Origin of the sequence: Streptomyces indicus, from assembly GCF_900100315.1 — a bacterium.
In the GTDB taxonomy this organism is placed as follows: Bacteria; Actinomycetota; Actinomycetes; order Streptomycetales; family Streptomycetaceae; genus Streptomyces; species Streptomyces indicus.
Genome location: NZ_FNFF01000009.1, coordinates 1 through 57671 on the forward strand (window position 1 = coordinate 1; position 57671 = coordinate 57671).

A 57671-nucleotide genomic window follows, 5' to 3' on the forward strand; every position below is an offset into this window, starting at 1 on the left:
TTCGGCGGACGCTGAGACTGGGGGATCTGACCGTTATGGCTGCGAACGCCGACCGCCGCTCCTACGACATGGCCGCGTCCTCCGACGCGCAGGGCAACATCCAGGGCGTCATCGCCCGCCTGGAACAGGTGATCACGGACCGGGACCGCCAGGTGAAGGCCGCGATGGCCGACTTCCAGGCCGACGGCGTCTCGGACTCGTACCACGACAAGGAACTGCGCTGGAACAACGCCTCCAACGAGGTACGCAACATCATCCAGCTCCTGAAGACCACGCTGGAGAAGAACGACGGCACCGCACAGCAGACCCTGTCGCGCGCCAAGGCCGCCGTCGACAGCATCGGCTGAGGCAGAGGCAGAGGCCGGACAGGTCGGGACGAGTCGGGTACGCGGGAACGGATACGCGGGGGTAGTTGGTGTCGGGTTGGGACATTCGTCCGCAGGGTGTTCAGGGCGTCCTGAAGACCACCGGGGAGACCGCGGGCGGCATCGAGAAGCAGGCCACCAGCTTCGGTGAGCATCTGAAGTCGGCCGCGACCTCGGCGGGCACGATCGCCGCCGAGGGCGCGGAGGGCTCGGAGAACGGTGGCCTGGTGGCGCTCGCGCTCTCGCAGTTCGCCGAGCACGCCGCCAAGGACATCAAGTTCGTGGCCGCTCGGGCCGGCAAGTCGCTGACCGGTGCGGTCGAGGCGACGACCGCGTATCTGAACGGCGATACGGAGATGGCGGCCGAGGCCCAGCGCAAGGCGCTGTCCGCGCCCGACATCGACCTGGGCAAGCCGGGGGTGCAGGAAGCATGATCAGTCCCTCTGCCATCCCCCAGTTCACCGGCGACCTCGCCACCCTGGAGACCGCGGTCACCAACCTGGGCAAGGACGCGGGTGCCATCCGCAAGACCGGCGCGGATGTGCACTCCCAGTTCCAGGGCCTGTCCGCGTACTACACGGCGCCCGAGGCCGAACAGCTCTTCGCGACCACGAAGCCCGTCGCGGATCGCGCGGACGCCTTCGGCGACGACCTGGAGAAGGTCGGCAAGGCGCTCAGCGAGTACGCGGCCGAAGTGAAGCCGATCGCGGAGAAGCTGAAGCAGCTGAAGCTCGACGCCGCGGCGTTCGTCGAGTCCGTGAAGGACGACGACGAGTGGAAGTACGACGGCGACAAGATCGAGAAGCACAACGGCATCCAGGCCGATGTGACCGCCGCGGTGGCCGCGTTCTGGGCCGCCGAGCGCGCCTGCGCCAACAAGATCACCGCTCTCTTCGGCGGGACCCAGTTCGTCGCGAACGACGGCTCCAACAAAGAGAACATGTACGGCTACTCGGCCGACGACCTCAAGAACGCCAAGGTGCCGTGGGGCACTCCGGAGGAGGAGTCCCACCACTGGTACGAGGTCGGCCACTGGGTGAAGTCGTTCGTCTGGGACGGCCTGATCGTCGACGGCATCTGGGGCACCATCAAGGGCCTCGGCACGCTCGTCGGCTTCCAGGGCCTCGACGCGATGGGCCAGGCCTGGAAGGGCCTCGCCCAGCTCGCGACCGGTCTCCTCGTCATGTCCGTGCCGGTGGTGGGCGCGGCGTACATGATGGCGCCGGACGACAAGCTCCCCTCCTGGCTGCGTGATTCCCGTACCGCCGTGAAGGAGACCGGTAAGGCGCTGGTGGCCTGGGACGAGTGGGGCAAGAACCCCGCCCGTGCCGCCGGAGCGGTCACCTTCAACGTCGTCACCACCGTGTTCACCGGCGGCGCCGGGGCCGGTGTGTCCGGTGCGGGCAAGGCGGGTGCGGTCGCCAAGACCCTCTCGGCGCTGTCGAAGACCGGCAAGGCCATCGACCCGATGACCTACATCACCAAGGCCGGCGGTGCGGGCCTGTCCAAGCTCGGCGACGTGATGGCCGGACTCAAGGGCGTGGGCAACATCGACATCCCGCCGCTGCCCGCCAGCACCTTCCAACTGCCCGAAGGCGCGCTCAAGTTGCCCGACGGCACCTTCGAGATCCCGCCCGGCGCGACCGTCCCGGACGGCGCGGTCAAGGTCTCCGACACCACGTTCAAGCTGCCCGAGGGCGCGGTCACCGTCCCCGAGGGCACGGTGAAACTGCCCACCGAGGCGGGCGTCCCGGCCCAGTACATGGACCCGAAGGGCAACATCCTCGACGGCCGGGGCTCGGTCATCCAGCACGCGGACGACGCGCCCCGGGGCCTGGACCTGGACGCGCGGCCGGCTGAACTGCCGCGTATCGAAACGCCTGTACGCGAACCCGCCCTCGTCGGAGCCGTGCCGAACACGGCTGACAACGTCGCCCACGTCGGTGACGATCTCGGCGACACGGGACGTGTGGGCTCGGATGTCACGGGCCCGACCGGCCAGGCCGGCGACAGCCTTCCCGGCGGGGGCGCGGACGAGCTCGGGCGCGGTCCCTCCGCGAGCCATGAGACGCCCACCGGTGGCGGCCACACCGACGGACCCGGTGGCGGCGACCACACTCCTGCCGGTGACCACACTCCCGGATCGGGCGGCGACCACACCCCGGCCGGTCTCGGGGACGACCAGCTGCCCTCCGATCCCGGCGGGGAGCTGCCTCCGCCGCCGCACGGCGGCGGTCCCGACCTGCCCGGCAGCGCCGTGCCCGACGGCCCGCAGGGCAACCTGCCGGACGGCTCCTGGGTCGGCGAGAACGGCCTGCGTCTCGACCCGGAAGCGAATGCCGCGGCGGACGACTTCATGCGCCGTTCCGCCGAGGCGGAGCCGCGGATCACCGAGTCGATGCAGTCCATCGCGGGCGATGTCGACGGCGGCCGGCTGCTCGGCCTCGAATACCGCCTCAAGGGCGAGGACTCGCTGAAGCGCAAGCTGGCGACCGACATGCTCGAGGACATCGGGGTGCGGCCGGGCCAGGCGCTCGGCGACATCAAGGACTCCGTCCGCTACACGATGGAGGTTCCGGCCGGCAACTACACCCACGGCGTCCAGCAGGCGGTCGACCAGCTGCAGGCCCGCGGGTTCGAGAACGTCACGTTCAAGAACACCTGGGACTCGGCCGGCTACAAGGGCATCAACTCGACCTGGCGCGACCCGGTCAGCGGCACGACCTTCGAGATGCAGTTCCACACGGCCGACAGCTTCAAGGCCAAGATGGACGGCCATGTCCTGTACGAGAAGGAGCGGCTGCCCGGCGTATCGAAGGATGAGCTGGCGGCCATCCGGGCCGAGCAGGCCGACCTCTTCGGCAAGGTGCCGGTCCCGCGGGACGCGGGTGCCATCCGTCTCGGCGGCCACGGCCTCGACGATGTCGCCTCGGGTCTCGGCAGGGAACCCGGTTCCGTCGCGGACGACCTCGGGCGGACCGTCGACGACGTCTCCGACGTCGGGGACGACGCCGCCCGGGCCGGGGACGACGCGGCGCAGGCCGGGGACGACGCGGCCGGGCAGGCCGACGAGGCCGCGGAGGCCCCGCGCGGGGACGAGGGCCCGTACACGCGTGGCCCCGACGGCGGCTGGAGCGGTGCCGGATGGGTCACGGACCCGCCGTCCGCGTACTCGGCCGGCGTCTACGAGTCCCTCCGCGCGACGCCCAACCACATCGACGTGCCCGTCATGTCCCGGAACACCGGTGTCCACGAGTCCGTGATCCGCGAGGTCAAGACGCACATGATCCGCGCGCAGCACGACGTCGTGGTCGGACCCGGCGATGTGCGGCACGGCCGCTTCACCCCGCGCGACGACATCGCGGACCTCTGGGACGGCGCGCGCAAGGGCACGCTGACGCCGGAGCAGAAGCTCGAGTTCAAGCACCTGATGACGCACGAGTACGTGGAGTCACGCCTGATGAAGGGCGGGCTGCCCTACCTCAAGGACCACAGCGGCTCGTGGTGGCGCAACCCCGACGGCACACCGGCGGGCCACAAGTCCCCCAAGAGCCTGAGCGCCGCAGGGGCACACGACCTCGCGCCGAACCCCGCACGGGGCGGGTTCGGTACGGCCTGGCAGAAGCTCGGACTGAAGCACCCGCGCACTCCGCTCGCCGACGATTTGTCCAACATCGACGATTTCGTGAACGATATCGTCAAGGAGCTGCGAGCGAAGGGGCTGAACATCAAGTGACCGACCACCCCGCGCGCCGGACGCTGGAACGACTGCGCGCCGCCGACTGGGAGGCGACCGGTTCCTGGGACCACGCCAACTCCCGTGCCCTGCTGATGCGCGAGCATCTGCGCCGCGCCGCGCTGTGGGCGCAGGCGGCCGGCGCCGCGGACTCCTGGCCGTTCTTCGACGTCACCGAGGCGCTCGGTGTCACGGTGGAGCTTCCGGCGGAGGTCGAGGCCGACCTGGAGGGCTTCCTCAAGGAGCGCGGCCCCGCGTCCCTGCGACGTACCTGCCGGGGTGCGGTCCGCTGGGCGGCGCTCAAGGCCTCGGATGCTCAACTCCCCGATCTGCCCGACCCGTACGAGCCCCTCCTGGCGATGTACGAGCGCGGCGGCGGCTTCTACGTCGAGCAGTTCATCGACCTCGACGGCATCTCCGTGCCGCTCGGCACACTCGAGGAGAGCCTCGGCGTCGAGCCGTTCCTGACGCTCGCCCCCGTCGTCCTGGACGCCCTGGACGCCGAGGGGCAGATCACGTACTACGCGAAGATCGGCGAGGGCCACCCCCGGTCGAGCCCGCGCGGCATCGTGCGCCGCCGGGTCGACGAGGACGCCACCTACGACGAGGCCTTCACGCGCAACCTGCGCTGGGAGCCGACGGAGTACCTGCGGCTCTACGCACTGGGGCACAACGACATCGACCACGTCCAGATCTCGGAGTCCGAGGCGGCGGCGTTCATCGACAGCGCTGTCGCCCGGCTCGGCGCCAGGTCCTGACCTTCCCGGCAGCCATGACGCCCACGACCCGGTCATGAGGCGTTTCGCGGAACTGCTCGGCACCGACTTCGCCGGGCGGCCGAACAGCGATGTCGAGCAGGTCGTCCACGAGGGTCTCGACGAGCCCCGGCACCGCGACCGCGTGCCGGGGCTCGTCGCGCTGCTGCACGACGCCTCGGCCCCGGAGTGGGAGCGCCTCGCGGCCTGTCTGGCCTTGACCACGTGGGCCGAGCACGCAGGCTTCGATGCGGTCCTCGCGGCCGCCGCGGATCCGAAGCGGGCGCCTTGGTACGACTGCCTCGTCGACCGGCGGTTCTCCGTCGACAACACCTTCGCCCAGCTGGCCCGGGCGGTCTTCGACGCCGATGTGCTGGCCGGCGAGAAGGGCACGTCGCAACGGCGCGTCGAGGCGTTCCGCGCGCTGGTGGGTGTCGCGGACAGCGAGTTCTTCGACGATCAACTGGCCGACAGCCTGGACCGGATGACCGTGCGGGCGGTCCTGCCCGAGATCGAGGACACCGTGACGCGGGGTCTCGCCGCCATCCCCGGGGCACGCTTCGATCTGGCGACCCAGCTCGTCGACCTTGCCGCGGCCGTGGCCCAGGTGGACGGCGCCCACGCCGTCCGTCTGGCGCGGGACGTGCTCGCAACCGGCTCGTCACCGCGCGCCCTGTTCCACGCGACAGCGATCGTGCACCGCTCCGGCGGCCCGGAGGTCCGCGCCTTCGCCGCGCACCTCACCGCGGTCGGCGACGACCGCGTCCGCAAGGAGCTCGGAGCCGGGTGAGCGCGCCCGCCCCGAAGATCGCCGGCTTCCACGAAGAGCTGTGGGCCCCGTCGTACGGGCCCGCGCACGGCAGCATCCGCGACCACCTCTCCCCCGCACCGTACGAGGACGAGCGGCAGATTCTGCGGTATCTGCGCTCCGGGCACCTGCTGTTCAGCGCCATGGGGTCCGCGCAGGACGTGCTCGGCAGCGGGCGGAGCGTGGTCGGCGGGGACTCCGTGTACAGCGACGGGGGGTGGGTGTGGCGCGGGGATCTGTGGTTCTACGTGCGGGTGCACCGGCTCGCACTGCCCGAGGCGTTCCTCCGGGACATCCGCGAGGCGGGGTACTTCATGCCGCCGGAGGACACCGACCGGCTTGCCGAGTGGTCCGCGTACGTGGCCGATCGGTGGTGATCCCCGGGTGCGTCAGCCCGTCACATCCTGCGGATACCACCGCAGCTCCACCGTGTTCCCGTCCGGGTCCTCGATGTAGATCGACTGGGCCGAGCCACGGGCGCCGAAGCGCGGGACCGGGCCTTCGAGGACCTTGAACGTGCCCGAGTCGATGACCTCCTGCCAGTCCAGGGGGTCCACGGTCAGGCAGATGTGGTCGATGTTGGACTCGCCGCGGGGCTTCGCGAACAGGTCGATGATCGTCGAGGAGTCGATGCGGACCGAGGGGAAGGGGACCTTGCCCGCCCGCCATTCCTCGACCCGGACCGGCTCAAGGCCCAGCGGGCCCGTGTAGAAAGCGAGTGAGCGCTCGACATCCGTGACGTTCAGCACGAGGTGGTCGAAGGCTTTGACGCGCAGCGTGGTCATGGGAGTCCCCCTCCAAGTGGCTTGCTCCTGCCCGTACATGAGATCACGGACCACTGACACTCGGATCATCGACTACTGACCGAACGGACCACTGACAAAGGGCCGCTCCCGGGTCACGGGAGCGGCCCTCGTCGGGCATGCGGAGGCGGAGATCAGGCGGCCGAGACCGTGACCTCGATGTTGCCGCGGGTGGCCTTGGAGTACGGGCAGACCTGGTGGGCCTTGTCCACGAGCTCCTGGGCCTTGGCGGCGTCCACCGTGGGGATGGTGGCCTTGATGGCGACGATGATGCCGAAGCCCTCGTCGTTCTGGCCGATGCCGACCTCGGCGGTCACGAGCGAGCCCGTGATGTCCACCTTCTCGTTGCGGGCGACGACGCCGAGGGCGCCCTGGAAGCAGGCCGCGTAACCGGCGGCGAAGAGCTGCTCCGGGTTGGTGCCGGCACCGTTGCCACCCATCTCCTTGGGCGGGTTGACGACGACGTCGAGCTGACCGTCGTCCGTGGCGACGCGGCCGTCACGGCCGTTCTCCGCGGTGGCGACGGCGGTGTACTTGACGTCCGACTGCTGGATAGCCATGAAGAGCTTTTCCTCCTGATACCGGTTGCCCGCCGGGCTCGCGCCCACGACCCTGACGGGCTCTCTTCGCAGAGATTACTTGACCGGGTTGACGATCATCTTTCCGGTGTTGTCTCCGCGGAGCACACCGAGGAACGCCTCGACGCCGTTCTCGACCCCGTCGACGAAGGTCTCGCGGTACTTGAGCGCGCCGGAGGCGATCCAGCCGCCGACCTCCTGGACGAACTGCGGCGCCAGGTCCTGGTGGTCGCTGACGAGCATGCCCTGCATGCGCAGGCGCTTGCCGATCAGCATCGCGAGGTTGCGCGGGGCGGCCGGCGGCTCGGTGGCGTTGTACTGGGCGATCATGCCGCAGACGGTGATCCGGCCGTGCAGGTTGAGACGGCTGATGGCGGCTTCGAGGTGCTCGCCGCCCACGTTGTCGAAGTAGACGTCGATGCCGTCCGGGGCGGCGGCCTTGAGCTGCTCGGCCACCGGACCGTTCTTGTAGTTGAAGGCCGCGTCGAAGCCGTACTCCTCGACGAGCAGCTTCACCTTCTCATCCGAGCCGGCCGAGCCGATGACGCGCGAGGCGCCCTTCAGCTTCGCGATCTGGCCGACCTGGCTGCCCACCGCGCCCGCGGCGCCGGAGACGAACACCGCGTCGCCCTCCTTGAAGGAGGCGACCTCCAGGAGGCCGGCGTACGCGGTCAGGCCGGGCATGCCGAGGACGCCGAGGTACGTGGACAGGGGCGCCACGTCCGGGTCGACCTTCTTGGCGTGCTGGGCCGGCACGTCCGCGTAGTCGCGCCAGCCGAGGCCGTGCAGGACGTGGTCCCCCTCGGCGAAGCCCTCCGCGTTCGAGGCCACGACCACGCCCACCGCGCCGCCGTCCATGGGCCGGTCGAGCTGGAAGGGCGGGGTGTACGACTTCACGTCGTTCATGCGGCCGCGCATGTACGGGTCCACGGAGAAGTGCAGGTTCTTCACCAGGATCCGGCCCTCGGCGGGCGCGGTCAGCGGGATCTCGCGCAGCGCGAAGTCCTCGGGCTTGGGCCAGCCGTGCGGGCGTGCGACGAGGTGCCAGGCGCGGGCGGAGGTGGGGAGAGCTGACATACGGGGCGTCGTCCTTCCGGGGCTTCGGGCCGCGCGCCGCGGGTGCGGACCGCGCGCCGAGATACTTCAGCTGATGAAACAACCATGCGGCTGAATATTTCACCCTGTCAAGTAAGTGGGTACGCTGGTGAGCATGGCCACTCCCCGGACTTCCCGCGTCGACCCCCTCACCGTCGAGGTGGTCGAGCTGATCGGCACCGTGGTGGCGCGCTACCACGAGGAGTACGAGCGCGAGGCCGGGCAGCACGCGCTCACCGGCTCCCAGGCCCGCCTGCTGGCCCTGCTCACCCTGGAACCGCTGCCCATGCGGCAGATCGCCGTGCGTCTGAAGTGCGAGCCGTCCAACGTGACGGGCATCGTCGACCGCCTGGAGGCGCGCGGGCTCGTGGAGCGCAGGCCCGACCCTCAGGACCGCCGCGTGAAGCTGGCGGCCGTCACGGACGAGGGGCGTCGCACGGCGCGCAAGCTGCGGGACGGTCTGTCGTTCGCGCGCGAGCCGCTCGCGGAGCTGTCGCACGAGGAGCGGGTGGTGCTGCGGGATCTGCTGGCGCGGATGCTGGGCTGAGCGGTCCGGGGGCGTCGCCCGGGGTGCGCCCGGTCGGTGCGGAGCCCCGTCGGGACGCACGGCGCGGCGGTCCCGCGAGGGCGGCGGTGACGACCGCCGCGAGCAGCAGGCCGGCCAGCGGGATCCGGATCGCGGTGGCGAAGCCTTCGAGCGCGGCCTCGCGCCGGCCGCCGAGCGAGGCGGCGGCCACGCTCGCGGCGACGGTGTTGAACACCGCCGAACCGATCGAACCGCCCACCTGCTGGGCCGAGTTGACCGCGGCCGAGGCGATGCCGGAGTCCTGCTCGGGCACGTTCGCGGTCACGCCCGTCATGATCGCGAGGAAGCTGCCGCCCATGCCCACGCCGAAGGTCGCAAGGGCGGGCAGGACCTCCGCCGCGTACGTGGACTGCGGGGTGAGGAAGGCGAGTTGGAGCAGCCCGCAGGCCGCGATCAGCAGGCCCGCGGTCATCATCACGCGCGGCCCGAGCCGGGGCAGCAGGCGCGTGCCGAGCTGGGTGGCGGTCGTGGTCGTGACGACGCTGATCGGCAGGAAGCCGAGCCCGCTCGCGACGGCGGACCAGCCGAGGACGGTCTGCAGGTAGTACGTGAGGTAGAGCGCGACCGACAGCTGGCTCGCCATGAGGGCGGCGCCCGCGACCAGCGAGGCGACCCGGCGCCGGTCACGCAGCAGCCGCGGCGGGAGCAGCGGGGACCCGGCCCGGGTCTGCCACCAGGCGAAGGCCGCGAGCAGGACGCTGCCGCCGGCGAGCGACCCGGCCACGGTGGGCCCGGTCCAGCCGTACGCCTCCGCCTGGCTGCACCCGTACACGAGCGCGGTCAGACCGCCGCAGCCGAGCACGGCGCCCGCGATGTCGATCCGGCCGGCCAGGCGCCGGGTGCGGTCCGGCGGGGTCCAGAGGGTGCCGAGCAGGGCGGCGAGCGCGATGGGCACGTTGACCAGTAGGCACCAGCGCCAGCCCAGCCACTGCGTGAGCAGGCCGCCGAGGACGACGCCGAGCAAGGCGCCCGCGCCGCCGAGCGCGCCGAACACGGCGATGGCCCTGCGGCGTTCGCGCGGATCGGTGAAGGTGGTCGCGACCAGCGCGAGAGCGGAGGCGGCGAGCAGCGCGGCGAAGGCGCCCTGCACGGCGCGGGCGACGAACAGCGCCCCGGTGGTGGGGGCGAGACCCGCGGCGGCCGAGGCGGCGGCGAAGCCGGCGAGACCGGTCGCGAACACCCGGCCGCGTCCCATGTGGTCGGCGATCCGGCCGGCGAGCAGCAGCAGCCCGCCGAAGGCGACGGTGTACGAGGTGACCACCCAGGGGCGGTCGCCGTCGCTCATGCCCAGCTCGGTCTGGAGGGAGGGCAGGGCGACGTTCACGATCGTGCTGTCGAGCATGATCATCAGCTGCGCGAGCCCCATGACGCACAGCGCCCACCAGCGGCGCGGGTGCGGGGTGGCGGAAGCGGGCAGGGCGGGGTCGGAGGGCGGCGCAGGCATGGGATTTTTGTATACCAAAGAGGGGTGCGCGGCAAAGGCGGGTGCCCATGAGGCTGCTTTCGGGCTACAACCGGTCGCTTTTGGTATACGGAAATGAGTCACGCACGCGGGCGGACAGGCCCGCAGCCCTGCCCGCCCGGGGGTTCAGGTGCACCAGAACAGGAACCGCTCGCATTCCTCGGTCGGCGACGGCTTCGGTTCCGGCTTCGACGGCCGGTCCTCCTCGGGCGGGCTCGTCGGGCGCGGCGCCCGGGTCGAGGGCCGGTCACCGGAACGGGACGAGGCGTCGGTCGCGGTGGCGCGGTCGGGGGACGGTTCGCCGGCCGTGGCGGAGGGAGAGGACGCAGGGGAAGAGGAGGACGGGGCGGAATCAGGGCTCGGTGACGAGGACCGGGGCGCGGAGGGGTCCGTGGCCGAAGTCGCCGGATCGTCAGGGGTGTTGGAGCCTTCGTCCGGTCCGGTGACGGCCGTCGTCGGCTCCTCGTCCGCGGCCGTGGACGCGGCCGTGCTGTCCGTCGGCTGCTCCGTGCCCAGCTCCGCCAGGCTCAGGCCGCCCGCGGCCAGGGCCACGCCCGCGGTGATCAGCAGGATCTTGTTCCGCTTGCGGCGGTGGGCGCGCTGGGAGGCGCGGCCGCGTGCGGCGCGCGTGCCGCGGTGCGCGGAGCGGGCGGCCGAGGGCTGCTCGTCGGGCTCCTGCGTCCCGGCGGCCGGCTCGGCGACGGCGACCTCGTCGGCGTACCGCCGCACGGCGTCCACGGGGGTACCGCAGCCGGGGCAGGTGAGGGCGCCGTTGAGGTGGCGGCGACAGGGGTGGCAGTAGTCCATGGTGTGGGGAGGCTAGGCCCCCGGGGACAACACCAGCGGCAGGCGCTGTGAAAGTTCTGTGGCGAAGGGTGAGTCCTGTGGCGTGAGGGGTCGCGCGGTGCGTTTTCCGCCCCTGACCAGTCAGGTCAAGGCCTCAGGATTCGCTCGTACGGGAGTCTTCTGCCGTACGCGTACGAAGGCGGGCACGTCGTACGCGTACGAAGCCGGGCACCTCGTACGCATACGAAGCCGACGGACGCGTCAGGACCCGCCGAGCGCCCCGCGCAACCGCTGCGCCCGCAGCACCAGTTCCAGCTCGAAGCGGCGGTCCGGGTCGTCCACCTCGTCGCCCCACAGCTCCCGTATCTGGCGCAGGCGGTAGCGGACCGTCTGCGGATGGACGCCCAGGCGGGCCGCGACCTCGGGGGCGCCGCCGCGGGTCTCCAGCCAGGCGAGCAGGGTCTCGGCCAGGCGGCGGCCGTGCGAGGGGCCGCAGTGCGAGAGCGGTGCCAGGCAGCGGCGGGCCAGGTCGTCGAGGAGTTCCTGGGGCTGGAGCAGGACCAGCGCCTCCGTGTGCTCCGTACAGAAGACGACCTCGCCGGCCGGGAGCAGGTCGCGGTCCATGAGGCCGACCGCCGCCTCGGCCCAGCGCAGGGACTTGGCCGCGTCCGTGAGCGGGACCGGCGGGCCGATCGCGCCGGACCAACCGTTCAGCGCGCGCCGCAGGTGTTCGGCGCTGCCCGCCGCGTCCGGGTCGGGGATGACCATGCGGGGCTGCTCGGTCTCCATGTCGAGGAGGACGCCCTGCCCGACCGGGGGTGCGAGCGCCTCGCGGGCCGGGCGGACCAGGACGCCGACGGCCACGGTCTCGGGCAGCGGCCAGCCGACGCGGGCGGCGCGCTCGGCGAGGGGTTCGGTGGGGTCGCTGCGGTGCTCGGCGAGCAGCAGCTCCATCAACTTCCGTTGCAGGCGCAGGCGTTCACCGGCCTGGCGCGCCGCCGCCTCGGCGTATCCGCGTACCGATAAGTCCACAAGGCCGTCCAGATACTCGAAGCCCGCCTCGGCGAGCTCGTACATGGCAGGGGGTGGGATCTCCACCTCCTGGCCGATCTCGGTGAGCCGGCGCCACGCGAGGCGGACGCCGAGGCGGTAGACGGCCTGCAGCGAGTCGAGGGTGCGCCCGTGCAGGCCTTCGCCGCGGCCGAACTCCTGGAAGATCTCCAGCTGGTAGCGCGGCCGGTCCTCGCTGGTGGCGAGCTGCCGCACGAAGCCGTCGAGGGCGCGCCGGATGCCGATCAGCGCCATCGGCACGCCCGACTCGTCGAGGACGAGCTGGAGTTGGGGGTACTCGCGGCGGATCTCGCGCAGGATGTCGTCGGCGAGCCGCGGCACCTCGTCGAGGGCGCGCTCGGCGAACAGCTTGACCTTCAGGCGCGGGACGTCGCGCCAGGCCGAATGGCCGGTGCCCACCGACATCAACGGGCCTGCGACGTCTCGTAACTGATCAGCGGGGTGTTGGGCTGCTCGGGGGTGGCATTGAGGAGCGCCACGATGCCGAAGGCCGCGCCCACGGCAAGTGCCGCGGCGGCCGCCGCGGTGAGTGCGGCTGCGAGCAGTCGGTGCATACCGGGTTCCGCCTCTCGGTTCCGGGCCGCGTGCAGCACGCAGTCCGCAGCGACGGACTGGTGGTCGTCCAGTCCGCATCGGTCAAGAGAGAGCCCAACCGGTTCGTGCGCCGGCCCCATCCGGCAAGTGCCCAGTGTTGGGTGTGCATTGACAGTGCGTCAAGAGTGCGCCTACGGTTCCCGGCCCATACAGCACATGCAGTTCTGTTGCAGCTCGTGAAGCTCGTGCGGCACCTGCATCGTCCGCGCAGCACGTGCACTTTTCGCGCAGCACCGACCGGCGCCCTGGACCCGGGTGCCGCACTCGACCCATCCCCCTCGGACTCATGGGAGTGCCCGGATGCGCCGTTCCGCTTCACCGTTGTCGCTGGTCATCCTGGGCCTGGGCGTGTTCTTACTCGTCCTGGCCCCGATGCTCGCGTGGTACGTGGAACCACGTGCCAAGCGCACTCCGATCGACATCGACACGACCACCGTCTTCACCGGCAAGGGCTCGTACTTCGACACCGGCGAGGTCGAGACCCTGGAGAACCAGAACCTCACGATCACCCGCCAGGTCCGCGGCGATGTGGCGGACAGCACAGACGAGGTGGCCGCCTGGGACGTGGTCCAGTCGGTCGACCCGGACAAGTCGCTACCGGCCTCCTCGCCGCACGACTCGCTCCAGTGGACCCAGGAGCGCTGGGTCACCGACCGGGAGACGAACCGGCCGGTGCACTGCTGCCAGGAGTCGCCCTACTTCGAGGGCGAGGCCTATCTGAAGTTCCCGTTCGACGTGGAGAAGCGCTCCTACCGCTGGTGGGACAGCACCCTCGGCGCGACCGTGCCGCTCGACTACGCGGGCAAGCGGAAGGTGCAGGGCTACGAGGGGCTGCTGTTCACCGCGGAGGTCGAGCCCGTGAAGACCGGGACGCGGCAGGTGCCGGGAGCGCTGCTCAAGTCGAAGGCGAGCCAGGTGATCGCCGAGGAGTGGTACGCCAACCACGGCATCGAGCTGGTCGTCGACCAGCGCACGGGCCGGATCATCTATGCGCAGGTCGGGCCGCGCAAGACGCTGCGGATGCCGGGCTCGGACGAGGACGCGGTGGTGCTGCTCGACAGCAAGAAGATCGCGTTCACCGAGAAGACCCAGAAGGCGCAGGTGGCGCTGGCCGAGGACGACAGCAGCCGGTTGCAGCTGGTCGGGCAGACATTGCCGATCGGCACCGGGGCACTCGGCTTCGTGCTGACCGTGGTCGGCGTGCTCCTGGTCCTGCGCGGCCGGGAGCGCCCGGACCCCGGGACGCCGGACGGGCCGGGGGCCACGACGCCCGCGCCCGCCCCGGTCTCCGCGCCGGTGTAGCCCCTGCGGTGCGCGCCCGGGTCCGCACAGGACTCCCGGGTGCGCACCTCCGTGCGCGCGCCGCGGTGCGGACCCCGCACGCAACGCCCTGCGGTTCCTCACGAAGTGATGAGGCGTCAGGGTCAAATGGGTCCGAAATTGTCACCTCCGTGAGTAGCCGGAGCGAACACGGGGGCGAAAACTGTCTCTCCACTTGAGAGCCCCACCGAAAGTGCACACCCGGTCCACAGCCGGACACCCCCACTCGCACCACGTGAGGACGCACCACTCCCCCGAGCACCGGCCGGCTCTCCCCAAGTCCCGTCCGGTGCACGGGGGAACGCACCACCCACCCGCGTGCCGCACCCCGGCACCACCACCTCAGACCGGCCCTCGCACCACTCCCCCCACAGCCGTTCCGCACCCCGAGACGAGTTGGAGCTCGAATGCCCCAGCACGTACCCCCCTCGCTGCGACACACGTCACCCCAGGAGGTTCCGCACGCTGCCCAGGAGGCCCCGCACGCCGCCCGGGACGGCGCACTCCCGCCGTACCCGAGGCGCATCGTCTTCCTCGCCCGCCGCGACCTGGGCAACCCGGCCGCCGGCGGCAGCGAACTCCTCGTCGACCAGCTCGCCGAGGGCCTGACCCACGCAGGGCACCAGGTGACGCTGCTGTGCGGCGGGCCCGCGGCCTACCGCGACTACCGCGTGGTCTCCGCCGGCGGCGACCTCGGGCACCACCTGCGGGCCCGCTCGGCCTTCGCCCGCCAGGTCGGCGAGACCGACCTGCTGGTCGAGGTGTGCAACGGCATGCCGTACCTCTCGCCCCTGTGGCACCGCGGTCCGACGCTGTGCCTGGTCAACCACGTCCACACCGACCTGTGGGGGATGCGCTATCCGGGCCCGGCGGCCCGGCTCGGCAGACGTCTTGAGCACTGGGCGCTCTCCGGTGCCCAGCGCGGCAACCTCCTGGTGGCCGTCTCCCCCTCGACGGCCACGGCGCTGCGCGACATCGGCGTGCCGCGCGAACGCATCCGCGTGGTGCACAACGGCGTGGACGAGCCGGGCCCGCTCGAACCGCGCTCGGAGGAACCGATGTTCCTCGCGATGGGCCGGCTCGTGGAGTACAAGCGGATCGATCTGCTCCTGCGGCTCTGGGAGCGGGTGCGGCCCGTGACCGGCGGCCGGCTCGTGATCGTCGGCGACGGTCCGGAGCGCGAGCGCCTCGAGCAACTCGCCGGTCCCGGTGTGGAGTTCACCGGCCGCGTGTCGGAGGCCGAGAAGCACCGGCTGCTGTGCGCCGCCTGGATGCTGCTCCACCCCTCGGCCGTGGAGGGCTGGGGTCTGGTGGTCACGGAGGCCGCCACGCGCGGCACTCCCGCGATCGGCTTCGACGTGCCCGGGCTCAGGGACTCCATCGAGGACGGCGTGACCGGCATCCTCGCGCGCGGCGAGTCCTCGTTCGCGGCGGCGTGGTGCACGCTCGCCCTCTCCACGGAGCGCCGCAGGGCCTTCGGCAAGGCGGCCGCGAGCAGAGCCGCGCGCTATCGCTGGTCGAACACCGTGCGCCAGTTCCAGGCGGTGGCCGCCGAGGCGGTCGCGCTCAGGCGGGAGCGGATGCGGTGAGCCGGGCAACGGGGGCGACGGCCGAGGGACACCACTCCATACCGAGGACCAAGGATCCTTCGTTACGGAGGTCCTTGGCCCTGTTCCGCGCCTTCCTGCACGAGCAGCAGGATCCGGAGCACTGCTACACCCTCCTCGCGCGCGACGCGGCCGACCAGGTCGAGGCGTACGGCTCCGTCAAGGGGCGCACAGTGCTCGACATCGGCGGCGGGGGCGGCTACTTCACCGAGGAGTTCCGCCGGCGCGGCGCGTACAGCTATCTCTTCGAGCCCGACGCGGGCGAGCTGGGCAAGCAGCCGCCCGAGGGCACGGTGCTCGCGGACGGCTATCTGCTGCCGGTCGCGGACGCGGTGGCGGATGTGGCCTTCTCCTCCAACGTCCTTGAGCACGTGGACGATCCGGCCACCTTCCTCAGCGAGATGGTCCGCGTGACCAAGCCCGGCGGGCTGATCTACGTGTCGTTCACGAACTGGTACTCCCCCTGGGGCGGCCACGAGTGGGCGCCCTGGCACTACTTCGGCGCCGAGCGCGCCCGCAAGCGGTACGAGCGGCGGGCCGCCAAGCCCGCCAAGCACAGACTCGGCGAGAACCTCCACGCCATCCACATCGGCGCGACACTCCGCCACGTACGAGCCAGAACGGACGTCGAGATCGTCTCGGCGCGCTCCCGCTACTGGCCGTTCCTGGCCGGGGCCATCACGAAGGTCCCCGGTCTGCGCGAGTTCGCCACCTGGAATCTCCTTCTCATTCTCCGGCGGTGTCCATGACCAGCACGGTCCAGTCCCCGCAGCTCCCGCCCCAGGCGCCGGCGCCCACCGCGCCACCCGCCTCGGGGCCGCCCGAAGGGCCGCGCTCGCGGCGCTGGCTGCTCGGGTTCTGGGCCGTGGTGTTCGTCCTCTTCCTCGCGGCGGCCCCCGGCCGCATGACGTTCGACACCAAGCTGGGTGTGAACGTCGACCCGTGGAAGTTCTTCAGCGATCTCGGCCAGCTCTGGCACGACCGCGCCGGGTTCGGCGGGATCTTCGACCAGTACATCGGGTACGCGTTCCCGCAACTGCCGTTCTACGGGATAGCCGACCTGCTCCAGCTGCCGGTGTGGCTGACCGAGCGGCTGTGGATGTCGCTGATCGTCGCCACCGCGTTCTGGGGCGCGCTGCGCCTGGCCGAACGCCTCGGCATCGGCAGCTCGCGCTCGCGGCTGCTCGGCGCCGCGGTCTACGCGCTGTGGCCCACGTACACGATCGTCGTCGGCTCCACCTCGGCGGCCGCCCTGCCCGGCGCCGTACTCCCGTGGGTGCTGCTGCCGCTCACCAACGACCGGGTGAGCGCCCGGCTCGCGGCCCTGCGCTCGGCGGCCGTCATCCCGTTCATGGGCGGTGTCAACGCGGCCTCCGTGCTGGCCTCCCTGCTGCCGGTCGGCCTCTACCTCCTGTCGCGCCCGAACGGGCCGCGCAAGCGCGCCATGATCCTGTGGTGGGTACCGGGCGTCCTCCTTGCCACCGCCTGGTGGGTGGTGCCGCTGCTGCTGCTCGGCATCCACGGCGAGAACTTCCTTCCGTACGTGGAGACTTCGGAGGCCACCACGGCCACGATGTCCGGCACGGAAGTGCTGCGCGGCGCCGGCAACTGGGTGGCGTATCTGAACTTCGGCGACCCGTGGCTGCCGGCCGGCTGGGACGTGACGGCCTCGGTGCTCCTGATCATCTGCTCGGCGCTCGCCGCCGGCCTCGGTCTCGCGGGCCTCGCGCGGCGCGATCTGCCGGAGCGGCGCTGGCTGGTGCTCACCGTCCTCTCCGTCGTCCTGATCACGATGGCCGGATACGGCGGCGCGTTCGGCGCCCCGTTCCACACGACCATGCAGAGCTGGCTGGACGGCTGGCTCGTACCGTTCCGCAACATCTACAAGTTCCAGACGGGCCTTGCCCTGGCGCTGGTGTTCGGCCTGATGCACGTGGTCGGGATCGCGGCCGTGGCGCGCGGTGCCCGTCCGGTACGGGGCCGGCGCCTCGCTCCCGCGATCGCGGCCGTCCTGGTGATCCCGGGCCTGCTGCTGCCGTATCTCAACGGCAATGTGCTCCAGCCCGGTTCGTTCCGCGAGCTGCCCAAGTACTGGCAGACCACGGCCGACTGGCTGGAGAAGTACTCCCCCGACTCGCGCGCCCTGGTCGTGCCGGCCACCGCGCACGGCATCTACACCTGGGGCTCGCCCATCGACCAGCCGCTCGACGTGCTCGCCGAGTCCCGCTGGGCGCAGCGCGACTATGTCCCGTTCGGGACGGCCGGCAACCGGCGGGCGATGGACGCGGTCGAGCAGGCGCTGATGACCGGCAGCCGGGTGCCCGGCCTCCAGGACTTCCTGAGCCGTGCGGGGCTGCACTACATCGTCGTGCGCAACGACCTCGACCCCGACCAGGTGGGCTACGTCCCGACGGCGACCGTGAAGCGGACCCTGGAGGAGTCCGGGTATGAGCGGGTCACCGGGTTCGGGCCGCAGACCACCGGCGGACGGATCGCGGACGACACCCCGATCCAGGTCGAGGGCCTGTACCCGCGCACCCGTGCCGTGGAGATTTACCAGCCCTCGCAGGACACCGAGCGGCCCAAGCAGGCCGGGCTCAAGCCGGCCGCCAACACGGCCGTGGTGAGCGGCGGTCCTGAGGCGCTGCTCCCGCTGTCGGCCGACCCGGCGATGCGGGACCGCCCCACCGTTCTGACCGGTGACAACCACCCCGGGGTGGGCTCGCCCGGGCTCCAGGCCGTGGGCGACGGGCTGCGCCGTGCGGACACCCGCTTCGGCCTGATCAACAACAACACCTCGTACACATACACGAAGGACGAGCGCAACCACGCCGAGTCCTTGCAGGAGCCGGGGAAGAAGCCCCGGCAGATCCTGCCCACCGAGGGCGTCGAGCACCAGACGACGGCGGTGCTGCGCGGGGCGAAGGAGGTCACGGCCTCCACCAGCGGCAACTGGTTCTTCTATCTGCCGCAGTACGACCCGGTGAACGCCTTCGACGGGGACGCCTCGACCGCCTGGGCCGAGGGCAGCTCCGGTGCGCCGGAGGGCGAGTGGCTGCGGATCGCGTTCGACGGGGAGCAGTCCGTCCCGTCCGAGCTGAAGGTGACGCCGCTCGCGCAGAACGGTGTGCGGCCCGCGCCCACCCGCGTGAAGGTGGAGACCGACGGCGGCAAGGCCGTGGAGAGCACGCTCCAGCCGGACGGCTCCGAGCAGACCGTCAAGGCCCCTGCGGGAAGCGCCAGTTGGCTGAAGATCACGATCCTCGACGTGGAGGAGGCGCGGCCCGGGCTCTCGGGTGCGGGCTTCTCCGAGGTGAGCATCCCGGGCGTGCAGGTGGACCGGATGCTCCAGCTGCCCGAGGACGCGAAGAACGCCCAGGCCTCGGCCACCACGTACACGCTGCACCGCTCCTCGGACCCGGGCGGTCTGTCGCCGCTGTCCGCGGAGGCCGGTTTCAACCGGCAGTTCGACGTGACCTCGGCCGGTGACTACGCGCTGAAGGCGAGCGCGGTGGCCGTGCCCGGCGATGCCTACGACAAGCTCCTGTACGAGGTCGCGCCCGAGCAGGAGCAGCAGGTCCGCGCGAGCGCCGACTCGACGGCCCAGCTGGGCCGCGGTCTGTCGCCGCGCAACCTGACCGACGGGGACCTCACCACGGCGTGGATCGCCGGGGACTCCGCGGTGATCCATCTGCGCTGGCCGGACAAGAAGCCCGTGGACCAGATCGTGTTCGCGGCGGCCGGCGGTCTGTCGACCCGGCCGGTGAAGGCGGAGATCAGCTCGCCCGACGGCTCGATCATCACGGACATCGACGCCAACGGCAGCGCCCGCTTCGCGCCGATCACCACCGACCGCCTCGACATCACCATCACCGAGACGGCACCGCTCACGGCCTTCAACCCGCTCGCGGACGAGAAGTTGCAGCTCCCGGTCGGTCTGACCGAGGTGTACGTCCCGGCCCTGGAGACCTACCGCACCAAGCAGCCCGACCCCGAGCGCCGCTTCGAGCTGGCCTGCGGCAAGGGGCCCGAGCTGACGATCGACGGCACGAAGGTCGACACCGCCGCCAAGGGCACGGTGCAGGACCTGATGGAGCGCCGGCCGATCGAGGTCACGCTGTGCGGGGGCGAGGAGACGGTGCAGCTCGGCACGGGCACGCACCGCGTCCAGGCCGCCGACGAGGGCGCGCTGGCGCTCACCGACATCGCCCTGACGCGCGGCACGGTCGCCGAACCGGCCACGGACCAGGGCTCGTTGACCGTGAACGACTGGGCGGGCGACCGGCGTTCGGTGACCGTCGAGTCGGGTGCGGCCTCGTATCTGACGATGTACGAGAACTTCAACGACGGCTGGAAGGCCACCCTCGACGGCAAGGAGCTCTCGCCCGTACGGCTGGACGGCTGGCAGCAGGGCTTCCTGGTGCCGGACGGTGCGAGCGGCACGATCAGCCTGGAGTTCGAGCCGGCGCAGATCTACGAGATCGGCCTGATCGCCGGTGCGGTGGCCGTGCTGCTCCTGGTGCTCGCGCTGGTGCTGTGGCGCCGTGACACCAACGAGGACGGGGCGGTCCCGGTGCCGCCGGACGCCGGCCTGGTCCTGGGCACCGTGGTGCTCACGCTGGTGGGCATCGTGATCGCCGGACCGTTCGCGCTGCTCGTCCCGGTGCTCGCGCTGCTCGCCCGGTGGCGGCACGCGCTCCTGGTGCCGCTCGCGTTCGTGGCGATGGCCGGTGCGGGGATCGCGGCCTCGGTCGGTGCCGGGCAGGCCGCGGTGGCGGACGAGGGCGCGTTCTCGCCGGCCGCTCAACTGCTCGCCCTGATCGCCCTGTTCGCGGCGCTGGTGAGCGTCGGGACCGAGGGGATGCGCCGGCAGGCCGAGGCCCGGATGGGCGCGGGCACCGATCCCGGTACGGTGCCGGATCCGTACGGGGGCTATCCCTCGGGCTCTTCGCGTACGACGCTTCCCTTGGGCACACCGCCCGCGCCGTATGCGGCGGGTCCGACGCTGTCGGCCCGCGGGCCGGGCCCGCACCCCGAGCCCGACGAGGAGCGGCCCACCTTCCGGCTGCCCCGGCGCCGGCGGGGCGCGAAGGCCGCGGGTGCCGCGGGGGCAGCTGGGGTCGCGGGAGGTGCCGCCGCTTCGGAGGCCGCCGGGTCGCCCGAGGCGGGGACCGCCGAGGAGAAGGAGACCGCATGGCCGCTGGACCTGGAGAAGCCCGCTCCGCCGCCCGCGTCCTCGGACGACTCGGTCTTCGAGCCGCCGCCGGCCCGCGCCGGCGATCCGGCCGGGGCGGAGGTGCCGCCCGCGCAGGAGACGCCCGCGTACGGGACCGGACCCGGGCCCGATCTCGTCGTACGGCCGCTGCCGACGGGTGAGGCGCCGCCCGCCGACGCACCGCCCGCCGACACACCACCGGCAGGCGCCGGACCGGCCGACACACCACCGGCCGGCCCCGACGAGGACATCCAGGACACCCGTCCCGACGACCCGCGGGAGACCCGGGACGCACCGCCGCCCCCCGACGCCGACCGCCCGGAGGACCGATGACCGCCGTGCAGCAGCCCGCCTCACGACCGAAGGGCCCCAGCGGGCCCGGGTCCACACCGCGCCGGGTGCCGTTCCCGGTGGTGGACGAGGTCGCGCGGCACTGTCTGCAGGAGGAGGAACCGGAGACCGTCCACATCGAGGTGCACCTGCCGGGCCGGGTGGACCCGCAGCGCCTGAAGGAGGCGTTCGGCGAGGCGCTGCGCCGCCATCCGCGGATCCTGATGCGGGAGGCGGCGGGGCGCTGGTACCGGCGGCGCTACGAGTGGGAGCTGACCGACGGGCCGGACGTGCCGGTGGTCAGCTTCCCGCCGGCCGGCCCGGACGCGCTCAAGCACGCGCGCGTACGGGCGCTGGCGGAGGCTCCGCCGCTGTCCGCGTCGCCGCCGGTCCGTCTGGAGATGGTGGCGGACCCCGAAGTGGCGGGCGGGAGCGTCCTGTTCCTGACCATCAACCACACCGCGCTGGACGGTCCCGCCTGTCTGCGGGTGCTCGCCACGGCGGCCGAGCTGTACGGCGGGCAGGACAACTCCCCTGCCGCGCCGCCGGTCCGGGCGGAGCCCGCGGCCGCCGCGCCGGTGGACATGCCGGGCGGCTGGTCGCCGCCCGCGCACGTGGCCCCCGGCACGCCCGAACCCTCGCCCGGCAACGGCATGCTGGTGGCCGAGCTGCCCGTGCCGCGCCGCGCGAAGGGCGTCCCGTACACGGTCAACGACCAGTTGATGGTGGCGACGGCGCTGATGATCGCGCACTGGAACCGCGAGCACGGCAAGGCGCCGCGGCCGATGCGGATCACGATGCCGGTGGACGACCGGCCGCGGGACGCGGGGATGCCGATCGGGAACGGTACGCGCCTGGTCGAAGTGCCGTTCGCCGCAGCCGAGTTGGACGCCGACCGTATGGAGGAGCTGCTCCGGCTCACCTCCGAGCGCACCCGGGCCCTGAAGTCCCTGGAGCGGCCGCAGCTGGGCCGCGGGGCCGCGCTCCTGACGGCTCCGGTGGTGCCGGTGGCCTGGCGGGCGGCGGTCACCCGGGGGCTGCGCAAAGCGGTCGGCCCGTGGACCTCGACCACCCTGCTCAGCAACATCGGCCGGATCCCGTACCCCTTGGACTTCGGCGACGCGGGCCGTGCACACGCCGTCTGGTTCTCGGCGCCCGCGCGCGTCCCGCGCGGTCTGACGGTCACCACGGCGTCCACGGCGGGCCGGCTGCATGTGGCGCTGCGCTGGTCGAAGTCGCTCCTGAGCTCGGGCGACGGGGCGCATCTGCGCGATCTGTTCGAGCACTACCTGCACGCCACGGAACCGGGGCGTGAGCGCTCATGACCCCCAAATCCCCTACCACGCAAGCGACTTCCGGCGGAGGCACCACGGACCCCGTGACCACGACCGAGCACCGCCCCGGCCTGCGCGACTTCTACGAGAACCCGTCCGTCCCCGTGGCCTCGGGCGACGCCCGCAGCCTGCGCCAGGCGCGGATGCTGGCCGAGGCCCTCGGCCCGGCGCGCGCCACCCCCGCCACCGTCCTCGACATCGGCTGCGGCGACGGCTCCGCGGCCCGGACCGCGGCACCCCTGCTCTCCGGCCACCGCGTCATCGGCGTGGACTGGTCGCAGGACGCGCTGCGCCGCGCCCGCTCGCTCATGTCGGATGTGATCCGGGGCGAACTCACCGACGGCGGGCTGCCGTTGGGGGACGGGTGCGCGGACGCCGTGCTGTTCAGCGAGGTGATCGAGCACCTCGTGGACCCGGACGCCGCCCTCGACGAACTGCGCCGCGTGCTGCGCCCCGGCGGCCATCTCATGCTCTCCACACCCAACTTGGCGGCCTGGTACAACCGCGCCCTGCTCCTGGCCGGGGTCCAGCCGGTGTTCTCGGAGGTCAGCCTGCGCGGGATCCACGGGCGGCCGGGCAAGGAGGTGGTGGGCCATCTGCGGCTGTACACGGCGCGTGCGCTGCGGGAGTTCCTGACGGCCTCCGGTTTCGAGGTCGTACGGATGGCGGGGGCCCCGTTCCACGGCGTGCCGCGGCCGCTGCGCGCCCTGGACCGCGCCGCCTGCCTGGCGCCGTCCGCGTCCTCGATCCTGCTCGTGCATGCGCGTAAACCGGGGGGTTAGCCATGTGGTGGGGGGTGGCGGCGGCACTGCTCGCGAACACGCTGTACAGCGTGGGTTTCGTCCTGGAGAAACGTGCCCTGACCGCGATGCCCTCGCTCAACATCAGCAAGCCCTTCCGGCTGCTCGCGCACGTCCTGAGCAGCCCGCTGTGGGTGGGCGGCGCGGTGGCGCTCGCGGCGGGGTTCGGCGCGCAGCTCCTCGTCTACCGCACGCTGCCGATCGCGGCGGCCCAGGGCATCTTCGTGTCGGGCCTGGTCCTCCTGGTGATCCTGTCGGCGCGGATGCTGGGCGAGCGGACCAGCGGACGCGAGCGCTGGGCGATCGGGGCGATCCTGGCCGCGCTGCTCATGGTGGTGCTCTCGCTGAAGGAGGGTGCGGACCAGGTCGGCACGCACGCGCCGGTGATGACCGTCATCCTCGTCTGCGTCCCGTCGCTCGCGGCGGGCCTGTGGCTGTACGCGGCGGTGGAGGGCCGCGCCCGCAACCGGCACCGGCTGCCCACGAGCGGGGTCGAATACGGCGTCGCCGTCGGCCTGTTGTACGGGGTGAGCTCGCTCGCGATCAAGGGCGTGTCCAGCCATCTGCTCGGCGAGGACGACCGCGGGTTCACGGACCGCTTCCTCGACCTGCTGATCTCCCCGTACCCCTATCTCCTGTGCTGCACGGGCGTGTTCGGCCTGATCATGTCGGCGGCGGCGCTGCAGCGCTCGCGCGCCTCGCTGATCGTGCCGGTGTGCACGACGGTGACATGCCTGTACACGGCGGTGCTCGGCACACTCGCATACGGCGAGCCGCTGCCCACGGATCCGGTACGGCTCGGACTGCGGCTCGCGGGCACGGGGCTCGCGGTCGTGGTGCTGCTTGCGCTGCCGCGGCATGACGCGGACGCGGGGGCTGGCTCCGGTACGGGGGCGGGATCGGGTGCGGGCGAGGCCGAAGGCGTACGGGACGGGGCGGCCGTACAGGAAAGCGAGGTGGCCGTCGCGTCCCCGGCCCCCGCGCCGGGGACGGTCCCGCAGGCAGCGCTGTCCGCGCCGGCGTCCGGGCCCGAGCCCGCCGCCGCCTCCGCGCCCCCGGCTGTGTCCCCACCTTCTCCTCCGAAGGAGGAGGCACCCACCGAAACGCCCGCGGCAACACCCGCCGACGCGCCCGCGGAAGCACTGACCGGCACGCCCGCGGATGCACCCGCGGAAGCAGCCCCCGACGCCCCCGCCGAAACTCCCCCACCGCGCCCCCGCCCCACCCGACGCCCGCCCCCGCCCATCGCGCCTTCGGGCCGCACCATCCCGACGCATCTGCCGCGCCGGGTCCCGCCGCCCGCCGCACCCCCACGGCCGCACCTGAACAACCGCCGCAAGCCGAGGAGTTGACCTTGACCATGACCCCTGAAGACCCGCTTCTCACCATCCTGGCGTGCCCGCTCGACAAGGGCCCGCTGCACCTCCTGACCCCCGAGGAGGTGCTCTACAACCCCCGCCTGCGCCTGCGGTACCCGATCCTCGAAGGCATCCCCCAGCTGCTCCCGTCCTCCGGCGAACAGGTCGCGGACGAGGAGCACGAGCGGCTCCTGATGCGGATCGAGACCGCCGAGGAGGCGACGGACGCCTCATGACCCTCGCCGCTCGCGTCGGCCCCCTGCTCCCCGCACCCGTGGTGGGCCGTATCGCCCAGCTCCTGTATCCGCGCTTCGAGCCTGAACTGGCCCGGCTCGACGACTACTTGCCGCAGGGCTGCCGTACGGCGGTGGACATCGGCGGCTGGTACGGGCCCTGGTCCAGACGGCTCGCGCCCCGTGCGCGCGACGTGGTGACCGTCGAGCCGGTGCCGCATCTGGCGCGCACCTTGGAGCGGATCACCCCGTCCAACGTGCGGGTGGTGCAGGCCGCGACGAGCGAGCGGCCGGGCACCGCGCGGCTCTGGTTCCCCGAGGGGGACGCGGGCACGCGGGGCCTGTCCTCCCTGATCCGCCGCGACATCCACACGCACGGCGTGGACGTCACGTGCATCCCGGTGGACGAACTCGCCCTGCACGATGTGGACTTCATCAAGATCGACGTCGACGGGAGCGAACTGGCCACGCTGCGGGGCGCCACCAGGACCCTGGACCGCGACCACCCGGCCCTGCTCATCGAACTGGAGGCGCGGATCCAGCCCACGGCGCCCATCGTCGACCTGCTCACGGCCCACGGCTACCGCGGCTGGGTGCTCCCCTCGGCGTCCTGGCTGCCCCTCGACGACTTCGACCTGGCCGCCCACCAGGAGGCCACGTCGCATGTCGCGAGCGCGGGCCTGCTGCGCCGCGTCCTGCCGTTCGCGGGCCCGCGCTATGTGAACTCGGTGCTGTTCCTCCAGGAGGGCCTGCGCCCGCGCGGGGCACGCCCCGGCCCGCATCAGCGCCGCCGTTCCCCCGAGGGCCCGCCCATCAGCCCGCTGCCGAACGGCGAGTGATCCCCGACCGCCATCGCCCGCACGTCGGTACGGATGCCCGCGACCCGGGCCCGCGCCGCCGCCTCGTGCCGCAACGCCTCGGCTGACAGCTCACCGGACTGCCGCCGGGAGCGGCGGTGCAGGACGGCCACCAGAGCCGCGGCGATCGCGGCGAGGCCGCCCAGAAACGCGAACACAGTCCCCATGCACATCCCCCGTCTCCCCTACAGGGCGCCCGCAGAGGCGCCTTCGCAGGGTACCGATGAGTTCTGCCCCTGACGACGGTCTGTACCGGAAGACAGGACCCCTCGTCGTAAGGGATGAGCACCATGACCGACAGCACCAAGGCCCTGCCTCCCGTGGTGGACGCCAAGACCTGGCAGCAGGAGCTCGACGCCCTGCGCGTCCGCGAGAAGGCGGCCACCCGTGAGCTCGACGCCATCGCCGCGCAGCGCCGCAGGCTGCCGATGGTGGAGATGCCCGAGTACACCCTCCAGTCGGCCGACGGGCCGGTCCGCCTCGTCGACCTCTTCGACGGCCGGTCGCAGCTGATCGTCTACAACCACATGTGGTTCGAGGGCAAGGAGTGGCAGTGCCCCGGCTGCACCGGCTACACCTCGCAGTTCGCCCGGCTCGACTTCCTCGCCAACTGGGACGCCCGCTTCGTGATCGTCACGCAGGGCCCCATCGACGAGGCGCTCGCGTACAAGAAGCGCGTCGGCAACACGATGGACTGGTACTCCACGGCCGGCAGCCCCTTCGGCGCGGACGTCGGCGCCCCGCCCGGCGCCGGCTTCGCGGTGAACGTGTTCCTGCGCGACGGCGACAAGGTCTACCGCACCTGGCACACCGACGGCCGCGGCACGGAGCAGCTCAGCCACACCTTCCCGCTGATCGACCTGCTCCCCTACGGCCGCCAGGAGGAGTGGCAGGACGTCCCCGAGGGCTGGCCCCAGTCCCCCACGTACAGCCGCTGGCCGAGCTCGCAGGACATCGCGGCCTGGTACGGGACGAAGGAGGCCTGACCTCGGTACGGGACGAAGGAGGCCTGACCCCGATACGGGAGGCGCAAAGGTGCGCCTGGGGACGGTGGGGCGCGGGCGGGGCGGCATGGGCCACCATGAGTCCGTGCCGCCCCGTCCCGCCCCACCGCCACCGCCCCGCTTCGGCCCCCTCGACTTCCAGCTCGTGCTGCTGCGCCGGATGGCCGATCACCAGCCCGGCCTCGTCGAGGACGCGCGTCGTGAACTGGGCGTGTCCCAGGGGGAGATGAGGGAGGCGAACCGGCGCTGGCAGGCGATGGTGCGTGCGCCGCGCGGCCGCGGGGCAGTGGCGCGCTACCGGTCGGTGCTCGGCGCGCCCGCGGACACCCTGCGCCGGCAGGTCGGCGATCTGACCTGCGAGGCGCTGCTGTGGCCGGTGCCGCTCTGGCCGGAGCTCCGGTTCGAGGTGCTGCTCGCGCCGGGCGGCACCGCGGTGGTCAACGAGTGGCTGATCCGGGCGCCGGGATCGCCCGGTGCCGAGCCGCGCACGGTGGCGGACCTCCTCCCGTGGTCGGCCACCGTCGATGAGGTGGGCCGCGCCTTCCCGCCCGCCCGGCTCCTGGAGGGCTCCGCCCCCACGCGCTGGCGCCTGGCCTTCGAGGCACCGGACGCGCAGGGCACGCGCGGGGCGTACGTCGGTGACTTCACCTGGGGCCTTCTCCAGGAGGTCCGCCCCGCGTCCGGGAGATAATCCTTCCCATGGCGAGACCTGAGGTCGGGGACAGGGTGCGGCGGTGTGCCGCGTGCGGGGAGTACGCGTACGGCGGCGCCCCGGACTGTGCCGCGTGCCGGGCCCTCGTGGACGCGATCGTCGAGGAGCCGTGGGAGGCGTTCGTACGGGCCTCGGGCGCGGGGCCCGGCGAGGAGCGGGACCTCGCCGAGCTGGTCCTGGGCGAACCCGACCGGCACGACTGGCGCGTGGTGGACGCCGCCTACGACCGGCTGACGTGCGAGGACTGCGGTGAGCGGCTGGCGCGCGGGCCCGCGGGGTGCGCCGGATGCGAGCGCGCGCACAGTTTCCGCTACGCGGCGATCGAGACGGACCGCCCCGGCGTCCCCGCCGGCAACGAGCACGCGGTCCGTGTGAACGTCTCGGTGGTGCGCCGCCCCCAGATGACCTCTGCGGCCGAACTCCTCGTACGCCGCAAGCTCCTTCCGCTGCTCCTGGTGGGCTTCCTGCCCACGACGCGGGAGGCACAGCGGGTGAGCGCGCAGGTGAAGGGGGCCGCTCCCGGCGAGCGGGAGCGGGTGGTGGACCGGGCCGTCGAGGAGACGCTGGCCCGGACCGGCCTGGCGCCGGCCTGAGTCAGCGCACGAAGTCCCGTACGCCTGCGGACACCGCGTCGTCCCCGAGGAAGTCGTTGTGTGCCAGGCAGCCCGAGGCCACGTTCGTCGCTCCGGTGAGCGGCACGCTGCTGTCCGGGTTGATCACCTCGTCGCAGTTCGACCAGAACGTCGCGTACGACACCGCGCCCGGTGTCTCGTCGCCCTCGGCGAGACCGTCCTGCACATACGAGCCGGGGGTCATGTCGCGGCAGGCCTGGGACCACAGCGCGCAGGCCCAGGCGGTGCTCGTGCCGTGGTTGGGTCCGGCGAGCGACACCCAGTCGTCGACCGCTCCCGCGCCGCCGCCGTGCTTGATGTACCAGCGCGTGACGAGGCTGCCGAAGGAGTGGGCGACGATGTCGACCTGCCCGGCCCCCGTCCGCGTACGGACCTCATCGACGTAGGCGGCGAAGCGGCCGGACAGGGTCTCGTTCACGGACAGGGCCGTGTCGTAGCCCCACGAGAACAGTTCGGCGTCGGTGTAGCCGGCTGCCGTGAAGTCGGCGCGCAGACCGCCCCAGACGCCGGGGTCGGCGTTGTATCCGTGCACGAAGATCACGGGATTGCGGTCGGCGGCGGGCGTCGGTCCGGGGGCCGCCTGGGCGGCTCCGGCCGGGCCGGTGAGACCGAGCAGGGCCGCGGCGGCGAGGAGCGGGGATGCCCGGCGGGAGAGCTTGCGGGCAGCCTTGCGGAGAGGTGAGCGCAGCACGAAGTCCCCCTGAATGAAGGGTGGTTACGCATGAGTAGCGGTCCCGTGCATGGTGGGGCCTGCGGGACGGGATGAACAGACCCGTGCAGACGGGTACTTGAGCATGCGGCCGCGGGGGCCGGCTTATCGCATTGCCGCGGCAGGGCACGTCGGATAGGAAGATCGCATGCTTCGAGGCGAGAAGATCGGGCTGCGGGCCCGGCACGAGGAAGACCTCCCGATCCTGCGGAACGAGCTCTTCAACGACGTGCTCAACGCGGCACGGGCCGACGGCGGGCCGTGGCGCCCCTTCAAGCCCGGGTCGCAGGACCCGCGGCTCGTGGTGGACGACTCCAACGACGGCGTCGTGGCGTTCTCCGTGGTGGAGCTGGAGGGCGGCGAGCTGGTCGGCACGGCGACGATGTGGGGCATCGACACGCACAACCGCTGTGCGCACCTCGGCCTCGGCCTGCTGCCGTCCGCGCGCGGCAAGGGGTACGGGACCGATGTGGTCGCGGCGCTGTGCACGTACGGGTTCGCCGTGCGCGGCCTGCACCGGCTCCAGGTGGACACGCTGGCCGACAACCACGCGATGCTGCGCGCCGCCGAGCGCAACGGCTTCGTACGGGAGGCGCTGCTGCGGTCCTCGGCGTGGGTGATGGGCGAGTTCCTCGACGAGGTGCTGCTCGGGCTGCTGGCCGAGGACTGGAAGGCGGCGGGCGGGGAGACGGCCTCGCGGGGCTGAGACCCGGCCGACGGATCCCGCCGACGGATCCGGCCCACGGATCCCGCCGACGGATCCGGCCCACGGATCCCGCCGATGGATCCGGCCTCAGGAGCGGCCGAAAACCGGTTGAGGGCCGCCGTCGCCCGCCCCTACCGTGCTGGCCGGCCGAGTCGCCCAGGCAAAGGACGTGCCGATGTACACCCTGTGAGACCTCCCGGAAGCCGATCTGTCGCGCGTCGCGCTCTTCGCGTCGCGCTCCTTTCCGCTGCGGATTTCTCACAGGAAGCGGTGTGCTTCTGTGCTCGATTCACGGGTGACCTGGCTGGTCACGCCCACTTGTCTGCCGGCTGTCCTCCGTCGCTGCCACGTGTGTCCCTCCGGGCGCTTCCGGGCGAACGGAAAATTTCGCGTCAATGCCCACCACAAACTCCTCGACGCCTGGCTTCTCGCGCTCTGCGCCGGGTGCGGGGACACGGTGAACCTCACGATCCTGGAACGGGCCCATGTGCGGTCCCTGCACCCCGAGTTGCTGGACCGGCTGCACGGCAACGACCCGTCGCTGGCCGCCGAGCTGCTCCAGGATCCGGCCGTCCGGCGCCGCAACCGCGTCGCCCTCGACTGGGGCGGCGCCTGGCGCCTCGACACCGGCGCGGACCGCGCGGCCGGTGAGGTGCGGGAGGTGTCGGTGCGCTTCGCGGCGCGGATTCCGGTCCGCCCCACCCGGCTGATCGCCGAGGGGTACGGCCTTTCGCGGAGCGGAGTCGAACGGCTCGTCACCGAACGGAAGATCGTGTCGACGGCACGGCTGAGCGGCAGACGCTCCTCCGACTTCACCTTCACGCTCACGCACTGAACCGGCGGGCCACCCGGGGCGGCGACGGGGTCAGCCGGACGTCCCGGCGCCCCCGTCGCCCTCCGGGTCCCAGTCGAGGAGCCGCACCTTCGCCACCGTGCGCACATGCCGCCGCATGGCCGCGGCGGCCGCCCGTCCGTTGCCCGCGTCGATCGCCTCGAACACGGCCATGTGCTGGGCGAACGAGCGCGCGGGACGGCCCGGTTGGCGCAGCGACTCATGCCGCGACTCGGTGATCTGCTCGGCGATCGAGCGCATGAACTCGGCGAGGATCGCGCTGTGCGCCGCCGCCGTCACGGCCGCGTGGAAGCGGCGGTCGCCCTCCACACCGTGCTCGCCGCGCTCGATCTCCTCGGCCATGAACGCGATGGCCTCGCGGATGGCCGCGAGGTCCTCCTCGGTACGGCGCTCGGCGGCCAGTTCGGCCAGCTTGGTCTCCAGCGCCTCGCGGGCCTCCAAGACGTCGGGCAGCCGGCGCCGCCGCTCCACCATGCGGTCGACGGGCTCGGCGTCGAGGCTGTCGCCGAGCATGTACGTACCGCCGCCGTGGCGCACTTCGACGAGGCCCTGCACCTCGAGGACCACGATGGCCTGCTTGACGGAGGCGCGGGAGACACCGAGCCGTGCGGCCAGTTCGCGCTCGGGCGGGAGCCGGTCTCCGGACGTGAGCCCCGACTCGGCGGCGTAGGCGCGCAACCGGTCGATGACCTGCTCGTAGAGGCGCGTACGCCCCATGGGCCGCAGTGCTTCGGACATGGCCCGCCCCCTCCCGTGGATGCCCGCAGCGTAGCAGCGCGGTTGGCCGAGTGGCTGAGCCAATTTGCGCGCAGACCCTTGACGGGGGTGCGCGCGACCCCGACTCTGTGGGGCACCAAGTGACCGAGTGGCTCAGCCACTTGACCACCGAGCCACCCAGCCGCCACCCAGCCTCCGAAGCGCGACGCACCGCCCGCAAGCCGCCCACTCATCCACTCCAGCACACGGGGAGCCCCCGATGTCCGCGGAACTGATCTCGATCCTCGTACTCGTGGTGGTCTTCGTGATCGCCACCACCCGCTCGATCAACATGGGCGCACTTGCCTTCGCCGCGGCCTTCGGCGTGGGCGAACTCGTCGCCGGCATGGACGCGGACGGCATCTTCGCCGGCTTCCCGGGCGACCTCTTCATCGTCCTCGTCGGCATCACGTACCTCTTCGCCCTGGCCCGCGCGAACGGCACCACCGACTGGCTGGTGCACGCCTCCATCCGCCTGGTCGGCGGGCGGATCGCGCTCATCCCCTGGGTGATGTTCGTGATCACGGGGGCGCTCACCGCCATCGGCGCGGTCAGTCCGGCGGCCGTGGCGATCGTGGCGCCGCTCGCGCTGAGCTTCGCCGCGCGCTACGGCATCAGCCCGCTCCTCATGGGCGCGATGGTGGTGCACGGCGCGCAGGGCGGCGGCTTCTCGCCGATCAGCATCTACGGCACGATCGTCAACGGCATCGTGGAGCGCGAGAACCTCCCGGGCAACGAAGTCGCCCTGTTCCTGGCCTCGTTGATCGCCAACGTCATCATCGCGGCGGTCGTCTTCGTCCTGTTCGGCGGACTCAAGCTGGCCCGCCGCCGCGCCGAGGAGAGCGCCGACGCCTCACTGGAGACCGACGAGGACACCCGCCTCAACCCTGCGCGCATCGCCACCCTCGTCGCACTCGTCGCGCTGGTCGTCGCCGTGCTCGGCTTCGACCTCGACGCGGGCCTGACCGCCATCACCCTCGCCGTCGCGCTCAGCGCGGTCTGGCCGGAGTCCAGCCGCAAGGCCGTCGGCGAGATCGCCTGGCCGACCGTGCTCCTGATCTGCGGTGTCATCACCTACGTGGGGGTCCTGGAGGAGATGGGCACCATCAAGTGGGCGGGCGAGGGGGTCGGCGACATCGGCGTCCCGCTGCTCGCGGCGCTGCTCCTGTGCTACGTCGGCGCGGTCGTCTCGGCCTTCGCCTCCTCCGTCGGCATCATGGGCGCGCTGATCCCGCTCGCCGTGCCGTTCCTCGCGCAGGGCGAGATCGGGGCCGTCGGGATGATCGCGGCCCTCGCGGTGTCGGCGACGGTGGTGGACGTCAGCCCGTTCTCGACGAACGGCGCCCTGGTGCTCGCGGCCGCGCCGGATGTCGACCGCGAGCGGTTCTTCCGGCAGTTGATGGTCTACGGCGGGATCGTGGTCGCGGCCGTGCCCGCCGTCGTCTGGCTGGTCCTGGTGGTGCCAGGATTCGGGTGATACGCCCCGAGGAAACCGTGCCCGCAGTCCTACGGATGGGAGTACGTCACGTGAGTGACCGCACCGCGACCCTGTTCCCCGCCCTGGCCGAGGGGTCCGCCCGGCCGGCCCTGACCTTCGGCGAGCGCACGCTCTCCTACGCGGAGCTCGCCGCCTCGGCCGGTGCGCTGGCCGAGTCCCTGGGCGGGGCCCGCAGAGTCGCCGTCTGGGCGACCCCGACCCTGGAGACCGCGGTGGCGGTGGTGGCGGCGCTGCTCGCCGGCGTCCCGGCGGTCCCGCTGAACCCGAAGACCGGCGCACGGGAGCTGGCGCACATCGTCGGTGACAGTGCCCCGTCCCTCGTCCTGGCCGCCCCGGGCGAGGAACTGCCGGACGTGCTGGCCGAGTTGCCCCGTATCGACATCGAGGCCCTTCCTGCCTCGGGCAGCGCAACTGAGGGCGGATCGCGTACATGGCCCGAACCGACCCCGGACCATCCCGCCCTGATCGTCTACACCTCCGGCACCACGGGGCCGCCCAAGGGCGCGGTGCTCCCCCGACGTGCGCTCACCAGCACGCTGGACGCCCTGGAGGACGCCTGGCAGTGGACGGCCGAGGACACGCTCGTGCACGGGCTGCCGCTCTTCCATGTGCACGGGCTGATCCTCGGCGTCCTGGGCCCGCTGCGGCGCGGCGGTGCGGTGCGGCATCTGGGCCGGTTCACGACGCAGGGCGTGGCGCGGGAGCTGAGCGCGGGGGCGACGATGGTCTTCGGGGTGCCGACGATGTACCACCGCATCGCCGAGGAGCTGGCCGGGGACCCGGCGCTCGCCAAGGCGTTGGCGGGGGCGCGGCTCCTGGTGTCGGGCTCCGCGGCCCTTCAGGCCCGCGACCACGAGCGGATCAGGGCGGCCACGGGGCGCGCGGTGATCGAGCGGTACGGGATGACGGAGACGCTGATGAACACCAGCGTCCGCGCGGACGGCGAACCGCGCGCCGCCACGGTGGGCGTGCCGCTGCGCGAGGTGGAGCTGCGCCTGGTCGACGAGAGCGGGCGCGAACTGCCGGACGGGCCCGACCTGGTGGGCGAGATCCAGGTGCGGGGGCCGAACCTGTTCCTGGAGTACCTCAACCGGCCGGATGCGACGGCCGAGGCGTTCACGGACGACGGCTACTTCCGCACGGGTGACATGGCGGTGCGGGACCCGGACGGTTACGTGCGGATCGTGGGGCGCAAGGCCACCGATCTCATCAAGAGCGGCGGGTACAAGATCGGGGCCGGGGAGATCGAGAACGTCCTGATGGAGCACCCGGGCGTCCGGGACGCGGCGGTGACCGGCGAGCCCGACGCGGATCTGGGCGAACGGATCGTGGCGTGGATCGTCCCGGCCGACCGCGAACTCCCACCGCCCGAATCCGAGTTGGCGGACCACGTGGCCGCGCAGCTCGCCCCGCACAAGCGCCCGCGCATCGTCCGCTACCTCGACGAGCTGCCGCGCAACGACATGGGCAAGATCATGAAGAAGGCCCTCCATGTCTGAGCCCTCCCTGCCCGAGCCCACCGCGTCCGAGCCCGCCACGCCGGAAGCCGCCGCACCCCGGCCCACCGAGCCCGAGCCCCCGGCGCGGCGCCCCTCCGCCCGCGCCTGCCTCGCCCTGATCGCCGACCCGGACACCTTCACCGAGCTCCCCACGCCCGGCGGTCCGGGCAAGCCGGACGGTCCGCTGGACTGGCAGGGCTACGGCGCCGCACTGGCGCGGGCGGCCGAGCGCACCGGGGAGCAGGAGTCCGTGGTGTGCGGGCGGGTGCGCGTCGGCGGGACCGAGGCCGTGGTGATCGCCTTCGAGTTCGGCTTCCTCGGCGGCTCGCTCGGCACGCGCACGGGCGACCTGATCGAGGCGGCCCACCTGCACGCCCGCTCCCACCGCCTCCCCGTGGTCTCACTGATCGCGACGGGCGGCAGCCGGATGCAGGAGGGCATGCTCGCCCTCACCCAACTCCAGCGCGTGGCACGCCAGTCGGCGCTGACCGCACAGGCGGGCGTGCCGCAGCTGGCCGTGCTGCGCGACCCCACGACGGGCGGCGGCTGGGCCACGCTCGGCGCGGGCGCGGACATGGTACTCGCGCTGCCCGGCGCGCAGGTGGGGTTCGCGGGGTCGCGGGTGCGCCCGGCGGACGCGGACCCGGCGGCGTACACGGCGGAGGCGCAGTTCGCCGCGGGCCATGTGGACGCGGTCGTACGGAGCGAGGAGCTGCGGTCCGAACTGGCGCTGCGGCTGCGCCTTCTGACCGCGCCGGGCGCGGCCCTGCCCGCACCGGTCCCGCACGCGCTCGGCGACCTGCGCCGGGTGGAGAGCGGCTGGGCCGCGGTCGAGGCGGCCCGCGCGCCCGAACGGCCGCGCGCGGACGCCTACTTGGACGCGTACTTCACGCAGCGCACGGAGATCTCGGGCGACCGCTGCGGCGGCCGCGACCCGGGGATGCGGTGCGGCTTCGGCCTGCGCGACGGCCGCACGATCGCGTACGCCGCGCAGTGCGGCACGGCCACGCGTCCGGCCGGCTACCGCACGGCGGCCCGCCTGATCCGCCTCGCGGACCGCCTCGGCATCCCGGTCCTGACCCTGGTGGACACGCCGGGCGCGGCGAACGACGCGGCGGCGGAGGCGGCCGGCGCGGGCCCGGCGATCGCGGAGGTCTTCGCGGCGGTGGCGGGCGCGCGGGTCCCGGTGACGACGCTGGTGATCGGCGAGGGCGGCTCGGGCGGCGCGCTCGCGCTGGCGGCGCCGGGCCGCACCTGGGCCACGCCGTCGAGCTACTTCTCGGTGATCGCCCCGGAGCTCGCGGCCGCCATCCTCAAGCGCCCGCCTTCCCGCGTACGGGAGACCGCGGACGAACTGCGCCTGCGCCCGCAGGACTTGGTGGATCTCGGCGTCGTACGGGGTGTGGTCGGGAGCGGGACGGACACCTCGCCGCAGTGACCAACTCGGGGCGGGTAGCGCCTCGTTCGCCCGCGCGCCGATCAACTCACCCGAACAAGGGAACAGTTGCTCCCCAGAACAGGTGATCGTCACGTATGCGTTTGCTTTTGTCCTTTGTGACCAACGATGCTGACGGTGCGCAAGCAACGGGCTGCAGACCGTAATCGCGCTCGCTCCGTCACCTGTCCCAAAGCGTGCCGGGGTCTTGTCCCAACTCAGCAGGATCACAAGGAGAACGCAGCACCATGAACGTCATCACCAACATCGTCGCCGGTCTCGCCCACTTCCTCGGTTGGCTGGTCTGACCCGACGATCCGGCCCGCGGACCGGACCCCGCGTCTGATCCGAGGAGCCACGCACGGCGCCGTCTCCCCCGTCCCACGGGAGGCGGCGCCTTCGTGTGTACGGCGTGCCTACGCAACCGTGCAACGCGCCACAGCCGCCCGCGAGTTGCGCCACAATGAGTCGCACGATCACCAGGACGCACGACGGGGGCCGCGACATGGGCGAATACATGGAGTTCACCACCGAGGACGGCACCGTCGTACCGGTGGACTTCGCCGCCGACGACGAGGAGGGGCAGCATCTCGTCAGCGGCTCCGACGGCGCAGTGCGGGCCACGCGCACCTTCGAGGAGTCCCTGTCCGGGGTGCGGGCGGCCGCCGAGTCGGCGCTGCGGGTGTTCCGCGACGGGTCGCTGCGGCCGGACTCGGTGGAGATCGAGTTCGGCGTGAAGCTGACCGCGCAGGCCGGTGCGCTGATCGCGAAGAGCGCGGTCGAAGGCCATCTCGTGGTGAAGCTGGCCTGGGCGCCCGGAGGGCCGGGCCAGGTCACCTACCTCGGACAGCGCGTGGCCGCCGCCGACAGCGTCGAGGGCGCCGCGGTCGTCGCGCCCCCGCAGCCGCCCGCACCTCCCGCGCCGCCGGCTCCCCCGGTGCCGGCGCCGCCCGCACCGCAACCGTGAGCCCTCCTTCCATGAGCCCGCCGCCCGTGAATCCGACTCCCGCGAACCCGACCCCCACAAGCACGTCTCCCGCGAGCCCTGCGCCGCTGCCCGCCGCGGCTCCGAACGGACCGGGCGGGAACGCCGCCTGGCACGCCCGGATCCAGTGCGGCCGTGAGTTCGGCGCCGGTTTCCTGGTTTCCGATCGGCACGTCCTGACCTGCGCCCACGTGGTGGGCGCGCATGAGGCCGAGGGGGTCGGCGTCACCTTCCCGCACGTGGGCAAGGACCGGCTGCCCGCCCGGGTCGTGGCGCACGGCGGCTGGGCCGACGGACTGGACCCGGGCGACCTCGCCGTACTCGAACTGGACGACCCGGTCACCATCAGGCCCGCCGAGTTCGCCGCGCCCGCCGAGGCCTACGGCGACCCGCCCCCGCGCCTGCTCTCGTACGGCTTCCCCAAGGCCTACGAGGAGGGCGTGCTCGCCGAATACCGCGCCGTCGGCGGCCAGTTGATCACCCAGGAGTGGGTGCAGCTGGAGGCCTGGGGGCCCGCGGGCCAGCCCCTCGCGCCCGGTTTCAGCGGCGCCGCCGTGACACTCGCGCACGACGGACGGGTGGTCGGGATGGTCACCTCCGCGGCCCGCAACCCGCAGATCCGCAACGGTCGGATGCTGCCCGCGCAGGTCATGGCGCGCTACTGGCCCCGGCTCGGTGACCTGATCCCGACCGGCGCCGCCGCCGCGGCCGACAAGGAGCGGCTGCGGGGTCTGCTCGACACGGTGGCCGCCGGAGCCGTGTGGCAGGAGGCGCAGTGCGCTCCGGAGCGGCTGTACCGGGACGCGGTGGGCCCGTTCGGGCCGCCGCCGCCCGTGCGCGGGCTCGCTTCGCTGTGGGACGCGGCCTGGTATCTGCTCAGCGAGATCCAGGACCCGGACGCGCTGGGGCGGTTCACCACACGTCTCGCCGACTACTGCGAGGACCCGGCCGCACGTGCCGCGCTGCGCGGCCTCGGCCGCAACCGCGGGAGTGCACCCGCCCCGGAGCGCGCGCCCGCGGCGGCCCGCCCCTGGTCGCCGGTCCTGGTGGAGATCGCGCCGAGCGGTTCGGGCGAGGACCGCTTCCTGGTGGAGGTGTCCGCGTACAACGGCGCCCACCGCCGGATCATCGGCCAGCGCACCCTCAGCACGCGCGAGGTGCGCCCCTACGTCCTGGAGCGGATCGACGACGCTTACCGCGAAGTCGACCTGGACGGGCGCGAGTTGATCGCCTTCGTGCTGCCCCGCAAGTGGCTGAACACGGACGTGGTGCACTGGCAGCGAAGCAAGGACGACGACTCGCCGCTGGGCTCCTTCGCGCCGGTGGTCGTGGTGGAGCTGGAGCGGCGGCGCAGCGGCATGCTCCAGCACAAGCTGCGGCGCAAGTGGCAGGAGCTGGACGGGCGCGCCGAGGCCCGGCTGCACCGGATCGCCTGCGGCGCGCCGCCCGGCGACTCGGTGAGCCTGACCATCGGGCTGCGCCGCGGGGTTGACCTCCTGGGGCTCGGGGCGCCGCCCGGCCGGGTGCGTGAGGCGTTCAAGGCGGGCCTCAACGCTCCGGTGCCCGCGGTGATCTGGCCGCGCACGGGGTGTGCGGGGGCGCCGCACGAGGCGTGCAGCAGCAACGAGTTCCTGGACCGGCTCGCCCAGCGGCTCGCGCAGCTGCCGCCCGGTGAACTGCCCGATGCGGTGTACGAGTTGAGACTGGACGCGTTCGACGCGGGACCGCACGGCGGTGGCGCGCACTGGGCGCACGACCTGTCCCTGCTGTGGGAGGACCCGCGCGCCCTGCCCGAGACCGTCCCGTTCGCCGGCTCGCCCGTCGCGTAACCCGCCCACGCCGCCCCGGCCCCGACCCGACCGCCGCCCCCGGCCCCGTATCGCAAGGAGCACTGAGGAGAACGATGTCCCTGTGGCCCGTGTTCACCGGCTCGAACCAGCCGCACGACGGCATCGACCAGCTGCCCGCGCCCCCGCCGTGGCGCGCGTTCGACGGCGGCCCCGCGCTGCCGACGCCGGCGGAGCACGAGGACCGTGCGGCCACATCGCCGGACCGCCGGCACCGCGCCCGTACGTACATCGCCACCGACGAGGCCGTCCAACTCGTCAACGCCGCCCTGTACTTGAGGCGCCCGCTCCTGGTGACGGGCCCGCCCGGCAGCGGCAAGTCCTCGCTGGCGTACGCGGTGGCGCACGAGCTGAAGCTGGGCCCGGTGCTGCGGTGGAACATCACGAGCCGCACGGTCCTGCACGACGGTCTGTACGCGTACGACCCGCTGTCCCGGCTGTACGCGGCGGGCCGGCGCGCCTCGGCGGCGCGCGAGGCGGCCTCGACGGGCAGGTCCGTGGCGGCAAGCGGCGAAGGGAAGCCCGGCCATCAGGCGCAGGCGGGGGCGGGAGACCTGGAGGAACACCTGCGCCTCGGCCCGCTCGGCACCGCGCTGCTCCCCTACCGCCGCCCGCGCGTCCTGCTCATCGACGAGATCGACAAGAGCGACCTCGACCTGCCCAACGACCTCCTGAACATCCTGGAGGAGGGCCAGTACGAGATCCCCGAGCTGGTCCGCGCCACCCGCCACACCCCCTCCGCCTCGGTGCTGGTCGACGGCACGGACGAGCGGGTCACGGTGCGCGGCGGGCGGGTGCGCTGCCGCGCCTTCCCGTTCACGGTGCTGACCAGCAACGGTGAGCGCGAGTTCCCGCCGGCCTTCCTGCGCCGCTGCGTCCGCCTCGAACTGCACCAGCCGCGCGAGGTCCACCTGGAGCAGATCGTCCGCGCCCACCTGGGCGAACCGGCCCCGTACGCAAGGGAGTTGATCGCGCGCTTCCTGGAGCGCGGCACGGCCGGCGAGCTGGCCACGGACCAGCTCCTGAACGCCATCTACCTGACGGGCGCGTCCGGCCTTGAGGGGAGCTCGCGCGACGCGCTGGCGGAGCAGCTGATGCCGTATCTGAGCCGGGGGCACCAGGACGATGCGGGTTTCTGACCCCGGGCCGGAGGAGGCGAACGGGCAGGCAGGTGAAGGGCCACCGACCGACTCGGCGTGCCCGGGGCCGGCTCCCGGCGGGTCCGGTTCCGGCGGATCCGGTCACGACGGGTCCGGTCCCGACGCCGCATCCACCGACGCCACGTGCACCGGGAGCGCAACGCCACCCCCCGACCCCCCGCTGGTCGCCCGCCTCGCCGAGGTGCTCACCGAGGCGGGCGGGGAGCGCGCGGGTGAAGGGCCCACCTCCGTCGAGCTCGCCGAACTCCTGTGGCTGGCGCGCCACATGAGCCCCGGCGAGCAGCAGCCAGGCGAGGAGCAGGGCCTCTCGCACGCGGACCTCCCCCACCGACCGCCCGGCGCACCCCAGGACCTCGCCCCCGCACACCCCGAACCCACCCCGCCACCGCACCTCCCCCAGCCCTCGCAGCCGCCCCTGCCCGAACCCCGCGTCCCCGTCCACCTCCCCGAGCCCGCCCTCGCCGGGCCGGGCGGCGAGGGCGACGGGGAGGACGGGTTCACCTCCCTGCTCGCCCCCGCACCCCCGATGCTCGCCCGGCCGCTCACCCTCCAGCGCGCGCTGCGGCCGCTCAAGCGCCGGGTGCCCGCGCCCGCCGGCTTCGAGCTGGACGAGCAGGCGACCGCCGACCGGATCGCGCGGCTCGCGGCGCCCGGGCAGGCGTGGCTGCCGGTGCTGCGGCCCGCCGCCGAGCGCTGGCTGAGGCTGCGGATCGTGTACGACGACGGCCCGACCATGACCGTCTGGCGCCCCCTGCTGCGCGAACTGCGCACCGCGCTCGGCCAGTCCGGCATCTTCCGCACCCTGGACGTGCACCGCCTCACCGAGTCCGGCGAGGTGCGCGGCACCGCCGGCACACCGGCCGACGGACGGACGGTCACTCTGGTGCTCAGCGACTGCATGGGCCCGCAGTGGCGTGCGGGCCCGGCGGGCCGGCGCTGGCACGCCACCCTGCACCGCTGGGCCGCCCGCCACCCGGTCGCGGTGGTCCAGCCCCTGCCGGAACGGCTCTGGCGCACCACCGCACTCCCCGCCACGGCCACCACGCTCACCGCCCCGTGGCCCGCCGCACCCAACGCCGCGTACCGCACACCGGACGGACCCGCGGCGTACCGCACACCCGGCGCGCCCGGCACGTTCGCCACATACGGCCCATCCGACGCCGCCGCCCCGGGGACCGACTGGCTGCCCCTGCCCGTCCTCGAACCCTCCGGGCCCTGGCTCGCCAACTGGGCCGCCCTGGTGGCGGGTTCGGGCCCCGTGCCGGGCGCCGCGGCCCACCTCCCACCCGCACCAACCGCCCCGGCACCCGCCCGCAGCGAGGCCGTCCAGGAACTCGGACCCGAGGAGCTGCTGCTGCGTTTCCGCGCCCTCGCGTCCCCGGAGGCGTACCGCCTCGCGGGCCATCTCGCCGTCGGCCGCCCGCACCTGCCGTACATGCGCCTGGTCCAGGCGGCCCTGGAGCGCCGCCCGCAGCCGGGCCACCTCGCGGAGGTCATCCTGAGCGGGCTCCTGAAGGCGGTCCCGGGCACACCGGGCGCGTACACCTTCCGCGAGGGCGTACGGGAGCTGCTGCTCGGCACCCTGCCGCGGACCGCCCGCCTGCGCACCCGCGACCTGCTGGCCCGCCTCGGCGCACCCATCGACGACCGGGCGGGGATCGCGGCCGGGGAGATCCGGGTGGCCGTCCCGGGCGGGAACGAGCACGCGGCGGAGGGCTCGGCGGTCGCCTCGGTGCGGGCGGAGAGCGTGCGGCGGATGGGCGGCGCCGTGCGCGAACAGGCCGGGCAGGGACGGCTGTTCGCGGACCGCTACGTGCTGGAGGTGCGACTCGGCGCGGGCGAGCGGCAGACGTGGCGGGCGCGGGACCTCCGGGCCGGGCGGACCGTGGTGCTGCACCTGTTCCCCGGTCTGGAGCCCGACGGCGAGGGGGCCCGGGTCTTCCGGTGGCGGGCCGGGGCGCTGGCCGCGGTGGACCACCCGAACGTCGTACGGCTGCACGAGCACGGTTTCGAGGCGGACACCGCGTACGCCGTAGAGGAGTTCGTGGACGGCGTCAGCCTGGGTGATGTGCTGCGCGGCCCGGCCGGCAGCCGGGTGCCGTTCTGGCTGCTCGCGCGGCTGGCCGCCCACACTGCTCGCGCGCTCGCGGCCGCCCACGCGCACGGGCTGGGGCACGGCCCGCTCAAGCCCGCGGATGTGCTGATCGACAGCGCGGACGGGGCGGTGCGGCTCACCGGGTTCCTGGACAGCGTCGCGGTCAACTCGCCCGACGAGGACCGTGAGCGGCTGGACACCCTGCTCCACGAGCTGGCCGGCTACCAGGGCTTCCGCGCCTGGTCCCTGCTCAACTGGCAGATCCTCTCCCAGGTCGAGCCGCTCGAACCGGATCCCGACCGCGACGCCGACGCCATCATCGCCCTGCTCGCCTCCCCGGACTTCGGGCCGATCATCCAGCGCGCAGCCACCCAGGCCCCGCAGTTCCAGCTGATCGGCGCGCAGTTGTGCCCAGGCGCCGAGCAGCTGTCCCCCGAGGCGAAGGCCTGCCTCGTCATCCTCCTGGAGCGGTACGGACGACCCGTTCCCGTGGCGGACGTGGCCCGAGGGCTGTGGGGGGAGGACGCGGGCGAGGACCCCGTCCCGTACCTGGAGGAGCTGGCGCGCGCCCTCGGCCCCGGCACGCTCGCCGCCGGACGGACCGGATACGCGGTCCTCGCCGCCCCCGCCCAGATCGACCTGCACGCCGTCAGCGCGCTGGTGGACGGTGCGGACTTCCGCGAGAACCGTACGGACCCCCGCGAGGACAGGGAGAGCGCCGAGGCCAGGCGGTCCATGGTCCAGTCGGCCCTCGACGGCTTCGAGGACGAACCCCTGGCGGGCGTTCCCGGACCGGCCGCCCGCCGCACCCGTATCCACCTGCGGGCACTGCACCACCAACTCCTCATGAGGCGTGCGGAGATCGACCTGGACCTGGGCGAAGCCGAAACGGCCGCCGCCGACCTCGCGCGCCTCGTCGTGCGGTACCCCGAGTCCGAGAGCCTGCGCCATCTGCACGTCCTCGCCCTGCGTGCCCTCGGCCGGACCGACGAGGCCATCGACTCCTACGAGCAGTACCACGCGCGCGTCGACGGAGCCGTGGGCCCCGACCTGGAGGGCCTCCACGACGAGCTGTACCGCGAACTGCTCTCCTCCGGCGCCCGTGAACGCGCTGCCGTCGTCTTCGAGTTCCTCGCCGAGTCGCCCGGCGACAGCGAGCAGGCCGAGGACGCGGTCGGCCGGTTCGTCGGCGCGCTGCTCGCCCGCGACCTGCTCGACCCCGACGCATACGAGCTGCTCGCCCGGCCCAACGGCTATCTCGTCATCACCGAGCCGGGCAGCTCCGTGCTGCCCCTGCTGCCGACGGTCCTGGCCGAACTCGGCGCGCTGCAAGCCGGGTTGCCGCTGCCGGTGAGCCTGAGGGTCATGTTCTGGCACAACTCCCGGCCCATCGGCCACCTGGGGCGGCACTCCCTGCGGCGCGAGGTCGACCCGATGCCGGGCGAGGCCCTGGTGGTGGTCTCCCGGCCCCTCTACGAGGACGCGCGGGACGGCGCTGTCATCCCGCTCTCGCACCGGAGCTTCTCGCCGCTGATCGTGCAGGGCGAGTTGGTGGCGTACGTCCACCGGCCCGAGCCCGTCCACTCCCCGGACCCGTCGCCCACGCCCGCACCGGAGCCGCCGGAGCCCACAGAGCCCGCGGAGCCGCCGACGGTCCCGCGCGACCTGGTCCGCGGCCCCTTCCCGATCCACGGCGGCGAGACGCCGGAGGTGAACCACGCGACAACTGCCGTGGTGTACCTGGTGCCGGACGAGGAAGACGCGGAGGAGTACGCGCAGGACACGACCGCCCGCTACTACGAGGTCGACCTCACCCTCCAGCGCGAGCGCCGCGAACTCCCCCTGCCGGGCGCCGGCCCCGCCCCGTTCACGGCCTCCGTGGAACTGACCTGGAACGTGACGGGCCCCCTGGCCTTCGTGGAGGCGGACGTCAGTTCCGTGGCGACGGCCCTCTTCGCGCACCTGGAGCGCGTACTGACCCGCATCACCCGCCGCTACACCGCCGAGCGTGTGGGCGCGGCCCAACAGGACGTACAGAACGCGCAGTTGGAGCCGTGGCCGGTGCCGGGCCTGACCGTCAGCTGCTCGGTCCACCTTTCAGCCGCCGCACCGCCGATGCCTCAGGGCGCGGACCTCTTCCCCTCACCGCCCCGGCCGTCCCGGCCGTCCCGGACAGCGGCCCCTGACCGGCCGCAGCGGACCACCGGCTCCGCGGGCTTCTCCGCCGAGGACGCCGCCGAGGCCCTGGCACAGGCCCGCGTCGTCCTGCTCGGCTTCGAGGGGCCCGTCGTCCGCCTCTATCCCGCCCAGGTCGCGCGCGACATCAGCCGCCAACTGGCCGAGCTGATCGTCGAGTTGCGGCGTCCGGACGAGTCGCTGCGCGGCGACCGGCTGCTCAAGGGCACGGGCCTGAGGCAGTACGAAGGCCACCCGCACCCGCTCGACCTGCTCCGCGCCCTCGGCGACCACCGTCTCGCGGCCCCGGTGGCCGAGCGCCTCACGCGGCTCGAACTGGAGGCGGCGGCCACCACCTTCCCGACCGCGCACGCCGACCGCCTGATCCGTACGCTGCACGCCTCGGGCCGGCGGGTCGGGATCGTGACGGACGTGGCGCCGGTCGTGGTCTCCACGTACTTGGACGCGCGCGGACTCGGCGGCACGCTGCGGGCCGGTGTGTACGGCCGGGGCCCCGACCTCACACGGCTCATGCCGCACCCGGAGTGCCTGCGCCGCGCCCTCGACGCCACGGGCGGCCGCCGCGACGCGACCCTGCTGGTCTCCTCCTCGGCCGCCGAGCTCGAAGCCGCCCGCGACCTGGGCGTCCCGTCCATCGGATTCGCCCGCCACGAAGTGACCCGGCGGAACCTGGCGGGACTCGGCTGCCGCACGGTCACGGGAGACCTCGGCGACCTGCTCGACGCCCTGCGCACCACGGGCTGACCGGGCCGCCGAGCAAACCGGCCGTGCCTCCGCAGCCCAGCAGCCCGGCCGTACCTCCGCCGCCCCTGCTAGCCCGGCAGCAGACTCCCGTCGTCCTGCCTGCGCACGGACTCCCCCGTACGGAAGAACCCGTCCGCACAGAAGCGCTCGCCCCCGGCCCCGCGGTAGTACCCGCGCACGACGGACGGCCCCCGCACCTGGAGCTCACCAACCTCCCCGACCGGCACCTCCGTGCCGTCCGCCCCGGCCACCCGCACCTCGTCCTCGGCCGACAGCGGACGCAGGGCCCCGCCCGGCCCGCCGCGCAGCGCCACTCCCTCGACCGAACCGTGCAGCAGCTCCTCCACCACGAGCACACCGCTCAAATCAATGCCACCGGAGGCGAGTTCGGACCGCGACACCCCCGCGACCACCGTCACGCCTTCCTCCGCGACCAGCGAGGCGACCTCCGCCGCCCCCTCCGCGAGCACCACCGTGGCCCCCGCGCCGAGCGCGCCCACGAGGCCCGGGCACGCGAACCCGGCGGCCGAGGCGGCGTCCCCCGCCACGAGGCACACGTCCTGCGGCCCGAGCCCCACCGCCTCCGCGGCCGTCCGCGCCTGGCAGGCGAGGTCGTTGTGCGTACGGGGCACCAGGTGCTGCCCGTCCGAGACGAGGAGCAGCGCCACGTCCCCGGCGGCCACGTGCGGCATCGGTTCCGGCGCCGCGTCCACCGAGGCCAGCGGGAAGTAGTGGCAGCCGACCTCGTCGACCGTGGCGCCCCCGAGCGCGGACGCGGCGCCGGGCGGCTCCCAGGTGAACACCCGCCGCAGGAAAGGGCCTTGGGCGATGTCGGCGGCGACGGCCCGGTGGTCGAATCCGTCGTACGTCGCGGGGCCCACGTAACAGAGGGCCTGCGCGACCCGCACCACGCGCGCCGTCTCCTCGGCCCGGTAGGAGAGCGGGCAGATCACCGGCACCGCGCCCATCCGCAGCAGCGCGAACACGGTGATCACGAACTCGGGCACCGGCGGCAGCTGCACCACGACCCGCTGCCGCGGCATCACCCCGATCAGCTTGAAGCCCGCGGCCGTCCGCTCCACGCGCCGGTTCAGCTGCCCGTACGTGAGCCGGGTGCCGGCGTGCACGAGCGCGGTGCGCGCCGGATCGGTCTTCGCCGCGTCCCGCAGCAGACCGTCGAGCGTGCGGCCGCGCCAGTGTCCGGACAGCCAGTAGCGGTCGACGAATTCCCCGGGCCACGGCGTGCAGCCGTCCAGCATGGGTGCCCCTCCCGTTGAGCTGCGGTCCTCCCCGCCACCCCACCCCGCCGTGCATCCCGTACGCAATGCGAGAGACCGACCACCGCGGCGGCGCTCCCCCGGCAGAAGCTCCAACCCGGGCCGCGCGCCCGGGAGAACAGCGAGCCGTGCGCCTTGAAGAGAACAGCGAGCCGCGCCCGCCCGGGAGAAGCCGGAGCCTCCGCGCGAAGAGCAGCGGCCCCTACGCCTCGGGCGCCCGCGCGTCGTACCGCACGAACCGCCGCCACCGCAGCGCCAGCAGCCCCACCGCGGCCATGCACGCGAGCCCGCCGCCGGTGAACGCCACCGTCGGCGAAGTGAGGTCCGCGACCGAGCCGGCGAGGAAGTCGCCGAGCCGCGGCCCTCCCGCGACCACCACGATGAACACGCCCTGGAGGCGGCCGCGCATCTCGTCGGGCGTGGCGGCCTGGAGCATCGTCGAGCGGAACACCATGGAGACGGTGTCGCAGGCGCCGGCGAGCGCGAGCAGGATCATGCCCAGCCACAGCTGACGGGTCAGTCCGAACACGGCGATGAACCCGCCCCAGGCCGCCACCGCGATCACGATCGCCAGGCCGTGCCGGTGCACCCGCCCGAGCCACCCCGAGAACACCCCGCCGAGCAGCGCCCCGACGGCAAGGGCGCCCACCAGCAGCCCGGTGGTCCGCGCGTCCCCGTGGAACCACACCACCGCGACCGCGGGCAGCACCGCCCGCGGGTGCGCGAGGACCATCGCGCACAGGTCGGTGAAGAAGGTCATGCGGATGTTGGGCCGGGTGGCGAGGAAGCGCAGACCGTCCAGGACCGAGGCGCGCTTGCGGGAGTCGGCGGAGCGGTCCGGCTTCATCGAGGGCAGCCGCCACATCGCATACAGCGCGGCGGTGAAGGTGACGGCGTCGATCAGATACGCGGCCTGGAAACCCCACAGGCCGACGACCAGGCCGCCCAGCATCGGGCCGGCCATCAGCCCGGAGGTGGTGGTCATCGAGCCGAGCGCGTTGGCCGCGGGCAGCTGCTCGGGCGGCAGCAGCCGCGGGATCATCGAGGTGCGCGCGGGCGAGACGATCGCCTGGCACAGCGCCTGGAGCGCGACGATCGCGTACAGGAACCAGACGCGGTGCCAGCCGGCGAGCGCGGCGGCGGCGAGCGCGAAGGACAGGGCGCACATGCCGGCCGAGGCGTACAGGCCGAGCTTGCGCCGGTCGACGGTGTCGGCGATCGCACCCCCGTACAGACCGAAGGCGACCAGCGGCACCAGCGAGAAGAGTCCGACGAGCCCGACGGAGAAGCTGGACCCGGTGATCTCGTAGACCTGGAGCGAGATGGCCAGTGCGGTCATCGCCTGGCCGGTCCAGGAGACGGTGTTGCCGATCCACAGCCGCCTGTAATCGGCGGAGGTGCGCAGCGGGGTGATGTCGGCGAGGATGCGCACCCGGCGGCGCGCGGGCCGGTCGGCTATCTCTTCGTCTGCGGTACGGCTCTCGCCGTCGGAGGGGGCACGGGTCACACGGGATGGTAACCCCCGCTCTCGCGAGCACCCCCTACAGGCGCCCTGCCTCCATTCCACCCGTCCGGCCGCACCCCGCCCGGCCCACCACAACGGGCACCACTTCCCTGGCCCCCGCACGATGCGAAAGGGACCGCCGGCCGGCGGCCCGCCACGGTCAGTGCTCTCGGGAGGAACTCGCCATGACCGTCAGCCTGGAACAGCTGCGTCGCTGCCATATCGCCGTCGACCTGGGTGCCGCGCGCACCCGTGTGTTCGTGAAGGGTGCCGGTCTCGTCGTGGACGAGCCGTCCGTCTGCGCCGTCAACACCCGTACGGGAGCGCTGATCGCGGTCGGCGAGTTCGCCGAGCGCATGACGGGCCGCACCCCCGGCTACATCCGCGTGGTCCGCCCGGTCTCCGGCGGCACCGTCGTGGACATCGAGATGTGCCGCCGCATGCTGGGGCACCTGCTCGACGACAAGCTCCGCCGCACCCTGCGCCGCAAGCCCCGGCTGCGCGCGGCGGCCTGTGTCCCGCACGACGCCGATCCGCTCGCGCAGCGCGCGGCCACCGAGACGCTGATCGGGCTCGGCGCGCGCCGGGTCGAGCTGGTGGACACGCTGATCGCGGCGGCGGTCGGCTGCGGTCTCCCGGTGGAGCGGCCCGAGGCCACGATGATCATCGTGTGCGGTGCGGCCACCACGCAGGTCGCGGTCCTGTCGATGGGTTCGATCGTGACGGCCGACCGCATCCCCGTGGGCGGCGACGCGATCGACCACGCGGTGGTGCAGCACCTGCGCCAGCAGCACGAGCTGATGCTGCCGAGCCAGTCCGTACGCCCGCTCCAACTGGCCCTCAGCGGCAACGGCCTCACCCCGCACGGCCCCGAGTCCACCGAGATCCACGGCCGCGACGTGGCCACCGGTCTCGCCCGCTCGGTGCAGGTCCAGACGGCCGCCGTACGGGACGCCATCCACACCCCGCTGACCGCCGTGCTCGACGGCATCGGCCGCGTCCTGCGCGACTGCCCGCCGGACCTGGTGGCCGACCTCGCCGACCGCGGAATCATGATGGTCGGCGGCAGCGCCCGGCTCCCGGGCCTCGACCAGATGCTGCGCGACGCGACCGGCATGCCGGTGCACATCGCCGAACGCCCCGACGTCTGCGCGATCCTCGGCCTCGGCGCGATGCTCGAAGGCCGGATCGAGCCGATGACGCTGAACCCGCTCGCGGACTGACCCCCCTCCCCCGACCGCCCCTGGAGGCGCCCACCGTGTCGCAGTCCGTGCAGTTCATCGGCGCCCTGCTGGTCCTGGCGTCCTGTCTGCCCGCCCGGCTCGGGCGCTTCGCGCCCGGGCACACGGTGCGGCTGTGGCTGCGGTTCGTGGGGGCGTCGCTGATCACGATGGACGCGTTCGCCGAGCGGCAGTGGGGTTTTCTGCTGCTCGGCGGCGCCTGTGCGCTGTACGCGCTCACCGGTCTGGTGGACTGGGCCCGCGGCCGCCCCGCGGCCGGCCGCGAACCCGCCTGACCGGGCGGCGGACGGGCGACCACCGGAGGCACGGGGATGAGCGACGACGGCGGCATGGGCGATACGGCCCCGGGCACTCCGGGCACTCCCGGCACTGCGAACGCTCCCGGCACCCCGGGCACTCCCGGCACTGCGAACGCTCCCGGCACTCCGAACGCTCCCGGCGCCCCGGGCACTCCCGGCACCTCCGTGGAACCCCTCCTCGAAGCCGTGCTCAGCGTCGGTGCCGACCTCGAACTGCGGGCCACGCTGCAGCACATCGTGGACGCGGCGACCCGTATCACCGACGCGCGCTACGGCGCCCTCGGCGTCGTGGACCCCGAACAGGCGCGCCTGACCGAGCTGTTCACCTCCGGTCTGGACGAGGAGACCCGCGCCGGCATCAAAGGGTTCCCGTGCGCGGACCGCGGTGTGCTCGCGGCCCTGGCCGCCGCGCCGCACCCCCTGCGCCTGGACGACCTGACCGCCCACCCGGACTCCGTCGGCTTCCCGCCCGGGCACCCGCCGATGCGCACCTTCCTCGGTGTGCCGGTCATGGTGCGCGACGAGGTGTTCGGCAACCTCTACCTCACCGAGAAGCGCGGCGGCCCCTTCACCCACGGCGACGAGCAGGCGCTGCGGATCCTCGCCGCACAGGCCGGCATCGCCATCGGCAACGCGCGCCTCTACGAGAACGCCCGGCAGCGAGAGCGCTGGATCGAGGGCTCCGCCGCGGTGACCACGGCCCTCCTCGGCGGCGACGCCCCCCTCGACGGCAGCCGTACGGAGCACGAGCAGCAGGGCGGCGGGCTGCGCGACGGGGACGCGCTGATGGTGGTGGCCGAGCAGGCCCGCAGGCTGGCCGACGCCGTGGCCGGGGTGATCCTGCAGCCCACACCCGACGGCGGCATGGAGATCGTCGCGGCCTCCACGCACGGGGACCCGGGTGCCCTGGTCGGCACGGTGATCCACCCGGGCAGCCCGGTGCTCACCCAACTCCTCGGCGGCGAGCCGGTGTTCGTCGAGGACTCGGCCACCGACCCGCGGATGACCACGGCGGTCAGCGCCCGCTTCGGCCCGAGCATGCTCCTGCCGCTGCAGAGCGACGGCCGCCTGATCGGCACCCTCGCCCTGCCCCGCGCCCGCGGTGCACGCCGCTACACGGCCCTGGAGCGGCTGCTCGCCACCCAGTTCGCGCACCAGGCCGCGCTCGCCCTGGTGATGGCCGAGGCCCGGGTCAGCCGCGAACGGCTCGCGGTCTTCGAGGACCGCGACCGCATCGCCCGCGACCTGCACGACCTGGTCATCCAGCGGCTGTTCGCGACGGGGATGATGCTGGAGTCCGCCCAGCGCCGCGCCCGGGTCGACGAGGTGCAGGGCACCATCGGCAAGGCGGTGGACGAGCTGGAGTCCACCATCCAGGAGGTCCGCACCGCGATCTTCGCCCTCCAGCAGCCGCCCGCGGACGCCCCGACCACCTTCCGCGGCAAGGTGCTGCGCGAGGCGGCGGGCGCGGCCGCCGCGACCGGCGTCACGCCCTCCACCCACTTCCACGGCCCCGTGGACGCCGTCATCGGCGAGCGCACGGCCGCCCAGCTCCTGACGGCCCTGCGCCGCGCCCTGGCCGAGGCCTCCCGTCGCACGGAGATCTCCCACATCGACATCACGGTCGACGCCGAGATCCGCCTCGCGGACGGCCGCGCGGGCGTCCGCCTCACGGTCACCGACGACGGCGTGACGGACACCACACCCGCCGACTCGCCCGATCGCGGCACGACGCTGACCTGGCAGGCACCGCTCTAGCCCCGGGCCGCCCGGGCCGCGGGACGGAAACAGTGAGGGCCGCCACGGGATCGTGGCGGCCCTCATCACTGTGAACGGCAGGTCGCATCGTTTCTGCACCTGTGCCGCCTGGTGGGGCGGGTGGGACTCGAACCCACGGCCGACGGATTATGAGTCCGCTGCTCTAACCGGCTGAGCTACCGCCCCTTAGCGGCGTGTCGCGTACACATGTACGCGCCGTCTGCCGCAGCATAGCCGGTCATACGATCTCCCGCGTCGGATGGCCTGCTCTGCCCTGAGCTGCGGACGACGGTCCACATCTGCACAGGACTTGGATCCCCGGCGCGCGGTTCCACCGGACATGAAAAAGGACCCTCAAGGGGTCCTCTTCCGGTTGCTCTCCCGACTGGACTCGAACCAGTAACCTGCCGGTTAACAGCCGGCTGCTCTGCCAATTGAGCTACAGGAGACCGAGCTCCCCCGACTGGACTCGAACCAGTAACCTGCCGGTTAACAGCCGGCTGCTCTGCCAATTGAGCTACAGGGGAATGCATCGTCTGCAACAAGCTCACCTACCTGGGTGTTCCCTGGGCGGCGTGCGCTCGCTGCGACACATACATTAGCGCAAGCAGGGGGGTGCTCCGCCAATCGGTTCCGGGTAGGCGGCCAGCATCGGACGCTAACGGAAGGGTGGCAGCCATGCGGTACAAGCTCACGTTCGTCGCCGGACTGGCCCTCGGCTACGTGATCGGCACGCGCGCGGGACGCGAGCGCTACGAGCAGCTCAAGAAGTCGGCCCGGCAGATCGCGCAGAACCCGGCGGTGCGCAACACCGTCGAGTCGGCGGCCCAGAGCGGTCGCGAGGTCGCGGGCAAGGCCTTCGCCTCGGTCAGCGAGAAGGTCGGGGACAAGATGCCCGACTCGGTGGCGGACCGGGTGCGTTCGCTGCGGGAGAAGTCGCGTGACGGTGCCGAGGACGACTGGGGCACCAGCAACACCTGAGGTGGGCGGCGGGCGTCCGGCAGGGCTGTGACCACGGCCTCGGGCGCCCGCCGCGCACATCACCGCTCCGGCCCGCCGGCCGCCCCCGCGCGTAAGGCAAAATTCACCGCATGGGGATAGTCGCCGGGCTGGACAGCTCTTCCGAGTTCACACGCATCGTGGTCTGCGACACCGACACCGGTGCCGTGGTCAGGCAGGGCTATGCCCCGCATCCGCTGGAGAGCACCGCGGGCGCAGGGGGTCCCGGGGGCAAGCCGTCGGATGTCGATCCGCAGGCCTGGCTGCTCAGCCTCGGTGAGGCCGCGGCCGGCGGGCTGCTCGAAGGTGTGCAGGCCATCGGGGTCTCCGCGCAGCAGAACGCGCTGGTGCCGCTGGACGGCCAGGGCAACACCGTGCGTCCCGCGCTGACCGGCGGCGACAAGCGGGCGCAGGTGGCCGCGGCGGATCTGATCGACGGGCTCGGCGGGCGGCAGGCCTGGGCCGAGGCCGTGGGCTGCGTGCCGCAGGCCCAGCACCCCGTGACCAAGCTGCGCTGGCTGGCGCGCAGCGAACCCGAGAACGCCCGGCGGGTGGCGGCCGTGCTCCAGGCGCACGACTGGCTGGTGTGGCAGCTGCTGGGCCGGCCCGCCCGCAGGACCGCGGACCGCGGCGGCGCTTCCGGTACGGGGTACTGGTCGGCCGCGACCTCCTCGTACCGGCCGGATCTCGTGGAGCTCGCGCTCGGCCGGCAGGCCGCGCTGCCCGAGGTGCTCGGTCCCTCGGAGGCCGCGGGGACCACGCCCGAAGGACTGCTGATCTCGGCGGGGACCGGCGAGACGATGGCGGCCGCGTTCGGTCTCGGGATCGGGGTCGGGGACGCCGTGGTGTCCCTCGGCGCCTCCGGGTCCGTGACGGCCGTGCACCACGAGGCGCTGGCCGACCCGAGCGGGATGATCACCTCGCTCGCCGACGCCACCGGGATGCATCTGCCGGTGGTGCACACGCTGAACGCCGTACGGGCGCTGCGGGGCACCGCGGATCTGCTGTCCACGGATCTGGAGGGGCTCAGCGAGCTCGCGCTCAAGTCGACTCCCGGCGCGCACGGGCTGGTGCTCCTTCCGTACCTGGAGGGCGAGAAGACTCCACAGCTGCCGCACACCGCCGGGTCGCTGCACGGGCTGCGGCGCGAGTCGATGAAGCCGGAGCATCTGGCGCGGGCCGCGTTCGAGGGCATGCTGTGCTCGCTCGCGGACGCGCTCGGGGTGCTGCGGGCGCGCGGGGTGGAGGTGCGCCGGGTGTTCCTGCTCGGGGCGGCCGCCGAGCTGCCGGCCGTGCAGGCCGCGGCGCCGATGCTGCTCGGTGCGCAGGTCGTGGTGCCGCAGCCCGCGGACTATGCGGCGATCGGCGCGGCCCGGCAGGCGGCCTGGGCGCTGGGCGTGCAGCAGGGCACGCTGCATCCGTCCGCTCCCCCGGCCTGGCAGGGCGCGGCGGCGCAGGTGCTCGAGCCGGGCGAGGAGCTCCCGGTCGGGCAGGCCGTGCGCCAGCAGTACACGGCGGTGCGGGAGCAGACCCATCCGGAGGCGTTCGGGGGCCTGAGCGTCTGAGGCTCCGGCTCAAGGGCGGGCGGGGGTTTCTTGACCCGTCCTTGAGTAATTCGGTTGAGCTCCAGCAGGTGGAGTGTCGCAGGATGGCGGATGACTGAAACGTTGCCTCCGGCTACTGCGATAGGTATCGCGTGCTCATACGACTCCTGCGGGAGCATCTCGCTCCGTACAAGAAACCCATAGCCGTCCTGGTGCTGCTGCAGTTCCTGCAGACCTGCGCCACGCTCTACCTGCCCACCCTGAACGCGGACATCATCGACAACGGTGTCGTCGCCGGGGACACGGGCTACATCCTGACCTTCGGTGCCCTGATGATCGGGATCACCGTCGTGCAGGTGGTGTGCAACATCGGCGCCGTGTTCTACGGCGCGCGGACCGCCGCGGCGCTCGGCCGCGACGTACGGGCCGCGATCTTCGACCGGGTGCAGTCGTTCTCGGCCCGCGAAGTGGGGCACTTCGGGGCGCCGTCCCTGATCACGCGCACCACGAACGACGTCCAGCAAGTGCAGATGCTGGTCCTGATGACGTTCACGCTGATGGTGTCCGCGCCCATCATGTGCGTCGGCGGCATCGTGATGGCGCTCGGCCTCGACGTGCCGCTCTCCGGGATCCTGGTGGCGGTCGTGCCGGTGCTCGGCATCGCGGTCTCGCTGATCGTACGGAGGCTGCGGCCGCTGTTCCGCACCATGCAGGAGCGGCTCGACACCGTGAACCGGGTGCTGCGCGAGCAGATCACCGGCAACCGTGTGATCAGGGCCTTCGTGAAGGACGCGTACGAGAAGGACCGGTTCGGGAAGTCCAACGAGGAGCTCACCGACGTCTCGCTCGGCACCGGGCGGCTGCTCGCGCTGATGTTCCCGATCGTCATGACGACGGTGAACATCTCGTCCATCGCCGTGGTGTGGTTCGGCGCTCATCGGATCGACAGCGGCGGGATGCAGATCGGGGCGCTGACGGCGTTCCTCGCGTATCTGATGCAGATCGTGATGAGCGTGATGATGGCCACGTTCATGTTCATGATGGTGCCGCGCGCCGAGGTCTGTGCCGAGCGGATCCAGGAGGTGCTCGACACCGAGTCCAGCGTCGTGCCGCCGGCCGATCCCGTACGGGAGCTGCGGGCACACGGGCATCTGGAGATCCGCGACGCCGGCTTCCGCTACCCGGGGGCCGAGGAGCCGGTGCTCAAGGCGGTCTCCCTCGTCGCGCGGCCCGGTGAGGTGACGGCCGTGATCGGGTCGACGGGCTCCGGGAAGTCCACGCTGCTCGGGCTCGTGCCGCGGCTGTACGACGCGACCGAGGGCGAGGTCCTGGTCGACGGGGTCGACGTGGGCACGCTCGACCCGCAGCTGCTCGCGCGGACCGTGGGCCTCGTACCGCAGAAGCCGTATCTGTTCTCCGGGACTGTGGCGACGAATCTGCGGTACGGGAATCCGGATGCCACGGACGAGGAGCTGTGGCACGCGCTGGAAGTGGCGCAGGCGGCGGACTTCGTGCGAAAGCTGGAGAACGGGCTCAACTCCCCCATCGCGCAAGGCGGGACGAACGTCTCCGGTGGTCAACGGCAGCGGCTCGCGATCGCGCGCACCCTGGTGCAGCGGCCGGAGATCTACCTCTTCGACGACTCGTTCTCGGCGCTGGACTACGCGACGGACGCGGCGCTCAGGGCCGCACTCGCGCGCGAGACCGCCGAGGCGACGGTGGTGATCGTGGCCCAGCGGGTGTCCACGATCCGGGACGCCGACCGGATTCTCGTGCTCGACGAGGGGCGGGTCGTCGGGGTCGGGCGGCATGAGGAACTGATGCAGGACAACGGGACGTACAGGGAAATCGTGCTGTCCCAGCTCACGGAAGCGGAGGCTGCCTGATGGCGGGGCCGGCAGGACGCATGATGGCCGGTGGCGGGCCCGATCAGCGCTCCATGGACTTCAAGGGGTCGGGCAAGCGGCTGCTCGCGCAGTTCAGGCCCGAGCGCTACACGATGTACGCGATGATCGCCGCGGTCATGCTCAGCGTGGGCCTGTCCGTGGTGGGTCCGAAGATCCTCGGGCACGCCACCGACCTGATCTTCGCGGGCATCGTCGGGCGCGACATGCCCGCGGGCGCCACCAAGGCCGAAGTCCTCGCGCAGATGCGGGCGAACGGTGACGGCGACCAGGCGGACATGCTGTCCGGGATGGACTTCACGCCGGGTGAGGGCATCGACTTCGGTGCGGTCGGCGAGACGCTGCTTTTCGCGCTGACCGTGTTCCTGATCGCCGGTGCGCTGATGGCGGTGGCCACGCGTCTGGTGAACCGGGCCGTGAACATGACGGTCTACCGGATGCGCGAGGACCTCCAGGCGAAGCTGTCGCGCCTACCGCTGTCGTACTTCGACAAGCGGCAGCGCGGCGAGGTGCTCAGCCGCGCGACCAACGACATCGACAACATCGGGCAGACGCTCCAGCAGACCATGGGCCAGCTGGTGAACTCGCTGCTCACCATCGTCGGTGTCCTGGTGATGATGTTCTGGATCTCGCCGCTGCTCGCGCTCGTCGCGCTGATCACCGTGCCGCTGTCGTTCTTCGTGGCGAAGAAGGTCGGCAAGCGCTCGCAGCCGCACTTCGTCCAGCAGTGGAAGTCCACCGGCAAGGTCAACGCGCACGTGGAGGAGATGTACACCGGGCACAACCTGGTGAAGGTCTTCGGGCGTCAGGAGGAGTCGGCTCAGCAGTTCGCGGAGCAGAACGAGGCGCTCTACCAGGCCTCGTTCCAGGCGCAGTTCAACAGCGGCGCCATGCAGCCGCTGATGTTCTTCATCTCCAACCTGAACTATGTGCTCGTCGCCGTGGTCGGCGGTCTGCGGGTGGCTTCGGGTGCGCTGTCGATCGGTGACGTGCAGGCGTTCATCCAGTACTCGCGGCAGTTCTCGATGCCGCTGACGCAGGTGGCGTCGATGGCGAACCTGGTGCAGTCGGGTGTGGCCTCGGCCGAGCGGATCTTCGAACTCCTCGACGCCGACGAGCAGTCGGCGGACCCCCGGCCCGCCGAGCGGCCCGAGGTGCTGCGCGGCGAGGTCTCCTTCGAGGACGTGTCCTTCCGTTACGAGGAGGACAAGCCGCTCATCGAGGACCTCTCCCTCACCGTGGAGCCCGGGCACACGGTCGCCATCGTCGGCCCGACCGGCGCGGGCAAGACCACGCTGGTGAACCTGCTCCTCCGGTTCTACGACGTCACCGGCGGACGGATCACGCTCGACGGGATCGACATCGCGAAGATGACCCGCGACGAACTGCGCGCCGGGATCGGCATGGTGCTCCAGGACACCTGGCTGTTCGGCGGCACCATCGCGGAGAACATCGCGTACGGCGCTCCGAAGGACGTGACGCGGGACGAGATCGAGGACGCGGCCCGTGCCGCGCACGCGGACCGGTTCATCCGGACGCTGCCCGACGGCTACGACACGGTGATCGACGACGAGGGCACCGGGGTGAGCGCGGGTGAGAAGCAGCTCATCACCATCGCGCGGGCCTTCCTGTCCGACCCGGTGATCCTCGTGCTCGACGAGGCGACCAGCTCCGTCGACACCCGTACCGAGGTGCTGATCCAGAAGGCGATGGCCCGCCTCGCGCACGGCCGTACGTCCTTCGTGATCGCGCACCGGCTCTCCACGATCCGCGACGCGGACACGATCCTGGTGATGGAGAACGGCTCGATCGTCGAACAGGGCACGCACGACGCCCTGTTGGCGGCCGGCGGTGCCTATGCGCGTCTGTACAAGGCGCAGTTCGCGGAGGCCGTGGTCGAGGTGGAGTAGGCCGTACGGAGGTCATGGCCGCGGTGGAGCAGGCGCTGCGGACGTATGGACCGCGCTGCCCACGCGCCGCACCCTTGGAGCATGCGCAAGGGTGCGGCTGCCGTGGGCAGCGCGGTCTTCTTCGTGGTGGCGCCCGGCACCGTGGCCGGGCTCGTGCCCTGGCTGCTCACCGGCTGGGACGCGGGCGGGCCCTGGTGGGGTCCGGTGCGGGTGGCCGGCTGGGCGCTGCTCGGGGTCGCGACGGCGGCGCTCCTGCACGCCTTCGCCCGCTTCGTACAGCAGGGCCTCGGCACCCCCGCACCCACGGCCCCCACCGCACACCTGGTCGTGACCGGCGTCTACCGGCATGTGCGCAACCCGATGTACGTGGCCGTGACCGCCGTGATCCTGGCCCAAGGCCTGGTGCTCGCCCGGCCCGTGCTGCTCGGCTACGGACTGCTCGCCTGGGCGGTCATGGCCGCGTTCGTGCGCGGCTACGAAGAGCCCAAGCTGCGCGCGCAGTTCGGCCAGGAGTACGAGGACTACCGGCGGGCCGTGCGCGGGTGGGTGCCCCGGCTCGTGCCCTACCGGGCCGGGCACGCGGACCGCTCCTGGTGAAGCCGTCCGCGGTCGGTCCACGGTCAGTCCAGATAGCCCCTGAGCTGGTCGGCGAAGGCGTGGTCGCGGAGCTTGTTGAGGGTCTTCGACTCGATCTGGCGGATGCGTTCGCGC

At 72.7% G+C, this 57671-nt stretch carries 47 protein-coding genes, 3 tRNA genes and 2 pseudogenes (1 of these 52 running past the window's edge); 36 read left to right on the forward strand and 16 right to left on the reverse strand.

All coding sequences use genetic code 11. From position 1 onward, the window contains the following. The first annotated feature begins 35 nt into the window (after positions 1–35). The 6 genes from BLT97_RS21810 to BLT97_RS21840 all read left to right on the forward strand — a co-directional run bounded on the left by BLT97_RS21810 (position 36) and on the right by BLT97_RS21840 (position 6041). Positions 36–347, forward strand: coding sequence for a pore-forming ESAT-6 family protein (locus BLT97_RS21810; RefSeq protein WP_093612787.1), 312 nt, complete (start codon positions 36–38; stop codon positions 345–347). Between the two features lie 65 nt (positions 348–412). Continuing rightward, positions 413–799 carry a DUF6507 family protein gene (locus tag BLT97_RS21815; protein ID WP_093612789.1) on the forward strand — a complete coding sequence of 129 codons (387 nt, stop codon included), beginning with the start codon at positions 413–415 and terminating at the stop codon, positions 797–799. Continuing rightward, positions 796–4101, forward strand: coding sequence for a hypothetical protein (locus tag BLT97_RS37940; RefSeq protein WP_176953852.1), 3306 nt, complete (start codon positions 796–798; stop codon positions 4099–4101). Before BLT97_RS21815 ends, BLT97_RS37940 begins: the two co-directional genes overlap by 4 nt. Continuing rightward, entirely contained in the window at positions 4098–4859 is a 762-nt protein-coding gene (locus tag BLT97_RS37945; protein WP_176953853.1) for a hypothetical protein, read from the forward strand. The genes BLT97_RS37940 and BLT97_RS37945 overlap by 4 nt, the downstream gene beginning before the upstream one ends. A gap of 34 nt (positions 4860–4893) precedes the next feature. Then, entirely contained in the window at positions 4894–5646 is a 753-nt protein-coding gene (locus tag BLT97_RS21835) for a hypothetical protein (protein ID WP_245769463.1), read from the forward strand. Next, a complete protein-coding gene (locus BLT97_RS21840) occupies positions 5643–6041 on the forward strand; it encodes a hypothetical protein (RefSeq protein ID WP_093612792.1) in 399 nt (132 codons plus the stop codon). Before BLT97_RS21835 ends, BLT97_RS21840 begins: the two co-directional genes overlap by 4 nt. A 12-nt stretch (positions 6042–6053) precedes the next feature. On the opposite strand, the gene BLT97_RS21845 is transcribed toward BLT97_RS21840, so the two are convergent. The 3 genes from BLT97_RS21845 to BLT97_RS21855 all read right to left on the reverse strand — a co-directional run bounded on the left by BLT97_RS21845 (position 6054) and on the right by BLT97_RS21855 (position 8122). Then, entirely contained in the window at positions 6054–6449 is a 396-nt protein-coding gene (locus BLT97_RS21845; protein WP_093612794.1) for a VOC family protein, read from the reverse strand. Positions 6450–6601: 152 nt separating this feature from the next. Then, complete coding sequence (locus BLT97_RS21850; RefSeq protein WP_052579822.1) at positions 6602–7027, reverse strand: organic hydroperoxide resistance protein; 426 nt, start codon at positions 7025–7027, stop codon at positions 6602–6604. Between the two features lie 75 nt (positions 7028–7102). Continuing rightward, on the reverse strand, positions 7103–8122 hold the full coding sequence (locus BLT97_RS21855) for an NADP-dependent oxidoreductase (RefSeq protein ID WP_093612796.1): 1020 nt from the start codon (positions 8120–8122) through the stop codon (positions 7103–7105). Positions 8123–8255: 133 nt separating this feature from the next. Here BLT97_RS21855 and BLT97_RS21860 point away from each other — a divergent pair, with 133 nt between their 5' ends. Then, positions 8256–8687, forward strand: coding sequence for a MarR family winged helix-turn-helix transcriptional regulator (locus BLT97_RS21860; protein WP_093613219.1), 432 nt, complete (start codon positions 8256–8258; stop codon positions 8685–8687). Between the two features lie 58 nt (positions 8688–8745). On the opposite strand, the pseudogene BLT97_RS21865 reads toward BLT97_RS21860, so the two are convergent. The 4 genes and pseudogenes from BLT97_RS21865 to BLT97_RS37950 form a co-directional block, all read right to left on the reverse strand. After that, positions 8746–10170: pseudogene (locus BLT97_RS21865) on the reverse strand (MFS transporter); the annotation flags it as partial. Positions 10171–10314: 144 nt separating this feature from the next. Further along, positions 10315–10995 carry an SCO2400 family protein gene (locus BLT97_RS21870; protein WP_143041365.1) on the reverse strand — a complete coding sequence of 227 codons (681 nt, stop codon included), beginning with the start codon at positions 10993–10995 and terminating at the stop codon, positions 10315–10317. Positions 10996–11235: 240 nt separating this feature from the next. Further along, positions 11236–12450 (reverse strand): PucR-like N-terminal domain-containing protein, encoded by a 1215-nt coding sequence (locus BLT97_RS21875; protein WP_093612800.1) that lies wholly within the window; start codon positions 12448–12450, stop codon positions 11236–11238. Beyond that, positions 12450–12599, reverse strand: coding sequence for a hypothetical protein (locus BLT97_RS37950; RefSeq protein ID WP_176953854.1), 150 nt, complete (start codon positions 12597–12599; stop codon positions 12450–12452). The genes BLT97_RS21875 and BLT97_RS37950 overlap by 1 nt, the downstream gene beginning before the upstream one ends. Positions 12600–12939: 340 nt before the next feature. On the opposite strand from BLT97_RS37950, the gene pgfA reads away from it, so the two are divergent. The 9 genes and pseudogenes from pgfA to BLT97_RS21920 all read left to right on the forward strand — a co-directional run bounded on the left by pgfA (position 12940) and on the right by BLT97_RS21920 (position 25675). Then, positions 12940–13941 (forward strand): cell envelope lipid trafficking protein PgfA, encoded by a 1002-nt coding sequence (gene pgfA / locus BLT97_RS21880; protein ID WP_093612802.1) that lies wholly within the window; start codon positions 12940–12942, stop codon positions 13939–13941. 425 nt (positions 13942–14366) lie between these two features. Further along, the gene (locus BLT97_RS21885; protein ID WP_093612804.1) at positions 14367–15548 is read left to right on the forward strand and encodes a glycosyltransferase family 4 protein; all 1182 of its coding nucleotides are present in this window, start codon (positions 14367–14369) and stop codon (positions 15546–15548) included. After that, a complete protein-coding gene (locus BLT97_RS21890; protein ID WP_093612806.1) occupies positions 15545–16315 on the forward strand; it encodes a class I SAM-dependent methyltransferase in 771 nt (256 codons plus the stop codon). Before BLT97_RS21885 ends, BLT97_RS21890 begins: the two co-directional genes overlap by 4 nt. Further along, complete coding sequence (locus BLT97_RS21895) at positions 16312–21114, forward strand: alpha-(1->3)-arabinofuranosyltransferase domain-containing protein (RefSeq protein ID WP_093612808.1); 4803 nt, start codon at positions 16312–16314, stop codon at positions 21112–21114. The genes BLT97_RS21890 and BLT97_RS21895 overlap by 4 nt, the downstream gene beginning before the upstream one ends. After that, a complete protein-coding gene (locus BLT97_RS21900; RefSeq protein WP_093612810.1) occupies positions 21111–22436 on the forward strand; it encodes a condensation protein in 1326 nt (441 codons plus the stop codon). Before BLT97_RS21895 ends, BLT97_RS21900 begins: the two co-directional genes overlap by 4 nt. Then, positions 22433–23227, forward strand: a complete 795-nt coding sequence (locus BLT97_RS21905; protein WP_093612812.1) for a class I SAM-dependent methyltransferase — start codon at positions 22433–22435, stop codon at positions 23225–23227. Before BLT97_RS21900 ends, BLT97_RS21905 begins: the two co-directional genes overlap by 4 nt. Before the next feature lie 14 nt (positions 23228–23241). Next, positions 23242–24108 (forward strand): annotated as a pseudogene (locus tag BLT97_RS21910) (hypothetical protein); the annotation flags it as partial. 497 nt (positions 24109–24605) lie between these two features. Further along, positions 24606–24839: a Trm112 family protein gene (locus BLT97_RS21915; RefSeq protein ID WP_093613221.1), complete on the forward strand. Its 234-nt coding sequence runs from the start codon at positions 24606–24608 to the stop codon at positions 24837–24839. Beyond that, positions 24836–25675, forward strand: a complete 840-nt coding sequence (locus BLT97_RS21920; protein WP_093612814.1) for an FkbM family methyltransferase — start codon at positions 24836–24838, stop codon at positions 25673–25675. The genes BLT97_RS21915 and BLT97_RS21920 overlap by 4 nt, the downstream gene beginning before the upstream one ends. Here the strand turns inward: BLT97_RS21920 and BLT97_RS37565 are convergent. After that, on the reverse strand, positions 25618–25860 hold the full coding sequence (locus tag BLT97_RS37565) for a hypothetical protein (RefSeq protein ID WP_143041366.1): 243 nt from the start codon (positions 25858–25860) through the stop codon (positions 25618–25620). The two genes, BLT97_RS21920 and BLT97_RS37565, sit on opposite strands and share 58 nt — an antisense overlap. Positions 25861–25983: 123 nt before the next feature. On the opposite strand from BLT97_RS37565, the gene BLT97_RS21925 reads away from it, so the two are divergent. From BLT97_RS21925 to BLT97_RS21935, 3 genes are all read left to right on the forward strand, one after another. After that, complete coding sequence (locus BLT97_RS21925) at positions 25984–26679, forward strand: DUF899 domain-containing protein (protein ID WP_093613223.1); 696 nt, start codon at positions 25984–25986, stop codon at positions 26677–26679. Between the two features lie 85 nt (positions 26680–26764). Continuing rightward, a complete protein-coding gene (locus tag BLT97_RS21930; RefSeq protein ID WP_093612816.1) occupies positions 26765–27388 on the forward strand; it encodes a hypothetical protein in 624 nt (207 codons plus the stop codon). 8 nt (positions 27389–27396) lie between these two features. Then, a complete protein-coding gene (locus tag BLT97_RS21935) occupies positions 27397–28002 on the forward strand; it encodes a hypothetical protein (protein ID WP_245769464.1) in 606 nt (201 codons plus the stop codon). 1 nt (position 28003) lies between these two features. Here BLT97_RS21935 and BLT97_RS21940 read toward each other — a convergent pair whose 3' ends face one another. After that, on the reverse strand, positions 28004–28657 hold the full coding sequence (locus BLT97_RS21940) for an esterase/lipase family protein (RefSeq protein WP_093613227.1): 654 nt from the start codon (positions 28655–28657) through the stop codon (positions 28004–28006). Between the two features lie 241 nt (positions 28658–28898). Between BLT97_RS21940 and BLT97_RS21945 the strand changes: the two genes are divergently transcribed. Then, on the forward strand, positions 28899–29456 hold the full coding sequence (locus tag BLT97_RS21945) for a GNAT family N-acetyltransferase (RefSeq protein ID WP_093612818.1): 558 nt from the start codon (positions 28899–28901) through the stop codon (positions 29454–29456). A gap of 304 nt (positions 29457–29760) precedes the next feature. Further along, the gene (locus tag BLT97_RS21950) at positions 29761–30291 is read left to right on the forward strand and encodes a DUF1062 domain-containing protein (protein ID WP_093613229.1); all 531 of its coding nucleotides are present in this window, start codon (positions 29761–29763) and stop codon (positions 30289–30291) included. Positions 30292–30321: 30 nt separating this feature from the next. Here the strand turns inward: BLT97_RS21950 and BLT97_RS21955 are convergent, their stop codons facing one another. After that, a complete protein-coding gene (locus tag BLT97_RS21955) occupies positions 30322–31047 on the reverse strand; it encodes a FadR/GntR family transcriptional regulator (RefSeq protein WP_093612820.1) in 726 nt (241 codons plus the stop codon). 238 nt (positions 31048–31285) lie between these two features. Between BLT97_RS21955 and BLT97_RS21960 the strand changes: the two genes are divergently transcribed. The 7 genes from BLT97_RS21960 (at position 31286) to BLT97_RS21990 (ending at position 44524) form a co-directional block, all read left to right on the forward strand. Then, the gene (locus tag BLT97_RS21960) at positions 31286–32542 is read left to right on the forward strand and encodes an SLC13 family permease (protein WP_093612822.1); all 1257 of its coding nucleotides are present in this window, start codon (positions 31286–31288) and stop codon (positions 32540–32542) included. A gap of 50 nt (positions 32543–32592) precedes the next feature. After that, entirely contained in the window at positions 32593–34062 is a 1470-nt protein-coding gene (locus BLT97_RS21965; RefSeq protein WP_245769466.1) for an acyl-CoA synthetase, read from the forward strand. Beyond that, positions 34055–35500: a carboxyl transferase domain-containing protein gene (locus tag BLT97_RS21970; protein WP_093612826.1), complete on the forward strand. Its 1446-nt coding sequence runs from the start codon at positions 34055–34057 to the stop codon at positions 35498–35500. The genes BLT97_RS21965 and BLT97_RS21970 overlap by 8 nt, the downstream gene beginning before the upstream one ends. Positions 35501–35960: 460 nt before the next feature. Next, complete coding sequence (locus BLT97_RS21975; protein WP_342742762.1) at positions 35961–36464, forward strand: CU044_2847 family protein; 504 nt, start codon at positions 35961–35963, stop codon at positions 36462–36464. 86 nt (positions 36465–36550) lie between these two features. Beyond that, a complete protein-coding gene (locus BLT97_RS21980) occupies positions 36551–38311 on the forward strand; it encodes a VMAP-C domain-containing protein (protein ID WP_281251146.1) in 1761 nt (586 codons plus the stop codon). Positions 38312–38385: 74 nt separating this feature from the next. Next, positions 38386–39468 (forward strand): AAA family ATPase, encoded by a 1083-nt coding sequence (locus BLT97_RS21985; protein ID WP_093612830.1) that lies wholly within the window; start codon positions 38386–38388, stop codon positions 39466–39468. 202 nt (positions 39469–39670) lie between these two features. Then, the gene (locus BLT97_RS21990; protein ID WP_093612832.1) at positions 39671–44524 is read left to right on the forward strand and encodes an SAV_2336 N-terminal domain-related protein; all 4854 of its coding nucleotides are present in this window, start codon (positions 39671–39673) and stop codon (positions 44522–44524) included. Positions 44525–44592: 68 nt separating this feature from the next. On the opposite strand, the gene BLT97_RS21995 is transcribed toward BLT97_RS21990, so the two are convergent. Then, on the reverse strand, positions 44593–45783 hold the full coding sequence (locus tag BLT97_RS21995) for an AMP-binding protein (protein WP_281251142.1): 1191 nt from the start codon (positions 45781–45783) through the stop codon (positions 44593–44595). A gap of 220 nt (positions 45784–46003) precedes the next feature. Continuing rightward, on the reverse strand, positions 46004–47260 hold the full coding sequence (locus BLT97_RS22000; protein WP_245769497.1) for an MFS transporter: 1257 nt from the start codon (positions 47258–47260) through the stop codon (positions 46004–46006). Positions 47261–47490: 230 nt separating this feature from the next. Here BLT97_RS22000 and mreB point away from each other — a divergent pair, with 230 nt between their 5' ends. From mreB to BLT97_RS22015, 3 genes are read left to right on the forward strand one after another with little or no spacing between them, the layout of a single operon-like run. Then, complete coding sequence (gene mreB, locus BLT97_RS22005; RefSeq protein ID WP_093612836.1) at positions 47491–48528, forward strand: rod shape-determining protein; 1038 nt, start codon at positions 47491–47493, stop codon at positions 48526–48528. 35 nt (positions 48529–48563) lie between these two features. Next, positions 48564–48821, forward strand: a complete 258-nt coding sequence (locus tag BLT97_RS22010; protein WP_093612838.1) for a CBU_0592 family membrane protein — start codon at positions 48564–48566, stop codon at positions 48819–48821. Between the two features lie 36 nt (positions 48822–48857). Further along, positions 48858–50603 (forward strand): GAF domain-containing protein, encoded by a 1746-nt coding sequence (locus BLT97_RS22015; protein WP_245769467.1) that lies wholly within the window; start codon positions 48858–48860, stop codon positions 50601–50603. 109 nt (positions 50604–50712) lie between these two features. Here BLT97_RS22015 and BLT97_RS22020 read toward each other — a convergent pair. From BLT97_RS22020 to BLT97_RS22030, 3 genes are all read right to left on the reverse strand, one after another. Further along, positions 50713–50789, reverse strand: a tRNA-Ile gene (locus tag BLT97_RS22020). A gap of 190 nt (positions 50790–50979) precedes the next feature. Then, positions 50980–51052, reverse strand: a tRNA-Asn gene (locus BLT97_RS22025). Between the two features lie 5 nt (positions 51053–51057). Then, positions 51058–51130, reverse strand: a tRNA-Asn gene (locus BLT97_RS22030). A 151-nt stretch (positions 51131–51281) separates the two neighbouring features. Here BLT97_RS22030 and BLT97_RS22035 point away from each other — a divergent pair. The 5 genes from BLT97_RS22035 (at position 51282) to BLT97_RS22055 (ending at position 57557) form a co-directional block, all read left to right on the forward strand. Beyond that, entirely contained in the window at positions 51282–51584 is a 303-nt protein-coding gene (locus tag BLT97_RS22035; RefSeq protein WP_093612840.1) for a hypothetical protein, read from the forward strand. A gap of 110 nt (positions 51585–51694) precedes the next feature. Beyond that, positions 51695–53167, forward strand: a complete 1473-nt coding sequence (locus BLT97_RS22040) for an FGGY family carbohydrate kinase (protein WP_093612842.1) — start codon at positions 51695–51697, stop codon at positions 53165–53167. Between the two features lie 131 nt (positions 53168–53298). Then, a complete protein-coding gene (locus BLT97_RS22045) occupies positions 53299–55032 on the forward strand; it encodes an ABC transporter ATP-binding protein (RefSeq protein ID WP_093612844.1) in 1734 nt (577 codons plus the stop codon). Then, positions 55032–56960 carry an ABC transporter ATP-binding protein gene (locus BLT97_RS22050; RefSeq protein WP_093612846.1) on the forward strand — a complete coding sequence of 643 codons (1929 nt, stop codon included), beginning with the start codon at positions 55032–55034 and terminating at the stop codon, positions 56958–56960. Before BLT97_RS22045 ends, BLT97_RS22050 begins: the two co-directional genes overlap by 1 nt. Positions 56961–57041: 81 nt before the next feature. After that, a complete protein-coding gene (locus BLT97_RS22055) occupies positions 57042–57557 on the forward strand; it encodes a methyltransferase family protein (protein WP_093612848.1) in 516 nt (171 codons plus the stop codon). 23 nt (positions 57558–57580) lie between these two features. On the opposite strand, the gene BLT97_RS22060 is transcribed toward BLT97_RS22055, so the two are convergent. Then, positions 57581–57671 carry the final stretch of an RNA polymerase sigma factor gene (locus tag BLT97_RS22060; RefSeq protein ID WP_093613233.1) on the reverse strand. Its footprint extends 1205 nt past the window's final position, so only the last 91 of its 1296 coding nucleotides appear in the window; its start codon lies off the right edge, out of view — the gene reads right to left on this strand; it ends in the stop codon at positions 57581–57583.

Excerpts from the sequence above, each read along its gene's own strand:
- BLT97_RS21810 (WP_093612787.1), top strand. The coding sequence starts at position 36 with ATGGCTGCGAACGCCGACCGCCGCTCCTACGACATGGCCGCGTCCTCC.
- BLT97_RS37940 (WP_176953852.1), top strand. The coding sequence starts at position 796 with ATGATCAGTCCCTCTGCCATCCCCCAGTTCACCGGCGACCTCGCCACC.
- BLT97_RS21835 (WP_245769463.1), top strand. The coding sequence starts at position 4,894 with ATGAGGCGTTTCGCGGAACTGCTCGGCACCGACTTCGCCGGGCGGCCG.
- BLT97_RS21845 (WP_093612794.1), bottom strand. The coding sequence starts at position 6,449 with ATGACCACGCTGCGCGTCAAAGCCTTCGACCACCTCGTGCTGAACGTC.
- BLT97_RS21850 (WP_052579822.1), bottom strand. The coding sequence starts at position 7,027 with ATGGCTATCCAGCAGTCGGACGTCAAGTACACCGCCGTCGCCACCGCG.
- BLT97_RS21855 (WP_093612796.1), bottom strand. The coding sequence starts at position 8,122 with ATGTCAGCTCTCCCCACCTCCGCCCGCGCCTGGCACCTCGTCGCACGC.
- BLT97_RS21860 (WP_093613219.1), top strand. The coding sequence starts at position 8,256 with ATGGCCACTCCCCGGACTTCCCGCGTCGACCCCCTCACCGTCGAGGTG.
- BLT97_RS21870 (WP_143041365.1), bottom strand. The coding sequence starts at position 10,995 with ATGGACTACTGCCACCCCTGTCGCCGCCACCTCAACGGCGCCCTCACC.
- BLT97_RS21875 (WP_093612800.1), bottom strand. The coding sequence starts at position 12,450 with ATGTCGGTGGGCACCGGCCATTCGGCCTGGCGCGACGTCCCGCGCCTG.
- BLT97_RS37950 (WP_176953854.1), bottom strand. The coding sequence starts at position 12,599 with ATGCACCGACTGCTCGCAGCCGCACTCACCGCGGCGGCCGCCGCGGCA.
- pgfA (WP_093612802.1), top strand. The coding sequence starts at position 12,940 with ATGCGCCGTTCCGCTTCACCGTTGTCGCTGGTCATCCTGGGCCTGGGC.
- BLT97_RS21885 (WP_093612804.1), top strand. The coding sequence starts at position 14,367 with ATGCCCCAGCACGTACCCCCCTCGCTGCGACACACGTCACCCCAGGAG.
- BLT97_RS21895 (WP_093612808.1), top strand. The coding sequence starts at position 16,312 with ATGACCAGCACGGTCCAGTCCCCGCAGCTCCCGCCCCAGGCGCCGGCG.
- BLT97_RS21900 (WP_093612810.1), top strand. The coding sequence starts at position 21,111 with ATGACCGCCGTGCAGCAGCCCGCCTCACGACCGAAGGGCCCCAGCGGG.
- BLT97_RS21905 (WP_093612812.1), top strand. The coding sequence starts at position 22,433 with ATGACCCCCAAATCCCCTACCACGCAAGCGACTTCCGGCGGAGGCACC.
- BLT97_RS21915 (WP_093613221.1), top strand. The coding sequence starts at position 24,606 with ATGACCCCTGAAGACCCGCTTCTCACCATCCTGGCGTGCCCGCTCGAC.
- BLT97_RS21920 (WP_093612814.1), top strand. The coding sequence starts at position 24,836 with ATGACCCTCGCCGCTCGCGTCGGCCCCCTGCTCCCCGCACCCGTGGTG.
- BLT97_RS37565 (WP_143041366.1), bottom strand. The coding sequence starts at position 25,860 with ATGGGGACTGTGTTCGCGTTTCTGGGCGGCCTCGCCGCGATCGCCGCG.
- BLT97_RS21925 (WP_093613223.1), top strand. The coding sequence starts at position 25,984 with ATGACCGACAGCACCAAGGCCCTGCCTCCCGTGGTGGACGCCAAGACC.
- BLT97_RS21930 (WP_093612816.1), top strand. The coding sequence starts at position 26,765 with ATGGGCCACCATGAGTCCGTGCCGCCCCGTCCCGCCCCACCGCCACCG.
- BLT97_RS21935 (WP_245769464.1), top strand. The coding sequence starts at position 27,397 with ATGGCGAGACCTGAGGTCGGGGACAGGGTGCGGCGGTGTGCCGCGTGC.
- BLT97_RS21945 (WP_093612818.1), top strand. The coding sequence starts at position 28,899 with ATGCTTCGAGGCGAGAAGATCGGGCTGCGGGCCCGGCACGAGGAAGAC.
- BLT97_RS21955 (WP_093612820.1), bottom strand. The coding sequence starts at position 31,047 with ATGTCCGAAGCACTGCGGCCCATGGGGCGTACGCGCCTCTACGAGCAG.
- BLT97_RS21960 (WP_093612822.1), top strand. The coding sequence starts at position 31,286 with ATGTCCGCGGAACTGATCTCGATCCTCGTACTCGTGGTGGTCTTCGTG.
- BLT97_RS21970 (WP_093612826.1), top strand. The coding sequence starts at position 34,055 with ATGTCTGAGCCCTCCCTGCCCGAGCCCACCGCGTCCGAGCCCGCCACG.
- BLT97_RS21975 (WP_342742762.1), top strand. The coding sequence starts at position 35,961 with ATGAGTCGCACGATCACCAGGACGCACGACGGGGGCCGCGACATGGGC.
- BLT97_RS21985 (WP_093612830.1), top strand. The coding sequence starts at position 38,386 with ATGTCCCTGTGGCCCGTGTTCACCGGCTCGAACCAGCCGCACGACGGC.
- BLT97_RS21995 (WP_281251142.1), bottom strand. The coding sequence starts at position 45,783 with ATGCTGGACGGCTGCACGCCGTGGCCCGGGGAATTCGTCGACCGCTAC.
- mreB (WP_093612836.1), top strand. The coding sequence starts at position 47,491 with ATGACCGTCAGCCTGGAACAGCTGCGTCGCTGCCATATCGCCGTCGAC.
- BLT97_RS22015 (WP_245769467.1), top strand. The coding sequence starts at position 48,858 with ATGAGCGACGACGGCGGCATGGGCGATACGGCCCCGGGCACTCCGGGC.
- BLT97_RS22035 (WP_093612840.1), top strand. The coding sequence starts at position 51,282 with ATGCGGTACAAGCTCACGTTCGTCGCCGGACTGGCCCTCGGCTACGTG.
- BLT97_RS22040 (WP_093612842.1), top strand. The coding sequence starts at position 51,695 with ATGGGGATAGTCGCCGGGCTGGACAGCTCTTCCGAGTTCACACGCATC.
- BLT97_RS22050 (WP_093612846.1), top strand. The coding sequence starts at position 55,032 with ATGGCGGGGCCGGCAGGACGCATGATGGCCGGTGGCGGGCCCGATCAG.
- BLT97_RS22055 (WP_093612848.1), top strand. The coding sequence starts at position 57,042 with ATGCGCAAGGGTGCGGCTGCCGTGGGCAGCGCGGTCTTCTTCGTGGTG.